This is a genomic window from Hyphomicrobium sp. NDB2Meth4, assembly GCF_900117445.1.
Taxonomy (GTDB): Bacteria; Pseudomonadota; Alphaproteobacteria; order Rhizobiales; family Hyphomicrobiaceae; genus Hyphomicrobium_A.
Map to the genome: position 1 here is coordinate 1 of NZ_FPEJ01000005.1, position 54,847 is coordinate 54,847.

The 54,847-nt window shown below is 63.1% G+C and carries 57 protein-coding genes and 1 tRNA gene (1 of these 58 cut by a window edge); 28 read left to right on the forward strand and 30 right to left on the reverse strand.

From position 1 onward, the window contains the following. Positions 1 to 216: 216 nt before the first annotated feature. Positions 217 to 600 (reverse strand): hypothetical protein, encoded by a 384-nt coding sequence (locus NDB2M4_RS08880; protein WP_072373514.1) that lies wholly within the window; start codon positions 598 to 600, stop codon positions 217 to 219. 668 nt (positions 601 to 1,268) lie between these two features. Continuing rightward, positions 1,269 to 1,766, reverse strand: a complete 498-nt coding sequence (locus tag NDB2M4_RS08885) for a mobile mystery protein A (protein ID WP_083556090.1) — start codon at positions 1,764 to 1,766, stop codon at positions 1,269 to 1,271. A 23-nt stretch (positions 1,767 to 1,789) separates the two neighbouring features. On the opposite strand from NDB2M4_RS08885, the gene NDB2M4_RS20195 reads away from it, so the two are divergent. Next, complete coding sequence (locus NDB2M4_RS20195; RefSeq protein WP_171988059.1) at positions 1,790 to 1,936, forward strand: hypothetical protein; 147 nt, start codon at positions 1,790 to 1,792, stop codon at positions 1,934 to 1,936. Positions 1,937 to 2,290: 354 nt separating this feature from the next. On the opposite strand, the gene NDB2M4_RS08895 is transcribed toward NDB2M4_RS20195, so the two are convergent. Beyond that, positions 2,291 to 2,872 (reverse strand): recombinase family protein, encoded by a 582-nt coding sequence (locus NDB2M4_RS08895; protein WP_072373519.1) that lies wholly within the window; start codon positions 2,870 to 2,872, stop codon positions 2,291 to 2,293. Between the two features lie 199 nt (positions 2,873 to 3,071). On the opposite strand from NDB2M4_RS08895, the gene NDB2M4_RS20200 reads away from it, so the two are divergent. Further along, positions 3,072 to 3,959 (forward strand): helix-turn-helix transcriptional regulator, encoded by an 888-nt coding sequence (locus NDB2M4_RS20200; protein WP_072373522.1) that lies wholly within the window; start codon positions 3,072 to 3,074, stop codon positions 3,957 to 3,959. Between the two features lie 264 nt (positions 3,960 to 4,223). Here the strand turns inward: NDB2M4_RS20200 and NDB2M4_RS08905 are convergent. Further along, positions 4,224 to 4,299, reverse strand: a tRNA-Lys gene (locus tag NDB2M4_RS08905). Between the two features lie 333 nt (positions 4,300 to 4,632). On the opposite strand from NDB2M4_RS08905, the gene NDB2M4_RS08910 reads away from it, so the two are divergent. Next, positions 4,633 to 4,938 (forward strand): PilZ domain-containing protein, encoded by a 306-nt coding sequence (locus tag NDB2M4_RS08910; RefSeq protein WP_171988060.1) that lies wholly within the window; start codon positions 4,633 to 4,635, stop codon positions 4,936 to 4,938. Positions 4,939 to 4,941: 3 nt separating this feature from the next. On the opposite strand, the gene NDB2M4_RS08915 is transcribed toward NDB2M4_RS08910, so the two are convergent. The 11 genes from NDB2M4_RS08915 to NDB2M4_RS08965 form a co-directional block, all read right to left on the reverse strand. Further along, complete coding sequence (locus tag NDB2M4_RS08915) at positions 4,942 to 5,979, reverse strand: rod shape-determining protein (RefSeq protein WP_139247173.1); 1,038 nt, start codon at positions 5,977 to 5,979, stop codon at positions 4,942 to 4,944. Between the two features lie 150 nt (positions 5,980 to 6,129). After that, positions 6,130 to 7,701, reverse strand: a complete 1,572-nt coding sequence (locus tag NDB2M4_RS08920; protein WP_072373527.1) for a 2-isopropylmalate synthase — start codon at positions 7,699 to 7,701, stop codon at positions 6,130 to 6,132. Positions 7,702 to 8,080: 379 nt separating this feature from the next. Beyond that, positions 8,081 to 8,992 carry a PhzF family phenazine biosynthesis protein gene (locus NDB2M4_RS08925; RefSeq protein ID WP_072373535.1) on the reverse strand — a complete coding sequence of 304 codons (912 nt, stop codon included), beginning with the start codon at positions 8,990 to 8,992 and terminating at the stop codon, positions 8,081 to 8,083. Positions 8,993 to 9,103: 111 nt separating this feature from the next. Next, positions 9,104 to 9,814 (reverse strand): NUDIX hydrolase, encoded by a 711-nt coding sequence (locus NDB2M4_RS08930; protein WP_139247174.1) that lies wholly within the window; start codon positions 9,812 to 9,814, stop codon positions 9,104 to 9,106. 475 nt (positions 9,815 to 10,289) lie between these two features. Further along, positions 10,290 to 10,520: a hypothetical protein gene (locus tag NDB2M4_RS08935; RefSeq protein ID WP_072373540.1), complete on the reverse strand. Its 231-nt coding sequence runs from the start codon at positions 10,518 to 10,520 to the stop codon at positions 10,290 to 10,292. 76 nt (positions 10,521 to 10,596) lie between these two features. Beyond that, a complete protein-coding gene (gene ilvC / locus NDB2M4_RS08940; protein WP_072373542.1) occupies positions 10,597 to 11,616 on the reverse strand; it encodes a ketol-acid reductoisomerase in 1,020 nt (339 codons plus the stop codon). Between the two features lie 116 nt (positions 11,617 to 11,732). Continuing rightward, positions 11,733 to 12,281: an acetolactate synthase small subunit gene (ilvN, locus tag NDB2M4_RS08945; RefSeq protein ID WP_072374914.1), complete on the reverse strand. Its 549-nt coding sequence runs from the start codon at positions 12,279 to 12,281 to the stop codon at positions 11,733 to 11,735. A 2-nt stretch (positions 12,282 to 12,283) separates the two neighbouring features. Further along, entirely contained in the window at positions 12,284 to 12,922 is a 639-nt protein-coding gene (locus NDB2M4_RS08950) for a hypothetical protein (protein ID WP_072373543.1), read from the reverse strand. Then, positions 12,922 to 14,688, reverse strand: coding sequence for an acetolactate synthase 3 large subunit (locus tag NDB2M4_RS08955; RefSeq protein WP_072373546.1), 1,767 nt, complete (start codon positions 14,686 to 14,688; stop codon positions 12,922 to 12,924). Before NDB2M4_RS08955 ends, NDB2M4_RS08950 begins: the two co-directional genes overlap by 1 nt. A gap of 88 nt (positions 14,689 to 14,776) precedes the next feature. Continuing rightward, the gene (miaA, locus tag NDB2M4_RS08960) at positions 14,777 to 15,700 is read right to left on the reverse strand and encodes a tRNA (adenosine(37)-N6)-dimethylallyltransferase MiaA (protein WP_072373550.1); all 924 of its coding nucleotides are present in this window, start codon (positions 15,698 to 15,700) and stop codon (positions 14,777 to 14,779) included. A 64-nt stretch (positions 15,701 to 15,764) separates the two neighbouring features. After that, the gene (locus NDB2M4_RS08965) at positions 15,765 to 17,144 is read right to left on the reverse strand and encodes a carbohydrate porin (RefSeq protein WP_072373553.1); all 1,380 of its coding nucleotides are present in this window, start codon (positions 17,142 to 17,144) and stop codon (positions 15,765 to 15,767) included. Positions 17,145 to 17,523: 379 nt separating this feature from the next. On the opposite strand from NDB2M4_RS08965, the gene NDB2M4_RS08970 reads away from it, so the two are divergent. The 7 genes from NDB2M4_RS08970 to NDB2M4_RS09000 all read left to right on the forward strand — a co-directional run bounded on the left by NDB2M4_RS08970 (position 17,524) and on the right by NDB2M4_RS09000 (position 23,358). Next, positions 17,524 to 17,766: a CDGSH iron-sulfur domain-containing protein gene (locus NDB2M4_RS08970; protein WP_072373556.1), complete on the forward strand. Its 243-nt coding sequence runs from the start codon at positions 17,524 to 17,526 to the stop codon at positions 17,764 to 17,766. 32 nt (positions 17,767 to 17,798) lie between these two features. Continuing rightward, positions 17,799 to 18,713 carry a branched-chain amino acid ABC transporter permease gene (locus tag NDB2M4_RS08975; protein ID WP_072373563.1) on the forward strand — a complete coding sequence of 305 codons (915 nt, stop codon included), beginning with the start codon at positions 17,799 to 17,801 and terminating at the stop codon, positions 18,711 to 18,713. Between the two features lie 3 nt (positions 18,714 to 18,716). Next, positions 18,717 to 20,123, forward strand: a complete 1,407-nt coding sequence (gene livM, locus NDB2M4_RS08980; protein ID WP_072373566.1) for a high-affinity branched-chain amino acid ABC transporter permease LivM — start codon at positions 18,717 to 18,719, stop codon at positions 20,121 to 20,123. Then, positions 20,123 to 21,040, forward strand: coding sequence for an ABC transporter ATP-binding protein (locus NDB2M4_RS08985; protein ID WP_072373569.1), 918 nt, complete (start codon positions 20,123 to 20,125; stop codon positions 21,038 to 21,040). The genes livM and NDB2M4_RS08985 overlap by 1 nt, the downstream gene beginning before the upstream one ends. Then, positions 21,037 to 21,771 (forward strand): ABC transporter ATP-binding protein, encoded by a 735-nt coding sequence (locus NDB2M4_RS08990; protein ID WP_072373572.1) that lies wholly within the window; start codon positions 21,037 to 21,039, stop codon positions 21,769 to 21,771. Before NDB2M4_RS08985 ends, NDB2M4_RS08990 begins: the two co-directional genes overlap by 4 nt. A gap of 15 nt (positions 21,772 to 21,786) precedes the next feature. Further along, positions 21,787 to 22,155, forward strand: a complete 369-nt coding sequence (locus NDB2M4_RS08995) for a DUF6867 family protein (RefSeq protein WP_072373575.1) — start codon at positions 21,787 to 21,789, stop codon at positions 22,153 to 22,155. A gap of 78 nt (positions 22,156 to 22,233) precedes the next feature. Then, positions 22,234 to 23,358 (forward strand): branched-chain amino acid ABC transporter substrate-binding protein, encoded by a 1,125-nt coding sequence (locus NDB2M4_RS09000; RefSeq protein ID WP_072373577.1) that lies wholly within the window; start codon positions 22,234 to 22,236, stop codon positions 23,356 to 23,358. 154 nt (positions 23,359 to 23,512) lie between these two features. On the opposite strand, the gene NDB2M4_RS09005 is transcribed toward NDB2M4_RS09000, so the two are convergent. Continuing rightward, positions 23,513 to 23,713, reverse strand: coding sequence for a hypothetical protein (locus NDB2M4_RS09005; protein WP_072373580.1), 201 nt, complete (start codon positions 23,711 to 23,713; stop codon positions 23,513 to 23,515). Between the two features lie 436 nt (positions 23,714 to 24,149). On the opposite strand from NDB2M4_RS09005, the gene purB reads away from it, so the two are divergent. After that, positions 24,150 to 25,457 (forward strand): adenylosuccinate lyase, encoded by a 1,308-nt coding sequence (purB, locus tag NDB2M4_RS09010; protein ID WP_072373583.1) that lies wholly within the window; start codon positions 24,150 to 24,152, stop codon positions 25,455 to 25,457. Positions 25,458 to 25,468: 11 nt separating this feature from the next. After that, on the forward strand, positions 25,469 to 26,437 hold the full coding sequence (locus NDB2M4_RS09015; protein WP_072373586.1) for a DMT family transporter: 969 nt from the start codon (positions 25,469 to 25,471) through the stop codon (positions 26,435 to 26,437). Here NDB2M4_RS09015 and NDB2M4_RS09020 read toward each other — a convergent pair. Next, the gene (locus tag NDB2M4_RS09020) at positions 26,434 to 26,898 is read right to left on the reverse strand and encodes an excalibur calcium-binding domain-containing protein (protein WP_210186526.1); all 465 of its coding nucleotides are present in this window, start codon (positions 26,896 to 26,898) and stop codon (positions 26,434 to 26,436) included. The genes NDB2M4_RS09015 and NDB2M4_RS09020 overlap by 4 nt on opposite strands. Positions 26,899 to 27,007: 109 nt before the next feature. Between NDB2M4_RS09020 and NDB2M4_RS09025 the strand changes: the two genes are divergently transcribed. Beyond that, positions 27,008 to 28,072 carry a hypothetical protein gene (locus tag NDB2M4_RS09025; RefSeq protein ID WP_072373589.1) on the forward strand — a complete coding sequence of 355 codons (1,065 nt, stop codon included), beginning with the start codon at positions 27,008 to 27,010 and terminating at the stop codon, positions 28,070 to 28,072. A 28-nt stretch (positions 28,073 to 28,100) separates the two neighbouring features. Here the strand turns inward: NDB2M4_RS09025 and NDB2M4_RS09030 are convergent, their stop codons facing one another. Then, positions 28,101 to 28,889 (reverse strand): outer membrane protein, encoded by a 789-nt coding sequence (locus NDB2M4_RS09030; protein WP_072373592.1) that lies wholly within the window; start codon positions 28,887 to 28,889, stop codon positions 28,101 to 28,103. A gap of 105 nt (positions 28,890 to 28,994) precedes the next feature. Here NDB2M4_RS09030 and NDB2M4_RS09035 point away from each other — a divergent pair, with 105 nt between their 5' ends. Continuing rightward, a complete protein-coding gene (locus NDB2M4_RS09035; protein ID WP_072373595.1) occupies positions 28,995 to 29,573 on the forward strand; it encodes an RBBP9/YdeN family alpha/beta hydrolase in 579 nt (192 codons plus the stop codon). A gap of 9 nt (positions 29,574 to 29,582) precedes the next feature. Here NDB2M4_RS09035 and NDB2M4_RS09040 read toward each other — a convergent pair whose 3' ends face one another. After that, positions 29,583 to 29,906 (reverse strand): DUF1476 domain-containing protein, encoded by a 324-nt coding sequence (locus tag NDB2M4_RS09040; protein WP_072373598.1) that lies wholly within the window; start codon positions 29,904 to 29,906, stop codon positions 29,583 to 29,585. Positions 29,907 to 30,254: 348 nt separating this feature from the next. On the opposite strand from NDB2M4_RS09040, the gene purC reads away from it, so the two are divergent. The 4 genes from purC (at position 30,255) to purQ (ending at position 32,564) form a co-directional block, all read left to right on the forward strand. Then, positions 30,255 to 31,049 (forward strand): phosphoribosylaminoimidazolesuccinocarboxamide synthase, encoded by a 795-nt coding sequence (gene purC / locus NDB2M4_RS09045; RefSeq protein WP_072373601.1) that lies wholly within the window; start codon positions 30,255 to 30,257, stop codon positions 31,047 to 31,049. 78 nt (positions 31,050 to 31,127) lie between these two features. Then, positions 31,128 to 31,370, forward strand: coding sequence for a phosphoribosylformylglycinamidine synthase subunit PurS (purS, locus tag NDB2M4_RS09050; RefSeq protein WP_072373604.1), 243 nt, complete (start codon positions 31,128 to 31,130; stop codon positions 31,368 to 31,370). Position 31,371: 1 nt separating this feature from the next. Further along, the gene (locus NDB2M4_RS09055; protein WP_072373607.1) at positions 31,372 to 31,836 is read left to right on the forward strand and encodes a hypothetical protein; all 465 of its coding nucleotides are present in this window, start codon (positions 31,372 to 31,374) and stop codon (positions 31,834 to 31,836) included. 23 nt (positions 31,837 to 31,859) lie between these two features. Beyond that, positions 31,860 to 32,564: a phosphoribosylformylglycinamidine synthase subunit PurQ gene (purQ, locus tag NDB2M4_RS09060; RefSeq protein ID WP_072373610.1), complete on the forward strand. Its 705-nt coding sequence runs from the start codon at positions 31,860 to 31,862 to the stop codon at positions 32,562 to 32,564. A gap of 557 nt (positions 32,565 to 33,121) precedes the next feature. On the opposite strand, the gene NDB2M4_RS20205 is transcribed toward purQ, so the two are convergent. Next, positions 33,122 to 33,274, reverse strand: a complete 153-nt coding sequence (locus NDB2M4_RS20205) for a hypothetical protein (protein ID WP_171988061.1) — start codon at positions 33,272 to 33,274, stop codon at positions 33,122 to 33,124. Between NDB2M4_RS20205 and NDB2M4_RS09065 the strand changes: the two genes are divergently transcribed. Next, positions 33,267 to 34,388 (forward strand): autotransporter outer membrane beta-barrel domain-containing protein, encoded by a 1,122-nt coding sequence (locus NDB2M4_RS09065; protein WP_171988062.1) that lies wholly within the window; start codon positions 33,267 to 33,269, stop codon positions 34,386 to 34,388. The two genes, NDB2M4_RS20205 and NDB2M4_RS09065, sit on opposite strands and share 8 nt — an antisense overlap. A gap of 34 nt (positions 34,389 to 34,422) precedes the next feature. Here the strand turns inward: NDB2M4_RS09065 and NDB2M4_RS20210 are convergent, their stop codons facing one another. After that, on the reverse strand, positions 34,423 to 34,584 hold the full coding sequence (locus NDB2M4_RS20210; protein ID WP_171988063.1) for a hypothetical protein: 162 nt from the start codon (positions 34,582 to 34,584) through the stop codon (positions 34,423 to 34,425). Positions 34,585 to 34,716: 132 nt separating this feature from the next. Beyond that, positions 34,717 to 35,106 carry a B-box zinc finger protein gene (locus NDB2M4_RS09075; protein WP_072373619.1) on the reverse strand — a complete coding sequence of 130 codons (390 nt, stop codon included), beginning with the start codon at positions 35,104 to 35,106 and terminating at the stop codon, positions 34,717 to 34,719. 485 nt (positions 35,107 to 35,591) lie between these two features. Between NDB2M4_RS09075 and purL the strand changes: the two genes are divergently transcribed. The 5 genes from purL (at position 35,592) to NDB2M4_RS09100 (ending at position 40,749) form a co-directional block, all read left to right on the forward strand. Then, positions 35,592 to 37,835 carry a phosphoribosylformylglycinamidine synthase subunit PurL gene (gene purL, locus NDB2M4_RS09080; protein ID WP_244536107.1) on the forward strand — a complete coding sequence of 748 codons (2,244 nt, stop codon included), beginning with the start codon at positions 35,592 to 35,594 and terminating at the stop codon, positions 37,833 to 37,835. A 133-nt stretch (positions 37,836 to 37,968) separates the two neighbouring features. After that, entirely contained in the window at positions 37,969 to 38,199 is a 231-nt protein-coding gene (locus NDB2M4_RS09085) for a BolA family protein (RefSeq protein WP_072373622.1), read from the forward strand. 174 nt (positions 38,200 to 38,373) lie between these two features. Next, positions 38,374 to 38,733 carry a Grx4 family monothiol glutaredoxin gene (grxD, locus tag NDB2M4_RS09090; RefSeq protein ID WP_072374923.1) on the forward strand — a complete coding sequence of 120 codons (360 nt, stop codon included), beginning with the start codon at positions 38,374 to 38,376 and terminating at the stop codon, positions 38,731 to 38,733. 114 nt (positions 38,734 to 38,847) lie between these two features. Further along, positions 38,848 to 39,507 (forward strand): glutathione S-transferase family protein, encoded by a 660-nt coding sequence (locus tag NDB2M4_RS09095; protein WP_072374926.1) that lies wholly within the window; start codon positions 38,848 to 38,850, stop codon positions 39,505 to 39,507. A 105-nt stretch (positions 39,508 to 39,612) separates the two neighbouring features. Next, positions 39,613 to 40,749, forward strand: coding sequence for a paraquat-inducible protein A (locus NDB2M4_RS09100; RefSeq protein ID WP_072373625.1), 1,137 nt, complete (start codon positions 39,613 to 39,615; stop codon positions 40,747 to 40,749). Between the two features lie 95 nt (positions 40,750 to 40,844). Here the strand turns inward: NDB2M4_RS09100 and rpsD are convergent, their stop codons facing one another. From rpsD to NDB2M4_RS09115, 3 genes are all read right to left on the reverse strand, one after another. Continuing rightward, a complete protein-coding gene (gene rpsD / locus NDB2M4_RS09105; protein WP_072373628.1) occupies positions 40,845 to 41,462 on the reverse strand; it encodes a 30S ribosomal protein S4 in 618 nt (205 codons plus the stop codon). 221 nt (positions 41,463 to 41,683) lie between these two features. Then, positions 41,684 to 42,301, reverse strand: a complete 618-nt coding sequence (locus tag NDB2M4_RS09110) for a hypothetical protein (protein ID WP_072374929.1) — start codon at positions 42,299 to 42,301, stop codon at positions 41,684 to 41,686. Between the two features lie 139 nt (positions 42,302 to 42,440). After that, positions 42,441 to 43,706, reverse strand: a complete 1,266-nt coding sequence (locus tag NDB2M4_RS09115; protein WP_244536108.1) for an RNA methyltransferase — start codon at positions 43,704 to 43,706, stop codon at positions 42,441 to 42,443. A 182-nt stretch (positions 43,707 to 43,888) separates the two neighbouring features. Here NDB2M4_RS09115 and NDB2M4_RS09120 point away from each other — a divergent pair, with 182 nt between their 5' ends. After that, on the forward strand, positions 43,889 to 45,109 hold the full coding sequence (locus NDB2M4_RS09120) for an NADP-dependent isocitrate dehydrogenase (protein WP_072373631.1): 1,221 nt from the start codon (positions 43,889 to 43,891) through the stop codon (positions 45,107 to 45,109). A gap of 59 nt (positions 45,110 to 45,168) precedes the next feature. Here NDB2M4_RS09120 and NDB2M4_RS09125 read toward each other — a convergent pair whose 3' ends face one another. Together NDB2M4_RS09125 and NDB2M4_RS09130 are read right to left on the reverse strand one after the other, a co-directional pair. Beyond that, complete coding sequence (locus NDB2M4_RS09125; RefSeq protein WP_072373634.1) at positions 45,169 to 45,618, reverse strand: hypothetical protein; 450 nt, start codon at positions 45,616 to 45,618, stop codon at positions 45,169 to 45,171. A 142-nt stretch (positions 45,619 to 45,760) separates the two neighbouring features. Further along, entirely contained in the window at positions 45,761 to 46,243 is a 483-nt protein-coding gene (locus NDB2M4_RS09130; protein WP_072373637.1) for a DUF992 domain-containing protein, read from the reverse strand. Positions 46,244 to 46,425: 182 nt separating this feature from the next. On the opposite strand from NDB2M4_RS09130, the gene NDB2M4_RS09135 reads away from it, so the two are divergent. Beyond that, entirely contained in the window at positions 46,426 to 47,424 is a 999-nt protein-coding gene (locus tag NDB2M4_RS09135) for a glycerophosphodiester phosphodiesterase family protein (RefSeq protein WP_072373640.1), read from the forward strand. Here NDB2M4_RS09135 and NDB2M4_RS09140 read toward each other — a convergent pair. From NDB2M4_RS09140 to recA, 3 genes are all read right to left on the reverse strand, one after another. Next, positions 47,421 to 49,208, reverse strand: a complete 1,788-nt coding sequence (locus tag NDB2M4_RS09140) for a cation:proton antiporter domain-containing protein (RefSeq protein ID WP_072373643.1) — start codon at positions 49,206 to 49,208, stop codon at positions 47,421 to 47,423. The two genes, NDB2M4_RS09135 and NDB2M4_RS09140, sit on opposite strands and share 4 nt — an antisense overlap. Before the next feature lie 121 nt (positions 49,209 to 49,329). Further along, positions 49,330 to 52,008 carry an alanine--tRNA ligase gene (gene alaS / locus NDB2M4_RS09145; RefSeq protein ID WP_072373646.1) on the reverse strand — a complete coding sequence of 893 codons (2,679 nt, stop codon included), beginning with the start codon at positions 52,006 to 52,008 and terminating at the stop codon, positions 49,330 to 49,332. Positions 52,009 to 52,241: 233 nt separating this feature from the next. Then, positions 52,242 to 53,378: a recombinase RecA gene (gene recA, locus NDB2M4_RS09150; protein ID WP_072374935.1), complete on the reverse strand. Its 1,137-nt coding sequence runs from the start codon at positions 53,376 to 53,378 to the stop codon at positions 52,242 to 52,244. 181 nt (positions 53,379 to 53,559) lie between these two features. Here recA and NDB2M4_RS09155 point away from each other — a divergent pair, with 181 nt between their 5' ends. Continuing rightward, the gene (locus tag NDB2M4_RS09155) at positions 53,560 to 53,859 is read left to right on the forward strand and encodes a hypothetical protein (protein WP_139247175.1); all 300 of its coding nucleotides are present in this window, start codon (positions 53,560 to 53,562) and stop codon (positions 53,857 to 53,859) included. A gap of 129 nt (positions 53,860 to 53,988) precedes the next feature. After that, a protein-coding gene (locus tag NDB2M4_RS09160) for an energy transducer TonB family protein (protein WP_072373651.1) crosses the window boundary here: on the forward strand, positions 53,989 to 54,847 show its 5' portion. 206 nt of this gene lie beyond the right edge of the window; the window shows 859 of its 1,065 coding nt (coding positions 1–859); its start codon is at positions 53,989 to 53,991; its stop codon lies off the right edge, out of view.

The following is a 54,847-nucleotide window of genomic DNA, read 5'->3' on the forward strand; positions in this document are numbered from 1 at the left end:
CGGGAGCTGATCTTGCGGATAGCATGAAGGCCATCGGTGTTCGCGCCGAGCAAAAAGGCCGGACACATGGGCGCTACCGACCAGCTCTGCGCGACAGACCAGAAAGTCCTTGCCAACGGGGTGCCGTCCACACATGGGACCAAGGGGACATCGACGTCACGGCGAGGGGATAAGCTGACGAAGTGCGCTGGCGTCCGACTTGGCGCTCTTCTTGGGTCATCGCGTAAGAATTTCGAAGAGCGCGTTGGGTGCTTTCGTGCGGTCGGCAACCCAATCGAAAACGTCGTTGCCTCCCGCGGTAGCGCCTTCTTGAAAGCGCGGATTGTCCTGACGGTCCAAGGAGCGGCGAATGAATGCCGCGGCCTCGGGATCAGCAGGGTCCGCGAAGAGACCGAGGAAGCCGAGAGTGATGACGCTGAAACCTTCAGCATCATCCAGGTCAGCTCGTTGAGCGAGCGCATCAAAGATTCCGATGCAATACCCAAGTACCCACGTGCCTTCGAGGGCTTGCGACGGCGTTTGCGTTGCCATCGTCAACTGCGTCGTGATGAGGTCTTGGCCGATCGAGGCGATTTTTCCGAGGCGATCTGCATCAGCCATCGTTGAAGAACCTTTTTGCGAGGAGAGACGAGGGTAGCCCGAAATGCGGTATTGCCTGACAGACACGATCTGCAGTGTTCTTGTGAAGAAGTATGTAGGCCTAGGAAGAAGCTAACGCAGCACTAACGGACGTGATCGGCGATGACCAGCATTTCGCCGATCATGAAGCAGCGAATGTCCTCTAACAGCTCGACAGCGGACATTGTTGGTCACAAGTGCCACGGCAGCGGTCAGCGCCGGGCTAAGGTCCGTTCCTGTATACGAGTTCGCATCCGTCACCTGTAGGCGGCTGACCTCAGAGACGTCTGCGTCGCCCCTGGGAGCGGACCTTTCGTGGTTGCACGCGACGGCTGGTCTGCCGCCGGAAGCGGACGTGGGCAGGGTCACGTGGTTCGAGCGAACCCGGTCGTGTGCCGACTTCTGCAAATGGGACAAACCGCCCGTCGCCTTCTTGGCCGGTGGCCCCCGCCGGATGTCAGTGTTGATGTCTGCAAGTGTATATCTGCTCGCATCCGGTTCCGGCCGCCATTGGACGGCTGTGACGACAGCGTTGAGCCTGTAAGCGGACCTGCGCATGCTTCAAGCAACGGCCGCTCTGCTTCCCAGAGCAGAAGTGCGCTAGTCGCGACGCTCGAGCGAAAGCGGTCCTGCGGAACGCTGTCGATCGACTACGTCTCCCAGAGGTCCTTGTCGTCGACGTGCCGTTGGATGTAGTCGCGAATGCGCTCCTCCGTGATCGGGGTCTCCTGGCCCTCGAGCTGCATGGTCCGCTGAACGGCCGACAGATGGGCCACGGCGATCTTCCGCGCCTGTCGCATCACCGCCTGCTCCAAAGGTTCGCGTGGCACGAGTGCGTAGACGAGATCGCAGCCCAAATGGTGGGCGACATCCTGCAGCTGATTGAGCTGAATTGTTCCCTCCCGCTCGCGGCGCTCCAGTTGCGAAACGCGTTGCTTGGCCACCCCCAAGCGACCTCCGAGAACGGGCTGGCTGACGCCCAGCGCAAAGCGGATTGTCCCAATCCAACCGCGCGTGGGCCGCGGGCAATTCTTCAGCAGCGCCATCAAAGTGTGCCGTTGGCCGTCGATAGACCTGCGGACTAGCTGGCGATTATAGTTCATGCCCCTCCCCGCCCCTGGTCCGGTCAACGAAATCGTTGACACCATGCTCTAGGAAGTCATCAAAACGCTTGACGCAAACTGTCCTCGATCTGAGCAAAGGCCATTGCCTCGGCGGCCGACAGTCGAAGCACTTCGGGCTCATCATTCCTCGTCCGGGTCTCATCGTACTCGGATATGACCCGACGCCGACAGCACCGCACAATTCACTCAAATGAACCAGAAGGCGGACTTGAGGTGAGCCGAGGTTCCCGTTCAACGCGATCATCCAGGAGCCGCCGCCTCTGTTCATTTACGCGAGCGAGACGAGCTGCGGACCAATCGTTGATCAAATCACAAAAAGGGTGGTGTCCAGCCACGGTAGTCTCCATGCACTCCCTTGCCCGCGTACAGATCGCCTGCCTCTAAGAGCGCTTCCATTTCAGATAACGTCGCACAGCTTCGACCAAGCGGGGGCTCGGCTCTGGAGGCGACAGCAGAGCTTGAGCAAAGGCCGTCGCATCGGTGGGTGACAGGCGAAGGATCTCAGGCGCGCCGTTGTTCTTTGAGCTCTTGTCGTTCTCAGACATGTTCTAGCTTCCCAAGCTGATCTGTTCCCGCCCAACCCGTTGCAAGGTGCGGTACAACGTCGGCGTGGAAATGCTCAACGTGCGCGAGACTTCCTCTGGCGACAGTCGCCCGGAGACAATGGCTTCATGCGCCCAGAGCGCATCTCGTTCGGTGACCTTGCGCTCCCGGCCGAGATGCTGGCCGCGCGCCCTGGCGGCTGCCATGCCTGCGCGGGTGCGCTCGCTGATGAGTGCTCGCTCGAATTCTGCCATTGCGCCCATCACGTGAAAGAGCAGCCGTCCGCTGGCCGTCGTCGTGTCGATCGCTTCCGATAACGAACGGAAGCCGATGCCTTCAGCTTCCAGCGTCGTCGTGATCGAAATCAGATGGGCGAGGCTGCGTCCGAGACGATCGAGCTTCCACGTTACCAGCACATCACCAGGCGCCAAAGCTGCAAGCGCATCGTTGAGCGCCACGCGATCAGTCACCGCTCCACTGATCCCCTCGTCCTGATAGATCTTCTCACAACCGGCATGCGCGAGCGCGTCGAGTTGTAGTCCTAAGTTCTGGTCTTCCGTCGAGACACGCGCGTAGCCGATCAACATACCTTTCAATTCTCAAGCCGCTCTCGTGCGCGGAAAACCGCGTGCGGCTCACATTATCAAATGGGGTCCCTTTTGAAGGAGCGCGCACGCACCGAACGGAGCCCGCGCAAACCCTTCAGAATACGGAGTTTACCATTTTGATCGATGCGATTCCAGACCGGTGACAAAAGGGACCCCTTTTGTCAGCCGGAAGCCAAGCATGGCTAAGCCCTCCAAACCGTCCGACAACATCTGCCTCGATGCGCACGCCGTTCGACACTGCGTCTCGTACTCCCTCAACCAACTCACACGGCTCGAAGCCGCTGGTAAATTCCCCAGGCGCATTCGTCTCGGGGCCCGTCGAATGGCATGGGCGTTTCGCGACGTCTTGGATTGGATGCAGGCGAAGGTCGATACCCGCCCTGTAGGACCGTTGAGTCCAAAGATTGTGATCGACACTGGGGACCGCTTCATCCGCATAAAAGAGCTGCGGTCGATCGTGCTCTTTCATCCCAATCACATCCGCAACTTGGAGCGTGAAGGCAAGTTCCCAGGTCGGATCTACGTCAGCGACGTAAGGGTTGTATGGCTGGAGAGAGAGATCAGGGATTGGCTGGAGGCTCAGAGGCAACGCGCGGAGGCTGCCGCGACTCTCAAGACGTATCATGTCCGTCTATGCCGGCCACGGTTTGAGGTGGCCGACGTAATAGTGCAAGCCGACAGTCCCGGTTCCGCCGAACGGACAGCTCTCGAGACGGTCGAGACATCCAAGCCGGGTTGGTGTCTCTTGCCCCATCGCCCTGAGAGCTACCAACCCCACGTCCAGATGAGTGTTCTTGAAGAGACGCCGACGTATGCTGCGGAAGTAGTCCGGGACATTCTATCGAAGTACGAGGCCAAGTACGTTCGCTATCTTCTGCTTCATGCCGACACCAACATGCGTAACGGCACAGTCCTCCTCCAGCCGTGGTTCACACATGAAGAGCTGGGCAGTCTTGCCGGCGATCTAGCGAATGATTGGGTTGCTGGCTTCGATCGAAAGGTGACGCCAATCCGCCGACGCGGGCGCCCGTCCAAGAAGAAAACCAAAGCAGCTCACCCTCGCTAGCGCGAACTACACCGGGAAGTGGAATGCACGCGTATCAGGAACGCGAGCCGCATCGGGAGCTCCGATCCTAAGAATGACGGTGATAAAGAACACAATGTCGATGCCGAATGCGATCGCGCGTTGCCCGCCTCTAAGTGGCTCCGCCCCACCATCATCGCTTTTATTCGTGCACCATAGCAAAACTAAACTCCGACCCAAGACCGACCCAAGAGCGATCCGGTGGTAATCTGCAGGCGAAGAGTTCGACTAACCCATTGAAAAGATTGGTGGGTGATGAAGGATTCGAACCTTCGACCCGCTGATTAAGAGTCAGCTGCTCTACCAACTGAGCTAATCACCCATGCCGCCGAGCGGCGCGTCCCGGCCACTGGTTCGGCGTTCGCCGCGGGGCCAAGACGTCAAAAGGGCCCGCCACGCGAGCCCTCGTTGACGCTGCGTTTAGCACCCTCGCGCCCGCCTGTCCAGCCGCAGCGCTACAGGAAAATTCGCCAGTCCGCCAAACCGCTTGGATCGCAGGAAAACCGCGAAAAAAGGTCCCGGGCCCCGCAGATTGCCCCCGCCGGGCCTCGCCGCTACTGCACCCGGGCAGAATCACGGATAGGCTGATCTCTCACTGGCATCCCGACAGGGGGCCTGCAGTCCGGCGCCCGGTGAACCGATGGATCCGGTACCCATGGAAGAGAAACGAAAGGTTCCGCGCCGGCGCGTCCTCAAGGAGGGCAAGATCATATTTGCCGACGGCCTGCGTCTCCTCGACTGCACCATCCGCGATATGTCCTCGAACGGCGCCAAGCTGCTCATCGCCAACACCGTCGGCCTGCCGGACACGTTCTACCTCTATGAGAAATCGTCGGGCATGATCTATCCCGCCGCCATCGCCTGGCGTCAGCCAAACTCGATCGGCGTCGAGTTCAAAGGGCCAGCCAGCAGCATTCACGACGCCGCCAACAAGCGCTTCGCACGCTTGAAGTTCGCCTGACCTTTACGGTGTCATCAGCAGATGCTCGTGCGCACGCAGCGACGCGATGATCTCCGCGGACCCTTTGACAACGCAATGCATCGGATTGTTCTGCACCCGGAACCTGACGCCAATGCGCCGCGTCAGCGCCGTGTCGAGCTTGTCCAGCAGCGCCCCGCCCCCGGTGAGGTGCACGCCACGTCGCGCGATATCGCTCAGGGTGTCGGGCGGTAGATCCTCCAGCGCCCGCTGCACGAACTCCGCGAGCGCCTCCACGGGCTCCGCCAGCGCCTCGGCAACGTCGCTCGAGCGCAGCACGATGGACTTTGCGCTGCCCTGGCGCAGATCCCGCCCGCGGATGTGCACTTCCGCGGATCGCCCATTCGCTGCGGCAAGCGCCGTGCCCACCTCCACCTTGATGCGCTCTGCATTTGCTTCACCCACCAGCAACTGATGCTGGCGCCGGATGTAGCGCACGATGGCTTCGTCCATCGCGTTGCCCGCCACCCGCAGCGTGCGCGCCGAGACGATCTTGCCACCCGACAGGACAGCGATATCGGACGTGCCGCCACCGATATCGACCACCATCGCTCCGCCAGGCTCGCCCACGGGAAGCCCCGCGCCCAAAGACGCAGCGACGGGCTCTGCCACCAAGTAGACTTTGCGTGCGCCTAACGACACCGCGGTATCGTACACCGCCCGCCGCTCAACCGGCGTTGCTTGCGCCGGCACGCAAATGAGGATGCGCGGACGACGGAAGCCTAGCATCGTCTTCGTGCGCTTGATGAACTGCCGCAGCATTTCCTCGGTGGCGACGAAATCGGCGATGACGCCATCACGCAGCGGCCGCACCAGCTCCACGTTTTCCGGCGTGCGCCCGATCATCGCCTTCGCCTTGCGGCCGACGGCCAGCATCTCTCGCGTACCGCGGTGCGAGCGCACGGCCACAGCAGAAGGCTCATCGATGATGATGCCGCGCCCGGCCACGTGCACCAGCGTATTCGCCGTGCCGAGGTCGATTGCAATGTCATCCCTGAACGCACCCGCCACGCCACGCAGCATAGCCAGCCCCAGCCTGGCTCTCCCGAGCCCACAAAAACAGTCTTCGCAAAGACCTTAGGCGCAATCCCCTGCCGCGCCAACGCAACCGCAAAGAAAAGGGCGCCGCTGCAAATCGAGTTGCAGCGGCGCCCAAAAGCAGATCCGTAGACGTTAGAGCGACTGGGCGCGCGCCGTCTTCTGGCGCTTTACCATCAGCTTGTTCAGCGCGGAAACATAGGCCCGTGCCGACGCCACCATGGTGTCCGTATCGGCACCGCGGCCCGTCACCATGCGCCCGCCCTCCTCAAGGCGCACCGAGACCTCGGCCTGCGCGTCCGTGCCTTCGGTCACGGCGTGCACCTGATAGAGATCCAGCTTCACCTCGTGCGGCACCAGCTGCTTGATCGCATTGAACGTGGCATCCACGGGACCGTTGCCCGCGGACTGCACCGTGTGCTGCGTGCCATCGATATCGAGCGTCAGCGTCGCCTGCTGCGGCCCCATGTTGCCGGCGATGACGGTGAGCGAAACCACCTTCATCCGGTCGTGCATGTGGGCGATGCCTTCATCGACCAGCGCCTCGATGTCCTCGTCGTAGACGTGCTTCTTGCGGTCAGCCAGCGCCTTGAAGCGGTTGAACGCATCTTCGAACGCGTTCTCTCCGAGCTCATAGCCCAGTTCCTTCAGCTTCGTGCGGAACGCATTGCGGCCCGAGTGCTTGCCCATCACCAGCGACGTCTTGCCGACACCGACGGACTCCGGCGTCATGATCTCGTAGGTCTGCTGATACTTGAGGATGCCATCCTGGTGGATGCCGCTCTCGTGCGCGAACGCATTGCGGCCGACGATCGCCTTGTTGTACTGCACCGGGAAATTCGTCACCGCCGACACGAGACGCGAGGCGCGCGACAGCATCGTGCTGTCGATGCCGCTGTCGTACGGCAGCTTGTCCCGCCGCGTCTTGATCGCCATGACGATCTCTTCCAGCGCCGCGTTACCCGCGCGCTCGCCGATGCCGTTGATCGTGCATTCGATCTGCCGCGCACCGCCACCCAGCGCCGCCAGCGAGTTCGCCACCGCCAAACCGAGGTCGTTATGGCAATGCGTCGAGAATACCGCCTTGTCGGCATTCGGCACACGCGCGCGCACCTGGCGGAACATCTCCGCGTACTCGTCCGGCGTCGCATAGCCGACCGTGTCGGGCAGATTGATCGTCGTCGCGCCCGCCTTGATTGCTGCATCGACGCACTGGCACAGATAGTCGATGCCCGTGCGCGTTGCGTCCATTGCACTCCACTCGACGTCCTCGACGAGGTTGCGCGCACGCGCCACCGTCGCGGTGATGATCTCCAGCACCTCGGCCTCGGTCTTGCGCATCTGATGCGCGAGATGGATCGGCGAGGTGGAGACGAACGTATGGATGCGACCGCGTTTGGCGTGCTTCACCGCTTCGCCTGCGCGGTCGATGTCGGCGTTGATGGCGCGCGCCAAGCCCGCCACCGTCGCGTTCTGCACCCGCTTGGCGATCGCCGACACCGCCTCGAAGTCGCCGTCCGACGCAATCGGGAAACCGGCTTCGATGATATCGACGCCCATCTGGTCGAGGCACTCGGCGACCTCGAGCTTCTCCTCGAAGGTCATCGTCGCCCCGGGGCACTGCTCGCCATCGCGCAACGTGGTGTCGAAAATGACGACGCGTTCTGCCTCGGACTGCTCCACGGGCGTTTGTGGATCGGTGCTCATCTGAATTCTTCTTTCGCTTCCGGCCGGCCCTCAAGGCTCGGCGAATGTTCAACCAGCTGGCTCGACTTGTCATCCCCCTGAGCACCGTCCCGGGATCACCGGAACCTTGATCGGCTCAGGGGCTGCTAAGGAGCAGGTTCAGAAGCTGCGGAAGTCGCGCCGAGGCGCCGCCGCGGACCGAATCCGCGCGGAAAAAGCCTTTGCCATCAATGCCTGTCATCTGGCGCATGGCCATCTCTTAATACAACCGGGCGCAATTGGCTAGTCGGGCGCCGAATTGGCCCGCCAGCCCCCCGATCGAGCGCCCCCCGCGGTGGCCCATTATCGCCCGCGGGAGGAACCAGCCGTTAAGCCTTATGCCCCGGCAGGAACGCCGCGCCTAGACGGTGATCGCACCGTCGATGACGCGCACCGCACTGCCGCCAATCCGCACCGTCCCCAGCCGCCCGCCCGTCACCACCAGCGTCAGCGCGATCGAGCTGGGACGACCCATCTCATAGCCCTGCTCGATGATCCTGCGATGCACCCCGTCCGGCAGGGTATCGAAATCGTGCACCACGCCGGCGAAGCACACCGCTGCCGAACCCGTCGCCGCATCCTCAGGGACACCGATCTGCGGCGCGAACATGCGCGCATGGAAAGCCGAGCCGCTGTGCACGCACTCGCGCGTATAGAGATAGACGCCGCCGAACGTTCTGCCGGGAAACACACTGTCCCAATGGCTCTGCTCCACGTGCGCCTTCGCCATCGCTTCGAGGCTCGACACCGGCACGAACGCAAACGTGTTCCCTGCCGAAAGGCACTGCGGGGTGTGGTTCTCAAAACCGATCTCGCGCGGCAGCAGCCCGAGCGCATCGGCGATCCGGTCGCGCGACGGCGGCAGCGCGGTCTTCTCCGGCAGCTTCGGCGCGTCGAACTCCGCCAGCGCCGCCTGTCCCTCGCGCAGCCTCACTCCCACGCGCACCGTGCCGATCGGCTGTTCCAGCACGATGATCGCGTCACGCTCGCCATTCACCATTTGCGTGCGCAGCTGCGCCAGCAGGATCGCCGTGCCGATCGTCGGATGCCCGGCGAAGGGAAGCTCGCTGCCCGGGGTGAAAATCCTGATCCGCGCCGAATGCGCCGGATTCTGCGACTTCATGACGAAGACCGTTTCCGACACGTTCAGCTCGCCGGCAATCGCCTGCATCTGCTCCGCGCTCAGCGCGTCGGCGTCAGTGATGATAGCGAGGGGATTGCCGCTGAACCGGCGATCGGTAAAGACGTCGAGCGTGTAGAGCGGCAGCGCCATGCGGGATATCCGGTTATGAAAACCGGCGCACTCTGCCCAATTCCTCTGACGGGTCAAGCGCGCCGATGCCTCGGCACGCTTCACGATCCATGGCGCGCGTCAAAGATGCCGTCAGACCAGCCCGCGGGCAAAAGCGCGCGCATGCACCGGCATGTCTTCCGTGCCGTCGTCGGCGCCGCGCACGATGACGATATCATCGAGCTCTGGGGACGCCTGCCCCTCGATGAAACGCATGATGCGTGCGCGCAGCGCCTCCGCAGTCAGCGCGCTGCGCCACTCGATACCGATGGCGACATGCACGCCCGCGGGCGCCACGACATAACCCGGCACACGCTGCAGATCGCCGGGAGTCAGCCCTGTCTCTTCACCAAGCTCGCGCACGATGCAGCCGTCGATGTCGATCCGCCCCGCCGCAGCATCATCCGCATCGATCACCCCGCTCGGCGGATAGACGCGCCCCGAATTGAGTTGCCCCGGCGCTTGCCGCCCAAACAACAGGTGACCATCAGCCGACCGGATCAGCGCCGCGCCCGAGGCTTCGCGCACGACATCGCTGGTCGCAAACGGCAGCGACCGCCAATAGAGCATCGTGCGGAAATCCGTCTTGAAGAGTGTCCCCGACAGCCGGCCTGCTTCGATTTCATGCTCGCGGAAGAGATAGACGTCGCCGTTGAACAGCGACGGGCATGCCGCGCGTCGGCGCTCCCAATAGCTGACGATCGCCGCCTGGTCCCGTTCGGCCAGCGGCCAGCACCACTCGTCGATGCTGAGCACACATTCGCTAACCCGAACCACCGCGCCCTGTCCTGGAATAGCTCGCACTGCAGCGCGCTCCGGCAACTTTATGGCCAAAATCGAAGTGGCCCACTCAAACTTGATTTCCGCGGCGAAATCTTAGTTTCGCCAAGAACAAACCACGCTCGTTCCACGATGCAGGAGTGGACTGAGGGTGTCAGCAAGCAGTGCCGAGGGGGACTTTGCATTTGCTTCGCCCAAGCGATCATCACTGACGGCATCCTCGCAGTCGCGCGTTTCAACGCGTGCGGCGATGACCGGAATTGCACCCGCCGGCCACGCGGCCTTTCGCAGGTGTGAGATCAGAAATCCGGCGGCGCCATTACCGTGGCGCCGCTGGAGCGGACGGTGGAGGTCCCCGCTTCTCCGCCGTCCGTTTCCTTGCGCGCCCTGCATCGAGCCCTTCCTCGTTGCAGGGCGACTGCCTGGAAGGCTCGCGTGGCTGTAGCCTGACGCTACCTCCCCAAAGCCCGCTGCGCGAGCCTTCTGGCTTCCTGCTTGTCTAGAGGCAGCCGAGCGTCTTCGATCCGCACGTATAGTAGTTGATCATCTCCGCAGAGCAGCACGGCTGATCGGCGCCGCAGCGCCACGTCTTGATCTTGCCGCTCGACGTCTTGTGCTTGCAGATCTTCGTCGCATTCTTCGGACCAGCGACAGCCGCTCCGGACGACATCGCAAGCGGCATCGCAATCACTGCGACCGCCAACGCGATCGATGACAGAACACGCAACATGGCTGAACTCCCTGTTGACCCAGATGAGGTCAACAGTATGCGCCAAGTTCAGCCGAGTTGCAGTTGCGCCCGCGCCTCAGTTGCGCGACTTGTCGACCAGCGCGCCCGCCTTGATCCACGGCATCATGTCACGCAGCTTTGCGCCGACCTGCTCGATCGGATGCTCGTCCGCCAGGCGCCGCGTGGCCTTGAAGCGGCCAGCGCCGGACTTGTATTCCTGCATCCACTCGGAGGTGAAGCGGCCGGTCTGAATGTCCTTCAGAACCTTCTTCATCTCCGCCTTCGTCTCCGGCGTGATGATGCGCGGGCCCGAGACGTACTCGCCCCACTCGGCCGTGTTCGAGATCGAGTAGTTCATGTTGGCGATGCCGCCCTGATAGATCAGATCGACGATCAGCTTCACCTCGTGCAGGCACTCGAAGTAGGCCATCTCCGGCGCGTAGCCGGCTTCGACCAGCGTCTCGAAGCCCGCGCGGATGAGCTCAACGAGGCCGCCGCACAGCACCACCTGCTCACCGAAGAGATCGGTCTCGCACTCTTCGCGGAAGTTGGTCTCGATGATGCCCGAGCGGCCGCCGCCGACGCCCGACGCGTACGACAGCGCCAGGTCATGCGCATTGCCCGACGCATCCTGGTGTACAGCGATCAGGCACGGCACGCCGCCGCCCTTCTGGTATTCGCCGCGCACCGTGTGGCCCGGGCCCTTCGGCGCGATCATCACCACGTCTAGGCTCTTCTTCGGCTCGATCAGGCCGAAGTGCACGTTGAGGCCGTGCGCGAAGGCAATCGCGGCACCGTCGCGGATGTTGTCGGCGATCTCGTTCTTGTAGATATCGGCCTGCAGCTCGTCAGGCGTCGCCATCATGATGAGATCGGCCCACTTGGCGGCATCGGCCACCGACATCACCTGCAGCCCGTCGGCCTCGACCTTCTTGGCCGTCGTCGACTCCGGACGCAGCGCGACGCGGATGTCCTTGACGCCCGAGTCCTTCAGGTTCAGCGCGTGCGCGCGGCCCTGGGAGCCATAGCCGACAATGGCAACCTTCTTGCCTTTGATGAGATTGGTGTCGGCATCACGATCGTAATAAACGCGCATGGCTTCCTCTGACGTTTCTGGCTCGTAGCGAGTGATGATATCGAGCTGCGGGATGCAGCAATCGGGTGGGCGCCGGCCGGAAAACGCGACCGGCGGAGTTATTCCGCGCAGCTCCTTTAGCTGCTTACAGGCCCGCGGCCAATGGCGGCTATGCCCGTGCGCGACACTTCGACAAGGCCGAGCTCGGTCATGATCTGGATGAATTCCTCGATTTTCGAGGGTTTGCCGGTCACTTCGAAGACGAAATGCTCCGTCGAGGTGTCGACCACCTTGGCCCGGAAAATCTCGGCGATCCGCAGCGCCTCGATGCGCTTTTCACCCTTGCCGGACACCTTGATCAGCGCCAGCTCGCGCTCCAGCGCCACGCCCTCGTTGGTGAGGTCGCGCACCCGGTGGATGGGCACCAGCCGCTCCAGCTGATGCTTGATCTGCTCGATCACGTCAGGGGTGCCGCGCGTGACGATGGTGATGCGCGACAGATGCTTCTCATGCTCCGTCTCGGTCACCGTCAAACTGTCGATGTTGTAGCCACGCCCTGAGAACAGGCCGATGACACGTGCCAGCACGCCAGGCTCGTTGTCGACCAGTACCGATAGCGTGCGCGAGACGACGGCTTGCACGGCGCCGGGGCCGACGTAGTGACTTTTCGCGAGTGGCTTGGCCATGTTCATTGCTTTTTCTCTGGGGCCGCATCTGGGGCTGTAGTGGGACTTCCGGGAGCCGCTTCCGGCTGCGTCGGCACGACATCGGCGGGGCGAGGCGGCAGCTTCGCCCCCGGGAAAAGCGTCTTGAAGAAAAGCGGGAAGCCGTGCTCATCGACGTTCCGCTGGAACGCTACAATCTTCTCTTTCGGCACTTTGTACTGACCGAACGCCGCGCCGACGCGCCGCGACATCGTCTCGACCAGCATCTTCGGCGTTGGAGCGCCCTGGCGCTTCAGTACGTCCGGGGGCGTGCGCGAGTAGATCATCGTCAGGATCTGCGTCTCCATGTAGTCCTGCGCGATGCACGCCTCGAACGCCTTGGTGTACTCCGACGACAAGCTGTGCGTGCGGTAGCAGGCATCGATGAAGCCGAACGTCTTGGTCGCGCCCTGCGTGCGCTGCATCTGCGCCAGCCGCGTCGCCGCTTCCTTGATGTTCTCGACCTGATCCCAGCCCGGATCATGCGCAGCCGCGAGCGACGTCGAGCCAAGTCCGATCACAGCGGCAGCCCCGAGCGCCAGCAGCCCGCGCACGTGCGCCACCTTCCTCGAGCCAGAAACGCTGACCGTACCCTTGACGATATCGCTTCGCACATCTGTCATCAGACCAGAACCTTGCCCTCTGCTCCGATCGCGTTCTCGACTTCCTCGTCGGAAACGTCCTCGCCGAGCAGCATTTCATTATGCGCTTTCCCTGACGGAATCATCGGGAAGCAGTTTGCCAGTGTCGCCACGCGACAATCGAAGATAACTGGCCCCTTCGTCTCGATCATGGCGCGGATGGCGTCATCCAGCTCGGCCGGATCGTCGCAGCGCATGCCCGTCCAGCCGTAGGCTTCGGCGAGCTTCACGAAATCGGGCAGGCTCTCGGTATAGCTGTGCGACAGCCGGTTTCCGTGCAGAAGCTGTTGCCACTGCCGCACCATGCCCATGTACTGGTTATTGAGGATGAACACCTTCACCGGCAGGTCGTACTGCACCGCAGTCGAGGCCTCCTGGATGTTCATCAGGATCGAGGCATCGCCCGCGATGTCGATCACCAGCGACTTGGGATGCGCAAGCTGCGCGCCGATCGCCGCCGGCAGGCCATAACCCATCGTGCCGAGACCGCCCGACGTCATCCACCGGTTCGGCTCGTCGAAGTGATAGAACTGCGCCGCCCACATCTGGTGCTGGCCCACTTCCGTGGTGATGTAAGAGTCGCGATCCTTCGTCAGTGCGAACAGACGCTCGATCGCGTACTGCGGCATGATCACGTCGTTCGAGTTCTTGTAGCTGAGCGACTTCTTCGCGCGCCAGCCGTCGATCTGCTTCCACCAGCTCTTGTGCGCCGCCTTGTCGAGCTGCGGCGCCTTCGACTTCCACACGCGCAGCATGTCTTCCAGCGTGTAGGCAACGTCGCCCACGATGGGGATGTCGACCTTCACGTTCTTGTTGATCGAGGAAGGATCGATGTCGATCTGGATCTTCAGCGAGTTCGGCGCGAACGCATCGAGGCGGCCGGTGATCCGGTCATCGAAGCGCGCGCCCACCGCGACCATCACATCGCAGTCGTGCATGGCCAGATTGGCTTCGTACGTGCCGTGCATGCCCAGCATGCCCAGCCACTGCTTGTCAGAAGCAGGATAAGCACCAAGCCCCATCAGCGTCGACGTGATCGGATAGCCGGTGAGACGCACCAACTCGCGCAGCAGCTGGCTCGCCTTCGGGCCAGAATTGATCACGCCGCCGCCCGTGTAGAACACAGGCTTCTTGGCGCGCGCCATCAGGTCCACGGCATCGCGCACCGCAGTCTGATCCGGCTTCACGCGCGGCTTATAAGTCTTGTGTGCAATGTTCGACGGGCCGACGTAATTGCCGGTCGCGAACTGCACGTCCTTTGGAATATCGACCACGACCGGACCCGGCCGCCCTGCCTTGGCGATATAGAAGGCCTCATGCAGGATGCGGGCAAGGTCGTTGACGTTCTTCACCAGCCAGTTGTGCTTCGTGCACGGCCGCGTGATGCCGACCGTATCGCACTCCTGGAAGGCATCGTTGCCGATGAGGTGCGTCGGCACCTGCCCGGTGATGCACACCAGCGGAATGGAATCCATCAGCGCGTCGGTGAGCCCGGTCACTGCGTTGGTCGCGCCCGGCCCGGACGTCACCAGCGCCACGCCCACCTTGCCCGACGAGCGCGCATAGCCCTCGGCCGCATGCAGCGCACCGCCCTCCTGGCGAACCAGGATGTGCTTGACCTTATCCTGCTGGAACAGCTCATCGTAGATCGGCAGCACCGCGCCGCCGGGATAGCCGAAGATATGTTCGACGCCCTGATCCTTGAGCGCCTCGAGCACCATTTCTGCGCCCGTCATCGTGCGTGCCATAACCAGCTCCAAGGCTTTCGGGTCGCAATCCGACCCCCTTAACTGTTGGCGCGCAACGTATGGTGCCGAAAATGACGGGTCAATGAGGCTATTGAACTAAAGATACGATTTTTGCCACTTCGCTTTTCATTTCTTGCGCGGAAACATGATACCACGCAATCATATTACTTCTAGCCCAAGTCAGCTGTCGCTTGGCGTACTGCCGCGACTCCGTTTGCCCCTCGCCGAGGGCTGCCTCTAGGGAGACCTCCCCGGCAAGGTGACGGCGCAGCGGACCGACCCCGAGCGACGACAAAAGCGGCAACGCGGGGTCTAGCCCGAGGCGTTCAAGTTGCATCACCTCATCCAGCGCCCCCGCATCGATCATCGCGCAAAAGCGCTCGTCGATCCGTCGATAGAGCTCATCGCGCTCCACCTGCACCAGCAGCGGCACTGCATCGGCGAGGTCGATGATCTTCTGCCGCGGCACTCGCTGCCATTCGGCCAGAGAGACGCCCGTTGCCTCCAGCACCTCCAGCGCCCGCACGATCCGCTGCGTATCGGTCGGCGCCAGCCGCCCCGCCGTCTCCGGATCGCGCGCCGAAAGCTCCCCGTGCAGCACACCGGCCCCCACCTCGGCGCCTCGCGCACGCCAGTGCTGGCGCACATCGTCCGGGACGGCGGGTATCGGAGAAAGCCCCTCCGTCAGCGTCTTGAAGTAAAGCCCCGTGCCGCCGACGATGATCGGCCGCTGTCCCGCGCGTTGCGCCTCGCCCAGCACCCGGGCTACGTCCCTGGCATACCGCCCCGCCGAATAGCTCTCCCGCCCTGGAACGAACCCATAGAGCGCATGCGGCGCGCGCTGTTCCTCCGCCGCTGATGGCCGCGCCGTCAGGATGCGCAACTCGCGGTAGACCTGCATCGAATCCGCATTGATGACGATTCCGCCCAGTTCTTCGGCGAGACGCAACGCGAGCCCCGACTTTCCGCTCGCGGTCGGTCCGGCAATGAGGATGGGGCGCATGTCATTCATGCGTGAAGCCCTACAGCAGCCCGCCTCTCCTTTCCATTACGCGCAGCGCTAATAGTTGCCGGCGCTAGTAACTGATTGTCGTACGCAGCCCGAACACCGCCGCGTTGGGAATGGCTTTCAGAGGATCGACCGGGTCGTTCGTATGCCCGCCGGGATTCCAGAAGTATTGGAAGTCGGGCTGTACGTAGAGACCCTGCATGATCTCCGCCGTATAGCTCACCTCGAGCACGCCTTCGAAGCTGGGCGCCACCGGATCGCCGATCTCCCGGTAGAAGTCCATCACCCGCGACGAGACTCCGGTGTAGATGAAGCCAACCCCGAGCGTGTCGCGGGGACGATCGTCGAACAGGCCGTGCGCCGTCACGCCCGCCTCGAAATAATGCTGAATGAGATTGCCTTCAGGCGGAGCCACGATGTAGCTGCCGAACAGCGTCACGCCGCGCTGCTCTTTGCTGCCTGGCACGCGGTAAATCATCTGATCGAGAAGCGCGTAGAAGCCGTAGTCTTTATCCGCCACGGACCCGGTGGGACTGAAAAGTCCGATGGGCAGCCCATTGTTTCCGACGGCTTGCGGAACGAACGTCCCAAAGTAGCGATATGTCCCGAGCTTCAACTTCCCGGCCAGTTCGCCCTCACCCTGATTGTACTTGATAGCCGTTTCCGCAATGAACAAAGGCGCGGTGAACGGAAACAGTAGACCGTTGGGGCTGCAATCCTGCGGAACCTCGTCGTCAGGGCAGTCCCCCGCCGGATCGCCGCTGAAGAGGCCGAACAAGAACCCAATGCTGTCGTTCGGAGTGAACGCCAGTCGCGCACCCGGTGCCGCCATCGGATAGGACGGACCGCCGTCGGGCAAATTGATGCCTGTGATCGACGGCCAGCCGAACGAGCCGTTGAGAAAAGCGGCACCCGCCTCACTGATGATGAACTCCGAATCCGCAGACAGCTGGCCGACGCGCAGCGACATGTGATTATCGAGCAGCTTCTGCTCCAGATAGATCTCGAACAACCGCGTCGAAGGCAGCGCCTCGATGAAGCTCGCCGGCATCAGCACGCCGAGGTTCGCCGCCGTGATGCTCTGCCCGTGGATCTGATAGCCGTTGGCGAAGAACCTGAGTCCCTTCAAGCCAGCCGCCTTTTCGAGATCGACTCCAACCTCCACATCGAGCCGCCCGATATATTGCGTGCCTTGGGCGTACCCGCCCACCGGATTGCCCAGCACGTCACCAATATAATTGACGGCATAAGTGATGCCCCGGCCCGCGAGCATCGTTCGCACACCCGCCGGATCGCCGAACCAGCGTGGGAAGTTTACTGCGATCGAGGGCTCGGGGAGCCCCGGAACGCGGTCGCTCTCTTCCTCGATCGTCTGCGCCCATACCGGGCTGAAGCATACGCTCGCCAGCGCGACCGCGACCGCCAGGCCGCGCGCACTCCAGCGCAAGTCGCCTACTATCCTGCCGCGACGGCGCGCACAGGTCATGCAGTTTCCACCCCAACCGGCCAGAGCCGATCAGGCCAGCCCGGACGGGGCCCGCCTTCCGCCGCTGATCTCGCACGATTCCCCAGCACTTGTGACGCCCGTGCATCGCTACGCGCGCGTCCACCTGCGAATCATTTCGCCAATTGCTGCACTGATATCGGTCATTGGCGCAGCCGCGACGTGCCTGTGACCTGCAAAACACGACGCCTCGCAAATTTACGCGCCCACGACTCCCAATGCGGGGTTTGCCGCTCTTGTCGCGCCGCATCGAAGCCGCTAGCCATCTACAAATGGTGCAACGGGACAAGCGCTCGAAATCAAAAAGCAGGAGAAGTTGCGCATGGCTGACGAGCCGATCGTGGCCCAAACTGGCCCCTATCAGGTCGAACTGACGGAAGGGAAGCCGTATTTCTATTGCCGCTGCGGCCGCTCCCAGAAGCAGCCCTTCTGCGATGGCTCGCACAACGGCACCGGCATCGAGCCGATGCGCTTCGTCGTCGATCACACGGGAACGTTCAATATCTGTGGCTGCAAACAGACCGACGACGAACCATTCTGCGACGGATCGCATCTTTTGCTCTAGGTTTGCCAAGCTTTGTCGAGCCGGGGGGTAGCATGGAATATTTCGTCCAGCAGTTGATCAACGGTCTATCACTCGGCTCGATCTACGGGCTCATCGCCATTGGCTACACGATGGTGTTCGGCATCATCGGCATGGTGAACTTTGCCCACGGCGATGTCTTCATGGTGTCGGCCTTCATCGCCCTCATTCTATTCCTCATCCTCACCCAGGTGCTCGGCGTAACCGCGCTCGGTTTTGCCCTTCTCATCGTATTGGTGCTGGGCATGCTTCTCACAGCGCTCTGGAGCTGGGTGATCGAGCGCGTCGCCTACCGGCCGCTCGCAGGATCGTTCCGATTGGCGCCGCTCATCTCCGCCATCGGCATGTCGATCTTCCTTTCCAACTTCGTGCAGGTTGCTCAGGGCCCGCGCAACAAGCCCGTTCCCCCGATGTTGAACGATACGATCTCGATCCCCATCGGCAGCGGCTACGCCACCATCTCCGAAAAGCAGTTCCTCATCTTCGCGGTCACCGCCATCCTCCTCGTCGCCTTTTGGGCACTCGTACAGAAGACGAAGCTCGGGCGCGCTCAGCGCGCCTGTGAGCAGGACCGCCGCATGGCCGCGCTGCTCGGCATCGATGTCAATCGCACCGTGTCGCTCACCTTTGTCATTGGCGGTGCGCTCGCCGCCGTCGCCGGCATGATGTTCATGACCTACTACGGCGTGGTCAATTTCTCCGACGGCTTCACACCGGGCGTCAAAGCCTTCACCGCTGCCGTTCTCGGCGGCATCGGCTCGCTTCCCGGAGCCGTCATTGGCGGCCTGCTCATCGGTCTCATCGAGACCATGTGGTCGGCCTACTTCTCTATCGACTATAAAGACGTCGCCGCGTTCTCGATTCTCGCCATCGTCCTCATTTTCATGCCGTCCGGCCTGCTTGGGCGCCCCGACGTCGAAAAGGTTTGATCTATGACTTCTGGCAGCCAGGGCGGGCTGCCGCCCGCATCGCACTCCATGCAGGCAATTCTGAAGGATGCCGCGATCTGGGCGCTCGTGACGCTCGGCCTCTGTTTCCCGATCATCGCCTTCCGCACCGACCGCGACCTGTCGCTGCAAACGTCGATCGACCCTCGCCCGTGGCTCGTCCTGTTCGCCGTCCTGGCGGTCTTCGTCGGCCGGCTGCTCTGGCGACTCTACGCACACCCCAAACGGCCCAAGCGCGTTCTCTTTCCGCCCCTCGACCTTTCCGATCGCCACAAGGTCTGGGCACCACGCATCGGCCTCGGCCTACTTTTGCTTTTTCCCTTCATCACCCTGCTGATCACCGGACAGGGCGGCGCCATCAAATGGATCGATAATTTCGGCGTCCAGATCCTGATCTACATAATGCTGGCCTGGGGTCTCAATATCGTCGTCGGCCTCGCCGGCCTGCTCGATCTTGGATACGTCGCCTTCTACGCCGTCGGCGCCTACACCTACGCCATCATCGCCACCTACGTGATCCCCGCGACGATTCCGGTGCTCGGCCCCTGGGCATTCTGGATCTGCCTGCCGCTCGCCGGCGTCCTAGCCGCGTTCTGGGGCATCCTGCTCGGCTTCCCGGTGCTGCGCCTGCGCGGCGATTACCTCGCTATCGTCACGCTGGCCTTCGGCGAGATCATCCGGCTCGTGCTCATCAACTGGGTTGCACTCACCAACGGCAACGCCGGCATCCAGACACCGCGCATCACGTTCTTCGGCTTGCCCTTCACCTCGCGCACCGGCGAGACGACATTCGCCGACGTCATTTCGCTGCCCGGCACCTCCGCCGTGCACCGATCAGTGTTCCTCTATTATGTGATTTTAGCGCTCGCGCTGCTCGTCGCATTCGTCACCCAGCGCATGCGGCGCCTTCCCATCGGCCGCGCCTGGGAAGCGTTGCGCGAAGACGAGATCGCCTGCCGCTCGCTCGGCATCAACACCGTCAACACCAAGCTCACCGCCTTCGCCATGGGCGCCATGTTCGGCGGCCTTGCCGGTGCGTTCTTTGGCGCGCGCCAGGGCTTCGTCAATCCGCGCTCCTTTGAGTTCATGGAATCGGCAACGATCCTCGCCATCGTCGTGCTCGGCGGCATGGGCTCGCTGTTCGGCGTCGCGGTCGCCGCCGTCGTCGTCATCGGCGGCATCGAGCTGCTGCGCGAGCTCGACTGGCTGAAGGCGATCTTCGGTCCGAGCTTCGACCCGGCCCAGTACCGCATGCTGATCTTCGGTCTCGCCATGGTGCTGGTGATGATCTGGCGCCCGCGCGGCCTCATCGCCTCGCGCGAGCCTTCGATCACTCTGAACGAGGATGCCAAGGCAATCTCCGGCGCGCACGTGCAGGAGGGCCACGGCTGATGCGCTGGCTCCGCGACCCTCTGCTCATCGTCGAAGGGCTCACCATGCGCTTCGGCGGTCTCATTGCCGTTCGCGATCTGTCTTTCTCTGTCGGCCGCGGCGACATCACCTCACTGATCGGCCCCAACGGCGCAGGCAAGACCACCGTCTTCAACTGCATCACCGGCTTCTACAAACCGACGAGCGGCCTGATCGTGCTGTCTACCGACGGCCCGATTGAGCCCACCGCCGTCGCCGCGCTGACCGATTCGAGCCACCGCTACATCATTCGCGACAACACCACCCGCAGCGGCCTCTTCCTTCTCGAGCGCATGCCCGACTTCGAGATCGCCAAGCGCGCGCGCGTTGCCCGCACCTTCCAGAACATTCGCCTGTTCTCCGGCATGACCGTGCTGGAAAATCTCATCGTCGCGCAACACAACCCGCTGATGAATGCATCCGGCTGGTCGCTGCTCGGTCTCTTCGGAGCCGACAGCTACAAGGCCGCGCAAGCCGCCGCCGTCGATGTCGCGCGCTACTGGCTCGACCGCATCGGCCTTTTGCATCGCGCCGACGACGCCGCCGGCTCGCTCCCCTATGGCGATCAGCGCCGTCTCGAAATCGCGCGCGCCATGTGCACCGACCCGGTCCTGCTCTGCCTCGACGAGCCCGCCGCCGGCCTCAACCCGCGCGAAAGCCTCGCCCTCAACGAGCTCCTGCGCACCATCCGCGATGAACACGCCACGTCCATTCTGCTCATCGAACACGACATGTCGGTGGTCATGGAAATTTCCGACCACGTCGTCGTGCTGGAGTACGGCGTCAAAATCTCCGATGGCACGCCACAGAGCGTGAAGTCCGATCCGAAGGTCATCGCCGCCTACCTCGGCGTCGAGGACGATGAAGTCGCCGAGGCGGAAGCGGAGGTGGGCCTATGACGAGCACCCCGCCCCTTTTGTCGCTGCGCGGCGTCACTGCCCGCTACGGCAGCATCACCGCCCTGCACGATGTCGACGTCGACGTGCCAGAAGGCGAAATCGTCACGCTCATCGGCGCCAACGGCGCCGGCAAGTCGACGCTGATGATGACCATCTTCGGCAGCCCGCGAGCAGCTTCCGGCAGTATCGTCTTCGATGAGCGCGACATCACCCAGATGCCGACGCACGAGATCGCCCGCCTCGGTCTCGCCCAGTCGCCGGAAGGCCGTCGCATCTTCGGCCGCATGACCGTCGAGGAGAATCTCCGTCTCGGCGCCGAGTTCACCGGCGGCGACCACGACTATGAAACCGAGCTTGCGCGCGTCACCGCGATATTTCCCCGCCTCAAGGAACGCATGCATCAACGCGGCGGCACGCTATCAGGCGGCGAGCAGCAGATGCTCGCCATCGCCCGCGCACTGATGAGCCGGCCCAAGCTGCTGTTGCTCGACGAGCCGTCGCTCGGCCTCGCCCCGCTCATCGTCAAACAGATCTTCAAGGTGATCGCCGAGCTCAACGCCCGCGAGCGCCTTACCGTCTTTCTCGTCGAGCAGAACGCCTTTCACGCGCTTCGCTTGGCGCACCGCGCCTACGTTATGGTCAACGGCCGCATCACCTTGAGCGGAACGGGTCAGGAGCTTCTGGCGAGCCCCGAGGTGCGTGCCGCGTACCTCGAGGGCGGACGTCACTAGGAGAAGCAGAACGCGATGGGCTTTTACGAGACTGGCGACAATGGACTTTGGATCTTTCTGCTCATCACCGTCCTGATCGGAGGGGCGGCGGCGCACGCGGCAGGGTCCGCCATCGCCTCCACTTGGCGTCCCACCTGGCAGGTGTTCACATCGGCTTTTCTGCTCACCTGCGCCGTCCGCTTCCTCCACTACGCGCTGTTCCAAGAGCCTCTGCTCTCGCTGCGCAACTTCATCGTCGACTACATCGTCGTCGCAACGGCGTGCGCTTGGGGCTTTCGCATGACCCGCGTGCGCCAGATGATTGAGCAATATCCGTGGGCTTACGAGCGCGCTGGATTTTTCTGGTGGCGACGCAAAGGCACTTCCCCTCGACCGCGGGGATGACATTTCCCATAATTCGGACAAACATGCCGCACTTCTTGTCCGCGAGCTTCCTTCCGCCGTTCACCCCGAGAGGTTCTAATGAAACCAGCAACAGCTTTCGCAGCCTTGGCGATCGCCATCACCGCACTTGTCGCCGGCTGCGATAGCGGACCCGAAAAGCTGAAATTCGGCGTCGCTGGTCCCATGACCGGTACCGACGCAGCCTTCGGCACTCAGCTCAAGAACGGAGCCGAACAGGCCGTGGCGGATATCAACGCCGCCGGCGGCATCAATGGACAGCAGGTCGAGCTTCTCGTTGGCGATGACGCGGCCGACCCACGCCAGGGCGTCTCCGTCGCTAACAACTTCCTCGGCGAGGGCGTCCATTTCGTCATCGGCCACTTCAACTCGGGCGTCACCATTCCGGCATCGGAGGTCTACGTCGAGAATGGCATGCTGATGATCACGCCGGGCTCCACCAACCCGGTCGTCACCGAGCGGAACATGTGGAACGTGTTTCGCACTTGCGGCCGCGACGACCAGCAGGGCGCCGTTGCCGGCAACTACATCGCCCAGAACTTCAAGGATAAGAAGGTCGCCATCCTCGACGACAAGACGCCTTACGGCCAGGGCCTCGCCAACGAGACTCGTAAAGCCATGCAGGCCGGCGGCGTCTCCGAAGCGCTGTCTGAAAGCGTCAGCGCCAACGAGAAGGATTTCAGCGCCCTCGTCTCCAAGCTCAAGAACGCGGGCATCGATCTGGTCTACTGGGGTGGCGTCCACACCGCTGGCGGCCTCATCCTCCGTCAGATGCGCGAAGGCGGCGTCAACGCCGTCTTCATGTCGGGCGACGGCATCGCCAGCGACGAATTCGCTGCCATCGCCGGCCCCGCCGCCGAGGGCGCGTTGATGACCTTCGGACCCGACCCGCAGAAGCGCCCCGAGGCCAAGCAGGTCATCGAGCGTTTCGAAGCGCGCGAGTATAAGCCCGAGGCCTATACCCTCTACAGCTACGCCGCCGTGCAAGTCTTGAAGCAGGCCATCGAGGCAACCAAGTCCGTCGATCCCAAGACGGTCGCTGCCTACATGCGCACTGGCGTACCCTTCAACACCGTCATCGGCGATCTCGCCTTCGACGAGAAGGGCGACATAAAGCAGGTGGGCTACGTGCTCTACACTTGGGTCAAGCAGCCCGATGGGCGCCTCACCTACGTCCAGAACTGACGCGCACAACGCGTCCTCGACCAGACAAAACAAAAGCGCCGGGGTATGACCTCGGCGCTAATTCATTCCGAAAGTTCTCTTGTCCGCCTATTCGCGACGTTGAAGGTCGCGTCTTATTTTTGAGCTTCGAGCGAAGCCCCCGGCGGACGATTTATCAGTCGCGGCCCTGCGAAGCAGCCAGGCACTCAGCAACAAGCTGCCGCTCGATGAGCACTAGATCGTCCGGCACCTTGATGCCGGCCTGACGATAACCACGAATTTTGGCCTGCACCTTCGCATAGCCCTCACGGGGATCGTCCGTTTGCTCCAGCTCGGAATTGAGCTGCGCGATCTCACCTTGCATTTGGTTAGACATTACGCGGCCTTTGCCCTCGTTGTTTTCCTACCTTCTTGCGCCCGGTCAAATCCGGGATGAGGCATCCTCGTTATAGGAGTCTATGCGATGCCTCTAAGTAACTTTTCGTTTCACTCCCACACCTTCAAGAGTAGAGCCGTGATTTCAATGGCTAACGTGACAATCTGTCCACAGTGTCGACTGCCGCAGCGCAGCGTTACGAGATTGTAATTGTGGCGCATTCTTGACGTTGCTAGAGGACTGCAACAACAACGCAAGTAATTCTTGTGTGCGTTGCAGCAATATCGCGGCACTGTGGGCTTTGTGCCCGCTTGCACTTCGCTAAACTGCAACAAGCAAGTATTCCAGCAGATACCCATCATTAGTCTTCCGATTGAAGACCAGGGCCGGTGTCTGCTACGGGTCCGCTCTCCTTTATTCCCCGCGAGGCCCAAGAATGATTCCGCGCTACAGCCGCCCCGAGATGGTTTCGATCTGGGACGCTGAAACCCGCTTCCGCATCTGGTTCGAGATCGAGGCTCACGCTGCCACGGCGATGGCCGAGCTTGGGGTGATCCCGCACCACGCGGCCAAGAAGATCTGGGACAAGGGCCGTCACGCGAAGTTCGACATCGCCCGCATCGACGAGATCGAGCGCGAGACCAAGCACGATGTCATCGCCTTCCTCACCCACCTCGCCGAGATCGTCGGCCCCGAGGCGCGCTTCGTGCACCAGGGCATGACCTCGTCCGACGTGCTCGACACCTGCCTCAATGTGCAGTTGAAGCGCGCCGCCGACCTGCTGATCGCCGATGTCGACGCCCTGCTCGCCGCACTGAAGCGACGCGCCCTGGAGCACAAGACAACGCCCAGCATTGGCCGCAGCCACGGCATACATGCCGAGCCGGTCACGTTCGGTCTGAAGCTTGCCTACGCCTATGCCGAGTTCGATCGCGCCCGCCAGCGCCTCATCGCCGCCCGCGACGAGATCTCGACCTGCGCCCTGTCCGGCGCCGTCGGCACCTTCGCCAATATCGATCCGCGCATCGAGGTGTATGTCGCCGAGAAGATGGGCCTCAAGCCGGAGCCCGTCTCCACGCAGGTGATCCCGCGCGACCGCCACGCCATGTATTTCGCCACGCTCGCCGTGGTCGCCTCGTCCATGGAGCGCCTCGCGATCGAGATCCGCCACCTGCAGCGCACCGAGGTCCTGGAAGCCGAGGAGTTCTTCTCCGCCGGCCAGAAGGGCTCCTCCGCCATGCCGCACAAGCGCAACCCTGTGCTGACGGAGAACCTCACCGGTCTCGCCCGCATGGTGCGCGCCTACGCGCTTCCCGCCATGGAGAACGTCGCCCTCTGGCACGAGCGCGACATCTCTCATTCCTCAGTCGAGCGCATGATCGGACCCGACGCCACCATCACGCTCGACTTCGCGCTGGCGCGCCTCACCGGCGTCATCGACAAGCTCGTCGTCTACCCCGAGAACATGCAGAAGAACCTCGACAAGCTCGGCGGCCTGCATAACTCGCAGCGCGTGCTGCTTGCTCTGACGCAGGCTGGCGCTTCGCGCGAGGACGCCTATCGGCTCGTGCAGCGCAACGCGATGAAGACGTGGCTCGAGGGCAAGGATTTTCTCGCCGAGCTCAAGGCCGACAAGGACGTCACCGACAAGCTCTCCGCGGCCGAACTCGAAGCGATGTTCGACCTCGGCTACCACTTCAAGCACGTCGATACGATCTTCAACCGCGTGTTCGGCGAGGCCTGATCGCAACTCGCATGAATTCCACCGCCAGCCGCGCGGTCGGCTACGCCTGCGCCGCTACCGGCGCCGCCTTCTTCTCCACCAAGGCGATCTTCGTGAAGCTCGCCTTCGCGGAGCAGGTGGATGCATCGCTGATGCTGGCTTACCGGATGCTGTTCGCAACACCCGTGTTCGTTGCCATCGGCGTATGGGCCTACGCCCAGCGCCGCGCGAAGGGACTGCCCCCACCTGACGCATCGAGCATCATTTGGGCGGTGCTCGTCGGTTTCCTCGGCTACTACGTCGCCTCAGCTTTCGACTTCGCCGGTCTGCAATACATCAACGCCGGGCTGGAACGGCTGGTGCTATTCACCTACCCGTTGTTCGTGATGTTCATCGGCGCGGCCCTTTACCGCCAGCCCATCACTGCGTTCGGCGTCGCGGCAGCGCTCGTCACCTACGCCGGGCTTGCGATCGTGTTCATCACCGACCTGCCGACAGGCGGCCATAACACCGTCATCGGTATGCTGCTGGTGCTCGGAGCCGCCATCTCATTCGCCTGGCATCAGATCCTCGCCAAGCGCTGCATCGTCCCGCTCGGGCCCGTGCTCTTCACCAGCATCGCGCTATCATCCGCGGGCCTGTTCTGCGTCGCCCATCACCTGATCTTCGGCGGCGGCAACTTCGCGGCCAGCCCTCGCTTTCTCTGGCTCTCGTTCGGCTGCGCCATGGTGGCGACAGTGTTGCCGACCTTCCTGATCAATGCCGGACTCTCGCGCACATCCCCGCAAGCCGTGTCGATGATCGCCACGCTCTCGCCCATCGTCACCATTGGCCTTGCCATCCAGCTCCTCGGCGAGCCGTTCACGCTTCCCGATGCCATCGGCTCCGCGCTCGTCCTTGCCGGCGTCGGCGTCTTCACCTGGGGTGACTCGCGCAACAAGACACGATCTGCGACACCCGAACCCGAGGTGACGTCGGCCGCGGAAATCCGGCCAACCTAGCGCCCCCCGCACAAGCTCTCGCACGGCACGCCGTCCTTGTCGCGGTCGAGAGAGCGCACACCGCAGGTCGTCAGATAGAACCGCGCTTCCGCACAGCTCCCCATCTCGCCGCACCTACGCTTGCCAGCACATTGGAAGGCTCCTGCCGCACCCGCGGCCGCAGAGCTGTCATCAGTCTCCGACAGCGGCGCGAACTGTTCTAACGGCGCATCAGTCCCTGGCAACGTCGCGCCGCGCAGCCGCCGATATTCCTCCATGGTCTTACCGCACACGTTCTCGCACGGGATGCCGTCGTTATCGGCGTCCCTTTCGCCCTCGCCGCAGATTGAAAAGTGGTAGTAGGCCTCCGCGCAGCTCTGCATCTGCCCGCACTTTTTCTCCGCGCAATCGAACGATTGGGCCGGCACGACTGCCACGAAACTTAGCGCGAAAACAACCATGCAGGTGACGTGTGGTGGCATGGGGAGCTGCGGGTGCGGAAAGCACAAAAGGTAACAGCGACCGCACGAAAGCATGCGATGACTTGGTGGTTTTAGTTTAATTTGCCGTGCCGGGAGAGCCGTACCGACCATGCCGAAATCGATAGAACCAGCCGTCTGGCGCCGGCTTGCGATCACCGCTGCGGCGCTCGCCGCCTACTGTCTTGGCACCAACATCCCGCTCCCCGGAATAGATACAGCCGCGCTCGCGCAGGTCGGACATCAGGACAGCGAGGCGATCACTAACCTTTCGGTCTTCGCCATCGGCATCATGCCGCTGCTCAACGCCATGATCCTGTTCGAGATCGCCAAGTTGCTGTTCCCCGCTATCAGACGCTGGGAAGCCACTTCACCACGCAACGCTTACCGCATGTGGTACGCGCTCGTCGGCCTGTCGCTGCTGCTCGCTCTCATTCAGGCGGGCGGCCTTGCAAGCGCGCTGGAAGACGTAGGTGGCCTCGTCGTAGAGCCGGGGCACGCCTTCCGCACCACCGCCATCGCCACTCTCGTCGCGGGATCGATCGTGAGCATCTCCCTCATGATTATCATCGACACCGCCGGCATCGGATTCGGCCTGTGGCTGTTGTTTCTTTCAAGCGGCCTGATCGAAATGCCGCGCACCGTGGCAGCCCTCGCCCTCATCACGTCGAGCGGCGAATACGCTGCAGCATCTCTCCTGCTCTCGCTCGCCTTCACCGCGCTTGCCTTGGCCTTGGTGGTAAATCTCGTCCTTGTCGCCCGAGCAGCTCCCACGGTGCTTCATGCCACCCTGTGGTCCCCGATCATCGCCCTAACGGCGATCACACCGGCGATGTTCACGCTCGGGCTCTTCGCCACCTGGAACATCGACCGCGCCACAGACATCGCGCTCCCCGGAAGCGTCCCGTGGTATGTGGCTCTGGCGGTCGTGGTGGCGCTTGTCGTGTGGCTCTACCGCCGCTCTTACACCGCAGCAGGGATTACCTTCCCAATGCCCTCAGCGCCGATCATCGCCAGCCTTGCGTTCATCGTCATTGCCGGCGCACTGCTCGAACAGTACTGGGGCGTCGTCCTCCCGCTCGGAGGCACGCAGCTCATCATCGCCGCCGTCGTGGACGCATCCATGTTGGTCGAATGGAGCAGGGGTAAGAAAGCGGCAGCGCAGCCGGCTGCGTGAGCCAGCGCTGCGCTTACCGATCAGGAAATCAGTCTTCCGGACGGAACAGATAGCTCGCGCGCAACGTCACCAGCGACAGGTTCGCGTTGCCTGTAACCGCCGCCGGATCCCCGATCGGAATACCGATCAGGCAAAGATCGCACGAGGCTGCAGTCGAGAGATCGAGGTCGACATACTGATAGTCGATGCCGACGATAAAGCTCGGATGCCAAGCGTATTCGACGCCGCCGCCAATCGTCCAGCCATCGACAAAATCAGACGTCGAAGCCGTTGTAAAAGCACCGCTGGAGTTGAAGCCAGAAGCAGAGAGAGTGGCATTGCCGCCAGCCCAGCCGCCTTTGACGTAGACCATCGTGCGGTCCCACGTGTAGCCAATGCGCGGCTCCACGAACAGCAGCCAGTCGATTTCCGTCTTGAAGGTATCTGTGGAAACAACAGGGCTCGTCGATTGATTGAGCCCCATGCCTATGAACGAGGCTTCAAGACCAAAGATCCAGTTGCCCATCTGGATGTTGCCGCCACCGAACACGCCGCCTTGGAAGCTGCTCGGCGAGAAGCTGGCGCCGCCCGGAGCGTTGAACTCGGTGTAGTGCTCATCCCAGCTGATGTCGCTCCAAACGCCACCGACCTTGCCGCCGATGTACATGCCGCTCCAGTCGGTCACGCACTGGCAGTCGGTCATCGGCGTGCCCGGAACCCAGCGTCCTGGCTGTCCCGGCTGCCACGCATCGGCCTGGGCCTGCTGCGCACCTAGAACCAGCGACCCAGCCGCCATCGCGACCAGCACCAGTTGCCCCATCAGCTTTGGCTTGCGCATGCATCACCGTAGAATCATTTTTCCCCTCTTGCTCTTCTAAGGTGAGTCGCCATTTGCGCATAACTTGTCCGCACGATTTCCACGCGCGACCAACACGAGGCATGCATGAAAACAGCAGACGTCGACATCCTCACCGTGCCGGGCTGGCTCGACTCGGGTCCCGACCACTGGCAGTCCCGCTGGGAGCGCAACCTTGCCACCGCAAAGCGCATCGCACAGGATGACTGGCACGCGCCGGACAAGGACGCGTGGGTGTCGAACATCGTCTCGGCTGTCGGACAGGCGACGCGGCCTGCCGTGCTCGTTGCGCATAGCCTCGGCGTGATCGCCGTCGCCTATGCTGCGCCCCAGCTGCAAGGCAAGGTCGCCGGCGCGTTCCTCGTCGCCCCCGCCGATGTGGACAACCCATCAGCCTGGCCCCCCAATCAGGGACACGCCTGGCCTGCCGACAGCTTCGGCTTCGCGCCTGTGCCGATGCACCCTCTCGGCTTTACAGCGCTGGTGCTCGCCGCCGCCGACGATCCCTACTGCGCGCAGGACCGCGCCCGGGCGTTTGCCGACGCCTGGGGAGCGGGTTTTGTCGATGTCGGACAGGCCGGCCATATTGCCGACCATTCTGGACACGGACCTTGGCCGGACGGATTGCTCCGCTTCGGTAAGTTCCTCGCCGGCCTCAAGGCCTGAGGGCCCGCGTTAGCGCGAGCCCTCGATCTCGCCGACCGCCTTGGCCAGGCACTCGGCCATCTGGGCACGGATGTCGGCGTCCGGAATGCTCACGCCGGCTGCAGCGAAATCGCTGTGAATCTTACGAAAAACGTCCTCATCGCCCTTCTCCTGAAGGTCGGCCTTGAGGACAGAGCGGACGTAATCTTCCAGCGCCGCGCCCGTGATTCCCAGCTTCGCTGCGGCCCACTCCGCCAGCAGCTTGTTCCGCCGCGCCTCAGCCCGGAACTTAAGGTCTTGATCCAGCGCGAATTTCTTCTCGAAACCCTTTTCGCGATCGTCAAACGTGGTCATTCGTCTCTCCACCTGAGCATGTCGCCGCAGGGCCTCACCCCATGGCAGAAAAGGTTGCAGCTCCCGCCATGAAAACTGCGGCCGCGGGAGCCATAACCCGGCCCCTTGCGGCATTCAATGACCAGTTCCAATCCGTTAGCGACACTTGCGACCTTTCCCATCCTTAAGATTGTTTCCAGGGATGGGTTCGGCTAGTGTCCCCCTAGGTGTCCGACCTTCTAAGCCGTCTCCCCATCTTCGGCACCTGCAGACAAGAAAAAACAGCAAATACAGCAGCTTACATCTTGCCGGCAGGTCGGCTCGATCGTCGCACAGCATAGAATTTCAAGTCGAAGGACAAAGGCTCAAATGAACAGGCGTCGTCGCATCTACGAGGGCAAGGCCAAGGTGCTTTACGAAGGCCCCGAGCCCGGCACGCTCATCCAGCATTTCAAGGATGACGCCACCGCGTTCAACGCCAAGAAGCACGCGCTCATCGAAGGCAAGGGCGTGCTCAACAACCGCATTTCCGAATACGTCTTCCAGCGCCTTGGTGAGATCGGCGTGCCGACGCACTTCATGCGCCGCCTCAACATGCGCGAGCAGCTGATCCGCGAAGTCGAGATCGTTCCGCTCGAGGTCGTCGTGCGCAACGTCGCCGCCGGCTCTCTTGCAACGCGCCTCGGCCTCGAGGAAGGCATGCAGCTGCCGCGCTCGATCATCGAGTTCTACTACAAGGACGACGCGCTCGGCGATCCGATGGTCTCCGAGGAGCACATCACCGCGTTCGGCTGGGCGACGCCCCAGGAGATCGACGAGATCATGCAGCTCGCGCTGCGCATCAACGACTTCCTCGTCGGCCTCTTCCTCGGCATCGGCATCCGCCTCGTCGACTTCAAGATCGAGTTCGGCCGTCTGTGGGACAACGAGCAGATGCGCATCGTCCTCGCTGACGAGATCAGCCCCGACTGCTGCCGTCTGTGGGACATCGCCACGTCCGACAAGCTCGACAAGGACCGTTTCCGCCGCGACCTTGGTGGTCTCCTCGAGGCCTACCAGGAAGTGGCGCGCCGCCTCGGCGTCTTCACCGGCAACCGCCCGGCCAAGGGCCTCGGCCCCGTGCTGGTTGCATCCAACCCGACCGCCAACGGCAAACCCAACTAAGGCAATCGGCACTAGGCAATCGGCATTGGGAATGTCCCTGCTATTGCCTAGTGCCCAATGCCAATTGCCCGAGCTCACATGAAAGCCCGCATCCGCATCACTCTCAAGAACGGCGTCCTCGATCCGCAGGGGAAGGCCATCCAGAACGCGCTCGCCGCGCTCGGCATCGGCGGCGTCGACGACGTCCGCCAAGGCAAATACATCGAGGTCCAGCTTTCCGAGACCGACGAGGCTCGCGCCAAGGAAACGGTCGAGCGCATGTGCAAGGACCTGCTCGCCAACTCCGTCATCGAGAACTACAGCTACGAGCTGGCCGCCTGATATGCGTTTGCGGCGCCCCGCAGTATGGCTGGCCGGACTGATCCTGCCGGCCGCTGCGATCGCCCAGGGCAATCTGACCAGCAATCCGAGCAATCCACCCGACATCGACTGCTCGCTCGGCTTCGAGGCACTGCGTGCCGCTGTTCAGGCGCTGCCCAGCGCCCAGACCGGCGAGGGCAGCGGCTTCGACGTGGTGATGGTGTCGCGCCCCGACGTTTGGCGCGCCGAGATCTCGATCACGACCAGCTGGCATCCGGCCTACCCCGCCGTCACCATGCGCACCTTCCGCAAGCAGGTGACCGGCGTCTGGACCGCACAGAGCAAGTCCTGCGGATACGGCGACCAGGGCCAGTTCGCCGCTCTTGTCGAGCAGATGAAGGCCGGCGATAAAGCCCTCACTGATGCTTCGCGCGCGGCTGTTGACCGCGCCAAGGCCAGCAAGTCACCTCTGGCCCCGCCAAACTGACCCGTCCACCAGGTAGAGCCCCAATGCTACGCGCTTCCGTCATCGTCTTCCCCGGCTCCAACTGCGACCGCGACGTGCAGGTGGCCATCGAGAAGATCACCGGCTTCCCGGTGAAGATGGTCTGGCACGGCGACGCTTCGGTGCCGGCCTCCGACCTGATCGTACTGCCCGGCGGCTTCTCCTACGGCGATTACTTGCGCTGCGGGGCCATGGCGGCCCACTCGCCAATCATGCGCGACGTCATCGCCAAGGCCAAGGCAGGCACGCCCGTGCTCGGCATCTGCAATGGATTCCAGGTGCTGTGCGAGTCGGGGCTTCTTCCCGGTGTCCTGATGCGCAACGCCTCGCTCAAGTTCATCTGCCGTGACGTCACGCTGCGCGTCGACAACGCCAAGACCTTCTTCACCAACTGCTACCGCAAGGACCAGATTGTCCGCCTGCCGGTCGCGCACGCAGAAGGCAACTACTTCGCCGACACAGAGACGCTCGACCGCCTCGAGGGCGAGGGCCGCGTCGTGTTCCGCTATTGCGATGAAGCCGGCGAAGCAACGCCCGAGGCAAACCCCAACGGCGCCCAGCGCAACATTGCCGGCATCTGCAGCGAGAACGGCCGCGTTGTCGGCCTGATGCCGCATCCCGAGCGCTTGTTCGAATTGCCGTTGGGCGGAGCCGACGGCCGCCGCATGTTCGAAAGCGCGCTCGTCAGCGCCCTCGAGCCAATGGTCTAGTCGAGCCAAAGACCACACCGCTCCCCCCACACGGCCAGCTGGTGCTCTGCCGCAACACTAGCGGCCGCTTGGCTCACTTTGAGCACGCGGAAATTGCACGAATCGCCGGATGAGTCTCTTAAACGACGTATAGTTTCACCGTACGGTTGTTGACGACATGAGCATTTCCTCATCACGTCCAGCCCAATGTCCGGCTCCGAGCCCTCGGTTGCGTGCACCTCGTTGCGTGGCGTCCAACGACCAATGCGAGGAGATGCGCAAATGGCTACGCCCGCCCGATCAAGGCCAGTAACCCGCCGCCTGCTCGGGGGGTTCGCCGCAATCGGCGCATGTCTCGTAGGCACGTCGGCGCAGGCCGCTAATTCGATCGGCTGCCAAAACGTTAACGGTGGTTTCTACACTAGGACCTACGTAAACACGACGGTCCGTTCGATACCGAACTTCGCGATCGGCGAACAATTGAGCATAACTGTAAGCTCTATTTCGGCTGGCACGTTTACACTAAAGAACAGCGGTAACGTGGTGCGCCTGACCTGGACTGCGCCGGGTACCAAGACTTACACGGTCGCAAACGCCGCCGACGCCACCAGCTTGGCCTTGTCCAACGACACGAACCCTTCGAGCACCACAGTTTCGGCATCGTCGTGCAATCCCGACCCGGGACCGACACCGACGCCATCCAACACGGACCGATCGGCGGCGATGACCAAGAGCTTCCTCCAGAACCGTGTGAACGGCATCCTGTTGAACGATCCTGGTGCGACGAGCCTGCTGCATCGCTCCCAGCAAGTCGGCTCACAGCAGTACGCCAGCACCGGCACCGGGTCGGTGAACGTCGCCGGCAATGCCTCTGCCTTCGGCGCAGCCATGGGCTTGGGAGCCGGTCACTCCGATGACGCGGCCGTTTCAGCCACGGGCGGCAAGACCATCCAGTTCGCGCAGTCACTATCTCAACTGCGGCACCAAGCAGCCCAAGCGCAGATGCAGAAGGACCGCATGTCGCTCGGCGCCGGTGACGGCGGTGCGCTACCACTCGCCTACGAAAGCGCTTCGCCCTGGGATATCTGGGTTGAAGGCCGTTACTCAGCCTTCGACGACGACAGCGGCAACCTCGACAGCAGCGGTCACGTCGGCGTGCTTTACTTCGGCGGTGACTATCGCGTCGCCGACAACGTGATCGTCGGTGTTCTGGCGCAGTTCGATTGGTCCAAAGATGATACCGGCGCCCTCGCCTCGAGCGTCAGCGGCAATGGCTGGATGATCGGACCCTACATGTCCGCGCGTGTGCACGAAAACATCTACCTCGATGTGCGCGCCGCCTGGGGCCGGTCATCGAACGACCTCACGCTCGGCTCGACCACCGGAGACTTCGACACCTCGCGCTGGCTGGTCAAAGGCACTCTCGCCGGCAACTGGATGTATGACGCCTGGCGCATCACCCCGTCAGCCGACCTCGCCTACATCAGCGAGAGCGCCGATGCGTTCACCAACTCGGCCGGCAATTTCGTCGCCGGCCAGAGCGTCTCGCTTGGCCGCCTGCAGTTTGGCCCCGAGATCGGCTACCGCTTCGCGCACACCGCCGACACGTTCTTCGAGCCGTTCGCCGCCATCAAAGGCGTGTGGGACTTCGACAATCCAAACGTCTCCATCATCGACGGATACGTCGTTGGTCCCGGCGACTTCTGGGGGCGCTTGCAGGGCGGCTTGAACGTCATGACGACGAACGGCTGGAACGTCCGCGGCCTCGCTTCGTGGGATGGGCTCGGCGCGGGTGACTACAACGGCTACACCCTGCAGGGCACGATCAACGTCCCCCTGAACTGACGGCAACGTGCTTCCGCGGAGGGCCGGCGCACCTCTAGTGCGTCGCACCCTTGCCGCGGTTGGAACCCGACGATGGGATGGCGGCAACTTCCGCCCCTTCGATCGCGCTCTTGCGCGTGCCGATGCCATAGAGGCCTGCAAGCAAGGCAGCGCACAACATGGTCGTCCTGGTGGCGTTCATCGCATTCGCGGACATGGGCGCCCGATCTTTCTTCAAATGCTGTCGCCTTTGAAAATCGAAACCGCACTCAAAAAAAAGCGCGCCGAACCCTAGCCCGACGCGCCCTTGCCACCTCATCTAGAAGGCGGCTCGTCTACCCGCTGCTTCTTACCGTGCAACCGGCGTGTAAGCCGTCTGCTGCATCGTCTCGACCGACATCGCGGTGGCAGCCGGACCGCAGTAGAAGGCCAGCTCCTTGCCCTCGCCGGTATCGAAGGACACGCGCTGTCCGGCCTTCACTGCAGCACGGAAGCGAGTTGGCGTGATCTCGACAACTCCCGCGCCCGTCGGCTCTTCACCGACGACCAAGGTAAGCTGGCAGACGCCCGAAACGGTTTCGAAGTAGCCGATCGCGTGCTTGCTTCCGACGTGGACGCTGACGGCGTGCATCGGCTTGAATGTCTTCTGCTCCTCGCTTGCGGTGGCACCCTGAACGGTGAGTGCGGTGAACCCTGCAAGCATGGCGGCAACAATAGTGCCCTTCTTGATCGCGGACATGCTCCAGCTCCTTTTGCTGCGAGAGAAGGCCGACGGGTTGGCAACTAGGGAGAACGCCCCCGTCAGCGACAAGGACATAGTTAAGCTCCCGGGCGGGCGACGAAAATGCAGAATGGTGCATCGCAGCAATGATCCCGGCGCAGCGCGCAACTGTCGCGGGTAGTCGCCTGAACCTACCCCACCGGGTAGCCAGCCGCAGTTTGCCTTCCACGTGCAACGAAGCAATTGCGCAGCATCTTCGGGCCTTTTCCGTGCGCCGAGTCTGTCAATGATTGCTCCGTGCGCACATCAACGCAGCCCACGCCGCACCACACTCACTTGAGCAATGTCATTGCGCCGTCGCATGGCTGACGGTTGCCTTGATCCTCTCGCCCGCTGCGCCACACCTGCAGGGCGACAACGCCGAGCGTCGCGGCTATAAGCGCTGGCATCTGCCCCTCAGAATCGCTCCTGAGCCATCACACGAGCCAGCAGAAGCCCCGCGCATGGATGCAAAGACCGAGAGCATGTCCGCCAGCACCGCCTCCAAAGAATTCACCATCACCCCGGAGATCGTCGCTGAGCACGGCCTCAAACCGGACGAATATAAGCGCCTTCTGAAAATCCTCGGCCGCGAGCCAAGCTTCACCGAGCTCGGCATCTTCTCGGTCATGTGGTCCGAGCACTGCTCCTACAAATCATCGCGCGTCTGGCTGAAGACGCTGCCCACGACCGGCAAGCAGGTCATCCAGGGCCCTGGCGAGAACGCCGGCGTTGTCGACCTCGGCGATGGCGATGCCGTCGTGTTCAAGATGGAAAGCCACAACCACCCGAGCTACATCGAGCCCTATCAAGGCGCGGCCACCGGTGTCGGCGGCATCATGCGCGACGTCTTCACCATGGGCGCGCGCCCCGTCGCCAACCTCAACGCCCTGCGCTTCGGCGCCCCCGACCACCCCAAGACGCGCCACCTCGTCGACGGCGTCGTCGCCGGCATCGGCGGCTATGGCAATTGCGTCGGCGTGCCGACCGTCGGAGGCGAGACCAACTTCGACGCGGGCTACAACAACAACATCCTCGTCAACGCCATGTGCGCCGGCCTCGCGCGCGCCGACAAGATCTTCTACTCGGCCGCCAAGGGCGTCGGCCTGCCCGTCGTGTACGTTGGCTCCAAGACCGGCCGCGACGGCATCCACGGCGCCACCATGGCCTCCGCGGAGTTCGACGATAAGTCTGACGAGAAGCGCCCCACCGTTCAGGTCGGCGACCCCTTCACCGAGAAACTTCTCATCGAGGCATGCCTCGAGCTGATGGAGAAGGACGTTATCATCGCCATCCAGGACATGGGCGCCGCCGGCCTCACCTCCTCCTCGTGCGAGATGGCCGACAAGGGCGGCGTCGGCATCACGCTGAACCTCGACCACGTGCCCCAGCGCGAAGCGGCGATGACCGCTTACGAGATGATGCTCTCGGAGAGCCAGGAGCGCATGCTCATGGTGCTGAAGCCGGGCTCGGAACCGGAAGCCGAAGCCATCTTCCACAAGTGGGGCCTCGACTTCGCCATCGTCGGCGAGACCACCGACACCGGCCGCATGATCGTCACCCACCACGGCAAGGTCGAAGCCGACATCCCGGTGACGACGCTCGCCAACTCCGCGCCCATCTACGAGCGCCCCTGGTACCCGACGACGCCGCCCAAGATGATCCTGCCCGAGTGGGTCCCGGCGCCGAACGCCATGCTGGATACCCTGAAAACGCTGATGGGTGGCCCCGCCCTCGCCTCGCGTCGCTGGATCTGGGAGCAGTACGATCACATGGTCATGGGCGACACCGTGCAGCGCCCCGGCGGCGATGCCGCCGTCGTGCGCGTCCACGGCACGCAGAAGGGTCTAGCGCTCGCTTGCGACGTCACCCCGCGCTACGTCGCTGCCGATCCCGCCATGGGCACCAAGCAAGCTGTCGTCGAAACCTGGCGCAACCTCACCGCCGTCGGCGCTGATCCGCTCGCCATCACCGACAACATGAACTTCGCCAACCCCGAGCGCCCCGAAGTCATGGGCCAGTTCGTCGGCTCGGTGAAGGGCATGGCGGAAGCCTGCCGCGTGCTCGACTATCCCGTCGTCTCCGGCAACGTCTCGCTTTACAACGAGACCAACGGCGTCGGCATCCCACCTACGCCCGCCATCGGTGGCGTCGGCCTCATCCCCGACGTCGCCCACATGGCCGACATCAAGCTGAAGCGCGAGAACGAGCTGCTGATCGTCATCGGCCGCGAAGCCGGTCACCTCGGCCAGTCGCTCTATCAGGAGCTGGCCACCGGCAAGTTCGAAGGCGCCCCTCCCCCCGTCGACCTCGCCGACGAGATCAAGGCCGGCCGTCTCGTCCGCGCTCTGATCCGCGAAGGCAAGGTTTCGGCCGTGCATGACGTGTCCGATGGTGGCCTGCTCGTCGCCATCGCCGAGATGGCCCTCGCCGGCAATATGGGCGCCGACATCTTCGCCTACGAAGGACGCCTGCCCGCGCACGCCATCTGGTTCGGCGAGGACCAGGGCCGCTATGTCGTGGCCGTCGACCCGATGCTGGCCGAGCAGGTGCTGGAACGCGCGCGCCTGCTGGCTCTTCCTGCCCGCATCGTGGCCCGCACGGGCGGCGACAGCATCGCCCTCAAGGGCGAGCAGCCGCTGTCCCTGGCCGACCTGCGCGCCGCCAACGAAGGCTGGCTCCCCGCCTTCATGGCCGGCCCACACTGATCATCGTTTCGAGGGGCTGACGCGCGCCCAACCTGTCGGAAAACCTACAAATCCGACAGTCAAGTTGTTCGTTGGGCTCGCCGAAAAAACAGCTTATGCTTTCGGCCAGACAGCTATTCGAGGAGGTGCGCACATGGCTATGGATTCTGGTGAGATCGAGCGACTGATCAAAGCCAAGTTCCCCAATGCGCAGATTGAGATCCGGGACCTTGCCGGCGACGGCGATCACTATGCAGCCCACGTCGTAGCCCCTGAATTCACGGGCAAAACGCGTGTTCAACAGCATCAGATGGTTTACGAGGCCCTCGGCGGCCGCATGGGCGGTGCCCTGCACGCGCTGGCGCTCACCACTGCAGCACCCTGAGCAAAAGCCCTATCTCAAAGCCCATCGATCCTGCGGGACCCCAGCGGCCGGTTGACCCGGCCGCACCGCTCCGATTGACTTTGCCGCGCGGCGGCACACATTTCGCAACAGACTTCGCATCAGACATAAATGCCGGTACGCACCGGCAAGAGGCCGAACACGGAAGGACGCCACATGACCACCCCCCAGCAGGACGTACAGGACTGGATCCGCAACACGCTCGCAACGAACGACGTCGTCCTGTTCATGAAGGGCAACAAGAACATGCCCCAGTGCGGGTTCTCCGCCCAGGTCGATCACATCCTTCGACTGCTCGGCGTCGACTTCAAGGACATCAACGTCCTGCAGGACCTCTCGATCCGCGAGGGCATCAAGTCGTTCTCGAACTGGCCGACCATCCCGCAGCTCTACGTCAAGGGTGAGTTCGTCGGCGGCTGCGACATCGTCCGCGAGATGCTCGAAGCCGGCGAGCTGACCGCCCTCTTCGATGAGAAGGGCGTGGCTTACGACAAGAGCAAGATCGCCGTCGCCTGAGGCCCTTGGCCGGACGACCGAATAGGTATCGAAAGGGCGCCTCGGGGCGCCCTTTGCTTTTCCGAGGCGCCCATGTTCGCGCCGCCACACATCCGACGGGTTGGAGAACACTTCATGCTGCGCGTTTATGGACACCCGCTCGCCTCGTTCTACTGGAAGGTGCTGATCGCGCTTTACGAGCGCAGCGTCCCCTTCGACTTCCTGATGGTCGATGGCGAGCATTCCAAGAACGCCGAGGCCATTGCCCGCCTCGCGCCCACCGGACAATTCCCTGTGCTGGTCGACGGCGACCGCGTGGTGGTCGAATCCGCTGCGATCATCGAATACCTCGACCTCAATCACGGCACCGCCGCGCCGATGGTGCCCGCCGATCGCAACGCCGCCATCGAGGCGCGGCAGATGGACGGAATCTTCGACGACTACGTCTCCGCACCGCTGACGCGCATGGTCCTCAATGCCATCCGCCAGCCCGACAAGCGCGATCCCCACGCGGACCCTGAGGCGCAGGCACTGCTCGACAAAAGCTATTCCTGGCTCGACCGCTGGATGACCGGACGAACCTGGGCCGCTAACGACACATTCGGTATTGCCGAGTGCGCGGCCGGGCCAGCGCTCTTCTATGCCCATTGGGGCTATCCCATTCCCGAGGAGTATGCCGCGCTGCGGGCCTATCGCGCGCGGCTGCTTGCCCGCCCCTCCATCGTCCGCGCAATCGAAGAGGCCCGCCCGTGGCTCCAGTATTTCCCCCTCAAGGATCGTGGCACGCCGCACTGAGCGAGAAGGCCGCATCGGCCCTAGTTTTGCCGCGCCGCGTGCATTGAGTGGTCCCCGCGCGGACGGTTATAATCCGCACCAACGTATCGTGAGGATCACTCGCCCATGCGGCTCGGCGGCCGGCGCTTCCTGTTGAGCTTTGCCATCATCGCCGCCGCGGTGTGCCTCGCGCTCGGCATCTCGCTGCCCATCCTCAAGCTCACCAAATTCATCTTCTGGACCAGCGAATATTCGCTGCTGTCGACCGTCGGCGTGCTGCTCCGCCAGGGCCAGACGTTCCTCGGCCTCGTCGTGCTGATCTTCTCGATCGTCTTCCCGGTCGTGAAGCTGCTGTATCTGCTGCTGGTCTCCACGTTGCCCGCCGCCGAACTCCGCCGCCATGCCAAGCGCCTCAAGGCCATCGAATGGATTGGCAAATGGTCGATGCACGACGTGCTGGTTCTGGCGTTGACGATCTTCTTCCTCAAGAGCCAGGGCGTGTACGACGCCGCGAGCCTCCCGGCCGTCTACTTCTTCACCACCGCCGTCGCACTGATGATCCTGTCCTACGCTTGGCTAAAGACCGACGTCGCCGCCACGGCGGAGATCATGGCGGTCGAGCCGCGCATTCCACGCCAGCTCTCGGTGGTCCGCAACTTCCTGCTCAGCTTCCTGATCATCCTGGCGACGGTGTTCTTCGCCCTCGGCGTCATCCTGCCGGTGATCCGCTTCACCACCGTTTACGTGTGGACCAACGAGCACTCGATCGCGACCATCATCTGGGCCCTGTGGGAGAGCGAGGAATATTTCCTCTGCACCGTCGTGTTCGCAGTGTCGGTGTTCTTCCCGTTCCTGAAGCTGTTCTACCTGCTGACGCTCGTAACCTCGCCGGATCTCTCGCCAGAGTTCCGCCGCCGCTCCTTCTCGACCATGGAATGGCTTGGCCGCTACTCGATGACAGACGTCATGGTGCTGGCGCTGATGATCTTCTACGTGAACTCTTCCGGCTACACAGAAGCAGTCGTCATGCCCGGCGTCTACTTCTTCGCCGCCTCTGCCATCATCACCATGCTGGCATATGGTTGGGCCAATACCGTGCCGCCCATACGCCCCGCGGCCGCGAAAGCCGATGGCAGTCCAGTCGAGGCAGCCCCTTCGGCAGGCCAAGTCGTGACCATGCCCACCAACCCCGGTCGCCGTCACCGTCCAACGGGCAGCGATGGCGCGTTCCCCTCCCCGGTCGCCGACCCCGAACCGCTCTGACGCGCGCCCCTTGGTGCAAGCGCACGCGCACGCGCAAAAAACAAAGGCCCCCGCGAACGGAGGCCTTTGAAAAATTCGGTTCGCTCTGAACGCGATTAGCGCGAGTAGAACTCGACCACCAGGTTCGGTTCCATGTGCACCGGGTACGGCACGTCCGACAGGGTCGGCACGCGCACGAACTTGGCGCTGAGGCGACCATGATCGGCCTCGATGTAATCCGGCACGTCGCGCTCGGGGCTCTTGATGGCCTCGAGGACGAGCGGCATCTGGCGCGACTTCTCACGCACCTCGACCACGTCGCCCGGCTTGCAGCGATAGCTCGAAACCGTCACGCGGCGGCCGTTGACCGTCACGTGGCCATGGCTGACGAACTGGCGGGCGGCGAACACGGTCGGCACAAACTTGGCGCGATAGACGACGGCATCGAGGCGGCGCTCGAGCAGGCCGATCACGTGCTCGGAGGTCGAGCCCTTGAGGCGCGAGGCTTCCACATAGATGCGATGGAACTGGCGCTCGTTGAGATTGGCGTAGTAGCCCTTCAGCTTCTGCTTCGCCTTCAGCTGCTGGCCGTAGTCGGACAGCTTCTGCACGCGGCGCTCGCCATGCTGGCCGGGCCGCGATTCGCGCTTGTTGAGCGGGCTCTTCGGACGGCCCCAGATGTTTTCACCGAGGCGACGATCGATCTTGTATTTGGCGCGAAGGCGCTTGGTCATTGTAACAGCACTCCAGCGGTTGCTTGTTTGCGGAGCGCCCCCTCCTCTGCTGCGAGCGCCGAAGCTCTCGAAGCCGACAGGCCGCGCCGCCGAACGCGGGCGCCGCCACAGGTGCGCAACTAAAACGCGGGCCATTAACCTTTGGCCCGCGCAGAGGATGGCTAGATACCGGTTGCCAGCGGCCGCGTCAACCGAGGCAACCGCTTTCCAGCTTTTGGGGCTTACTTCGTCTGGGCGGCAGGCGTCGTGCCGGTCGCAGCAGGGGCAGCGCTGGAGGCCAGCGCCGGGCCCGACTTCACATAGGCGGCGATCAGCTCCTTCACCTTTTCCTTCTGCTCGGCCGTGCAGGTCTGGGCAGCCTTCTGGGCTTCCTCGGCCACAACGACTTCCTTAGCGTCACCCTTCACATCGTCCGCCTTCTCGACCAGCTTGATGCGGCCGGTCAGCAGCATGACCACGGTGAGGTGCAGCTGGTTGATGTAAACCATCTGCTGTGGCGACCACTTCTTCGACTGCGACTGGCGGCGCATCAGCGAGCTGTGATTGTCGCCCTGCTCCTGGGCCAGGCCGCACACCTGGGCATGGGCCGACAGGCGGCCTGCGCGGATCACCTCACGGGCGACATCCAGAGGCACCATGACCTCGTCGCGCTTGGTCTTGTCGATCAGGATCGTTTCACCATTGGGCCTGGTGAAGCGCTCGGGCGTCAGCGTCCAGGCGTATTCCATGAACGTACGCGTCGCCTTCTCGCTCAGCTCCTGCGCACCGGCGGGCGTCGCCGAAAAACTAGCGACGGCCATGATAACCGCGCACGCCCAACCGCTCCCCGCCCATTTCATGATCCACATCTCCTGAAACCGTCCCTGTGTTATATTGTTACTATTGGCTCTGGCCGCGACAGTCGGGTGCGCGCTGGAGCTTTAAACAGCCCATCGGGAGCGGCATCGCTCGGCTTTAAACTTGGCCAGATCATGGCAGCTAGGATGACGGCTTGCGGGCATTTCCCTTGCCCTTAACCAGCGTTGCAACAATACCACGGAGGGTGCGGACTTCCTGCTCCGTAGCCCCCATGCGGGAAAACATGGTGCGCACATTCCGAACCACGGTTGCACGCTTATGCGACGGATTGAAGAAGCCCATTCGCTCCAATTCCCCTTCGAGATGCTCGAAGAATCCAATCAGTTCCTCTTTGGTAGCGAGTCGGTCGGCGCCCATGTACAGCCCCGATTCGAGCGGCTTCTCGTAGGTAGTGACCCGGCCGAGACTCTGCCCCTCGGAACCCCGCATCCACTCATAGCCTAAGATCAGCACCGCCTGGGCGAGGTTGAGAGAAGCGAAACGAGAATTTACCGGGATCATGATGAGTGCATCGGCATTGGCAACCTCGGTGGTCTCCAATCCTGAGCGCTCCCGCCCGAACAGTACCCCGCACCGCTCCCCCTGGGCGATTCGCCGGCGCATCTCCGCGACCGCTTCCAGCGGCGTCATGACCGGCTTGCGCAGGTCCCGCTGCCGCGCCGTCGTCGCCGCCAGCCAGTTGACGTCGCCAATTGCCGTTTCCAGCGATGGGAACGCCCGCGCGTCATCGATGACATAGTTCGCCCCCGAGGCGGCAATGCGCGCCTTCTCGTTCGGCCAGCCGTCGCGCGGGTTGATCAGCCTGAGGTCATCTAGGCCGAAATTCGCCATCGCGCGCGCCACCATGCCGACGTTGTCGGCAAGTTGCGGCTCCATCAGCACGATCGACGGCGTCTCGCCTGCGCCGGCGAATGCACTTCCCGAGATGTTCGCCCGTCTGATCCCGTGCCGAAGCTTGCGCAACACCCGCCGCGCCCAGAACCAGTATTCCTCGCCCGCCCACGACTTCTCCAGCGCCGCGATGGATGGCGCAGCCAGCGTGCCCGCACCCTGGCCCCGAAGGCACACTGCGCCATCGCCGATGACGATTTCCTCATGGCGCGCGATGAAGTCGTCGAAGCTTGTGATCCCCAGTGCTTCGGTCCGCCGCTTGCAGCCCGGGCACGTGACATACTCGGCCCGGCAGCGCTCCTCCGCGCAGTAGGTTAGCAGGGGCTCTAGCGTCTCGCGGTCGAGCCCCGCAATGCCGAGTTCTTCCAGCCCGACGTCGATCGTCCGCTCGTGACAGGCACGCACGACCTCGGCCACGGGCCGTCCGGTGGCGCCGATACAGGGCGCCCTGAGGCCATCTACGATTTCGCTACTGATTTCGATTTGCGCCGTCACGGCTTCCAGTGCCTTCGCATGCGTTACCGCCGATGCCCCACCCCATAGCAGACCCGCGCGGAGCAACAAGCCGGGCACCGCCCGTTTGCGCTCCGCCGCACCCGCCACTCGCACAACTTGTTGCGACGCACCATCGTGGCTAATGTGCTCGGCGAGACACCCACCCACGCCAAGGGAACCCGATGCAGAAGATCAAGGTAACCGGAACCGTCGTCGAATTGGACGGCGATGAGATGACTCGCATCATCTGGAAGCTCATCAAGGACAAGCTGGTCCTTCCGTATATCGATCTCCCCATCGAGTACTATGACCTTTCGGTCGAGAACCGCGACGCGACCAACGATCAGGTCACCGTTGATGCCGCCAACGCCATCAAGAAGCACGGAGTCGGCGTGAAGTGCGCGACCATCACCCCCGATGAGGCGCGCGTCAAAGAGTTCAACCTGAAGGAAATGTGGAAGAGTCCCAACGGCACCATCCGCAACATCCTCGGCGGCGTCATCTTCCGCGAGCCCATCATCTGCAAGAACGTGCCACGCCTCGTCCCTGGCTGGACGCAGCCCATCGTCATCGGCCGCCACGCCTTTGGCGATCAGTACCGCGCGACCGACTTCCGCTTCCCCGGCAAGGGCACGCTGACGATCAAGTTCGTCGGCGAGGACGGCGAAGTGATCGAGAAGGAAGTGTTCAAGTCGCCGGGCTCGGGCGTCGCCATGGCGATGTACAATCTCGATGACTCTATCCGCGAGTTCGCGCGCGCAACGTTCAACTACGCGCTCAACCGCAACTACCCCGCCTACCTCTCCACCAAGAACACCATCCTCAAGGCCTACGACGGCCGCTTCAAGGATCTGTTCCAGGAAGTGTTCGACGCCGAGTTCAAGGCCGAGTTCGACAAGCGCAAGCTCTGGTACGAGCACCGCCTCATCGACGACATGGTCGCTTCGGCCCTGAAGTGGTCGGGCGGCTACGTCTGGGCCTGCAAGAACTACGACGGCGACGTGCAGTCCGACATCGTCGCACAGGGCTTCGGCTCGCTTGGCCTGATGACCAGCGTGCTGATGACGCCGGACGGCAAGACGGTTGAAGCGGAAGCTGCGCACGGCACCGTTACGCGCCACTACCGCGAGCATCAGAAGGGCAAGGAAACGTCCACCAACTCCATCGCCTCAATCTTCGCCTGGACGCGTGCCCTCGCCCACCGTGCCAAGCTCGACGACAACAAAGCGCTGGCAGATTTCTCCGCCGCGCTGGAGCGCGTGTGCGTAAAGACCGTCGAGTCAGGCTTCATGACGAAGGATCTCGCGCTGCTCGTCGGCGACAAGCAGAAGTGGCTTTCGACGAACGGTTTCCTCGACAAGATCGACGAGAACCTGCAGATCGAAATGGCCAAGGCGGCTTAAAAACGACCGCCTGAGAGCGATCGTCGGCGGAGCTCATCGCTCCGCCGATTGCTCGCGCGTCATCCGACGAGCCAATAGACCGCCCCGAACAGCGTCGCAGCAAAAGCGAGCGCCACGGGGATCAGCGCCACCTCAGCCCACGCTTGCCATGCCGGCATCGGTCCGGTGTAGGTCTGAAACGGCTCCGCCTCGAACCGGCGCACCGTAAGGGGCACCTCGATCGTGTGCCTAACCGTGGTGTGATGAATAGCGAGCGGGATGCCGAAGAACATCAGGCCCAGCACCGTCACCATCATCAGGTCGAGATTGGTCCCATCTGGCGCCGCGAATGCGAACCACGCGACCAACAGCATCCAAGCAAACGCACCGAAAATGGTGAGGTAGACGGCGCTCGGAAACTCCTGACCCGGGATCTCGATGCCGGGCTGGACACCCGGCGGCGGAGCCGGGTGTTCTGACGGTGCGGATGCAAAAGCTGCTTGCGCGATTTCAGATCTGCTGTCGGACATGCCGCGCCTCCATGAGGTCTACCAGCACCTGTCCCGACAATCATATGGGTATCGATCGCCGGGACCAGAAGATGGCTGCGAGCACAAGCCGCATGTGATCAGGTCGAAAAATCGGGCCGAGCCAAGCCAGCGCCTGTGAGCCTCACTCGGCCCGCAGACGCAGCGCCGCAACGCCAACCGCTATATTGAGGCCCTCTTGCCCCGACACGCTCAGAGGCTGCAGCGCAATCGAGTTGTGCGACCCGCCGAGCAGCGCATTGGCGCCGACGCCCAGCCCCACGGTCGCCTCGGCGGAGACGCCGCCGTACTTCCCCGCAAGCGCACCCGGCTCGAGATCCCGCGTCGGCGCAAATACGGTCCACACGATCTTGGCTCTGTCGGTGAAGCCGAGATCGATGCCGAACTTGTCGATCGAACCGAAATAGTGCTCGACGCTGCGCGGGCCCTTGAAGGTGCAGTCGAGATCCTTGCTCGATCCGAACACGAAGCCGATGCCGCCCGACACCTGACACGTCAGTACGCCAATCTCGACGTGCGCTGCTTGCGCCGGCAGTACGATGGCGAACGCCGCTGCCATGCTGGCGGCAATGCGTGTCGCGGTCTTGTTGGCGATGGCCGATCGCATGATGGTCTTGTCCCTGCTTGAATTACGGATGCCGTTTCGCCTTCCTAGCACGGCTGGCCTTTTATCCAGCCGTTGCGGTCATCAAAGCCGCAGCATGGTGAATTCTAAACCCTCCTGCCGCCATGTCACCGCCGCTTTGCCCCCGTTGAGTGCGCACCTCTCGGTTGTAGGCAAGAATTCTGATGCGCAAACTACTACGCTATTCACTCTCGATCCTCGTGCTGCTCGCCGCTGTCATCTGGCTCAACAACACTTCACTGCTGTCGGCACCGGTCAAAGATAGCCCAACCCTGCTGGCTCACCGCGGGCTCGGTCAGACTTTCACGCGCGAAGATCTCGACGCGCAGACGTGCACGGCAAGCCGCATTTACCCACCCGAGCACGGCTTCATCGAGAATACGCTCCCATCGATGCAGGCCGCGTTCGCCGCCGGTGCCGACATCGTCGAATTCGACATCCACCCGACGACCGACGGGCATTTCGCCGTCTTTCACGACTGGACGCTCGACTGCCGCACGGATGGCAAGGGCGTGACGCGCGAGCACACGCTCGCCGAACTGAAGGCGCTGGACATCGGATACGGTTACACCGCCGATGGCGGCAAGACCTTCCCATTCCGCGGCAAGGGCATCGGCGCGATGCCGTCGCTCGACGAAGTGCTCGCGGCGTTTCCCGATAAGCGCTTCCTCGTTCACATCAAGAGCAACGATGCGAGCGAGGGCGACAAGCTCGCCGCCTTCCTTTCACACCTCAGTTCGGACGCACGCGGACGGCTCATGATCTACGGCGCAGCGCCGCCCATCGAGGCCGTGCATACAAAGCTTCCCGATATCCGGTACGGCTCAAAGACGTCGCTCAAGGCCTGCGTGTTTGACTACATCAAGGCGGGATGGCTCGGACAGGTACCCGCTGCGTGCCGGTCCGGGTTGATGCTCGTCCCGAGCAACATCGCGCCCTGGCTGTGGGGATGGCCAAATCGCTTCCTGCAGCGGATGCACGAGGCCGGGGTCGAGGTCTTCATCCTCGGTCCCCACGATGGCGGGCAGTTCTCTACCGGCATCGATGAGGTGCAACAGTTCGAAGACTTACCGAGCAGCTTTAGCGGCGGCATCTGGACCAATCGCATCGACCGCATCGGACCCGCCGTATCAAGGCGTGCGGCCACCGCGAATGGCCATTAGCTCGTCTTCTTGACCTGACTTGCTCGCAATCCGCGCGTCGGCCGCCCAGCGGCACCTTGCAACTGCTCGCGGAACTCATCGCGCTTTTCATGGATCGACGCGATCACCGGCCCGGTCGGCACGCCGAGACCAACCAGCGTCGCCTCCGAAAGCTGCAAGCTCGCTTCGATCGTCTCCGGCACTGCATCGGTCACGTTCTGCTTATAGAGGTGGCGCGCATGCTCGGCATCGCGCGCGCGGGCAACGATGAGAATATCGTCGCGCAACTCGCGCACGGTGGTGACGATCTCGCTGACAGCCGACGCCTTGTTGATCGTAATCACCACGCCTTTTGCCTCATCCAGGCCGCAGCGCTTGAGAAAGAGCGGGTTCTTGGCGTCGCCGTAATACACCGGCAGTCCCTTCGTCCGGCCTCGAGCCACCACCGCCGGGTCGCGCTCGATGATGATGTGCTTGATGTTGTGCCGCGTGAGCATGTCCGACACCAGACGGCCCACACGCCCAGAGCCGATGACAATGGCATCGACGCGTTCCTGTGGCGGCAGCACTGCCACCACAGGATTTACATCCTTGGCGTTGAGACTTCCCGAGAGCCGCCGTGCGAAATGATCAAGCACCGGCACCAGCGCCATCGAGAACGACGTGATGGCAAGCACCAGCGCACCATTCTCCTCCGAAATAATGTGGCCGACCATCGCAAGCCCGATGACGATGAATGCGAATTCACCGCCCGGGCCGAGCAGCACCGCTGTCTCTATCGTCGAAGGCCATGGGATGCGGAACAGCCGCAACAGCCCGACAAGCACCCCGCCCTTGATGATCAGCAATCCCGCGATGCCGAGCAAAATCGGCCAGGGATCGGCGAACAGCGCGGGGATGTTGAGGCTCATCCCGACGGAGAAGAAGAAGACGCCGAGCAAGAGCCCCTTGAATGGGTCGATCGTCGCCTCGATGGCGCGGTGATACTCGGTCTCCGACAGAAGCAGGCCGGCCATGAAAGCGCCCAAGGCCATCGACAGCCCCGCCGCCGCCGTCACCAGACCACTGCCGACGACGACGAACAGCGCCGCTGCGACGAACAGCTCGGTGGAATCCGCTGACGCCACGAGCCGGAAGAACGGCCGCAGCAGCCACGTGCCGACCACGCCGATAACAGCAATGACCAGCACCGCCTGTCCGAACGCTTGAGCCAGTCCGCTGAGCAAGCTCCCTTGATGGTCTGGGCCCAGGATGGAGACGAGGAACAGCAGCGGGACGACGGCAAGATCCTGCAACAGCAGGATGGCGAAGGACGTTCGGCCCGTTGTCGTATTGAGACGCCCGCGCCGGGACAGAACTTCGATCACCACAGCGGTGGATGACAGCGCCAGCGACAGTCCGACAAGCACTGCGGCCGCCGGCTTCAGGCCGAACAGACCTGCAATGCCACCGATGATGACAGCCGAAATCGCCACCTGCGCGGTGCCGAGCCCGAACACCAGCCGGCGCATGGTGATCAATCGCTTGAGCGACAGTTCCAGGCCGATGATGAAGAGAAGGAACACCACGCCAAGCTCGGCGATGGCACCGAGCCCGCGCTCCTCGGAAACAGTGATCCATTGCAGGGGCGGCAGAGCCCACTTGAGCGCGCCAAGCCCATGCGGCCCGAGCACCGCGCCAGCGATGAGAAACCCTAGAATTGGGCTTAGCCTGAAACGCTGACCGATCGGCACCAGCACGGCGGCAGTGGCAAGGAGGATCATCGCCTCCCGATAGACTGTGAAGTCTGTGCCTTCCGCCGTCATCTATTCTCCCGCATCTGATGCGCGCACAGCATGAGATGCACACGCCATCAGGGGACCAAGCCCAGAAACATCCCGCAATTGTGGCAGGAAATACCTTTTCCTCATAGGCGTTGTTGCGCGCTCACGCTGCCTTGAGGAGCTCTTCGATCGCCTGCAGCGCAGCACCTGCGCGCGAGCCGTCGGGACCACCGGCCTGCGCCATGTCCGGGCGGCCGCCGCCACCTTTCCCGCCAAGAGCTTCAGCGCCGGCCTTCACCAGGTCGACCGCGTTCCACGTCTTGATCAGGTCTTCGGTCACGCCGACCGCGAGCCCGGCTTTGCCATCCTCGGTAACACCGACAATGGCGACGATACCCGACCCGACTTGCTTCTTGCCGTCGTCGATCAGTCCGCGCAGATCTTTGGGGTTAAGACCCTGCACCGTGCGCGCAAGAAGCTTCACGCTGCCCACCGACTTGATGCCGCCGCCTGCGCCCGCGCCTTCGCCGCCACCAGCGCCACCGCCCGACAGTGCGAGCTGCTTCTTCGCTTCGGCAAGCTGGCGCTCCAGTTGCTTGCGCTCTTCCACCAGCGCCTTGACGCGCTCTGCAACATCCTCCGGACGCACATGCAGCGCCGAGGCGATTTCCCGGATGCGCGCTTCCTGCTCGGAAAGATAGGAGCGGGCTGCGTCTGCAGTCAGCGCCTCGATGCGCCGCACGCCGGATGCGCTCGCCGTCTCGGCGATGATCTTGACGACGCCGATGTCGCCCGTGCGCTTCACGTGCGTGCCGCCGCACAACTCGACCGACCACGCCTTGTTCGCCGCCGGCCCGCCATCGCCCATGGAGACGACGCGCACCTCGTCTCCGTACTTCTCGCCGAACAGCGCCATCGCGCCGGATTCCATGGCGTCATCGAGAGCCATCAGCCGCGTCTCGACCGGAGAGTTCTGCAGCACGATCGCGTTGGCGCGCGTCTCCACCGCCGCGATCTCTTCTGCGCTCATCGGCTTCTGATGCGAGAAGTCGAAGCGCAGGCGGCCTGGGGCCACCATCGATCCCTTTTGCGCAACATGCGGACCAAGGACCTGCCGCAGCGCCTCGTGCAGAAGATGCGTCGCGGAGTGGTTCGCGCGCGTCGCCGAGCGCTTGTCGTGGTCGACTTCGAGATCGACCGTATCGCCGGTCTTGAAGCTGCCCTTCTCGACCTTGCCGAAATGCACGAACAGGCCACCCGCCTTTTTCAGAGTATCGGTCACGCGGAACAGCGCGCCCTTCGCCCCAACGATGACACCCTCATCGCCGACCTGTCCGCCGGATTCGCCATAGAACGGCGTCTGGTTGACGATGATTGCAGCCTCATCGCCCGCCTTGAGGCTCTTGGCTTCCTTGCCATCCTTCACCAGCGCGACGATCTCGCCCGCGGCGCTCTCCGTGTCGTAGCCGAGGAACTCCGTCGCCCCGACGCGCTCCTTCACCTCGAACCAGATCGCTTCAGTCACAGCCTCGCCCGAGCCCTTCCAGGCTTTGCGCGCTTCGGCCTTCTGCCGCTCCATCGCAGCGTTGAAGCCTTCGGTATCGACGCCAGCACCGCGCGAGCGAAGCGCATCCTCGGTGAGGTCGAGCGGGAAGCCGAACGTGTCGTACAGTTTGAAAGCCGTCTCGCCGGGCAGCACGTCGCCCTTCTTGAACTTCGCGGTCGCATCGCCGAGCAGGCCGAGGCCCTTCTCCAGCGTCTTCTTGAAACGCGTCTCTTCCAGCAACAGCGTCTCGGTGATCAGCGGCTGCGCGCGCTGCAGCTCGTGATAGGTGTCGCCCATCTCGTGCACCAGCGCCGGCACCAACCGATGCATCAGCGGCTCCTGCGCACCCAGCAGATGCGCGTGACGCATCGCGCGGCGCATGATGCGGCGAAGCACGTAGCCGCGCCCTTCGTTCGACGGCAGCACGCCATCGGCAATAAGGAAGCTCGAGGCACGCAGATGGTCGGCGATGACGCGATGCGAAGCTTTGTGCTCGCCGCTCGCCTTCACACCCGTGGCCGCGACCGAAGCCGCGATCAGCGCCTTGAATAGATCGATGTCGTAATTGTCAGTGACGCCCTGCAACACCGTTGCAATGCGCTCCAGCCCCATGCCCGTGTCGACGGACTGCTTCGGCAGGTTGAGACGCTCTCCACCCGGCAGCTGCTCGAACTGCATGAACACGAGGTTCCAGATCTCGACGAAGCGGTCGCCGTCTGCATCGGGTGATCCGGGCGGGCCGCCGGGAATCTTGTCGCCGTGATCCCAGAAGATCTCCGAGCACGGGCCGCACGGGCCGGTGTCGCCCATCTGCCAGAAGTTATCGTTGGTCGAGATGCGGATGATCTTGTCGTCCGAGAAGCCGGTCAGCTTCTTCCAGATGCCGTAGGCCTCATCGTCCGTATGATAGACGGTGACCGTCAGCCGCTTCGGATCGAGACCGAAGTCTTTGGTCAGCAGGTCCCAGGCGAGCGGGATCGCCCGCTCTTTGAAGTAGTCGCCGAACGAGAAGTTGCCCAGCATCTCGAAGAAGGTGTGGTGGCGCGCGGTATAGCCGACGTTGTCGAGGTCGTTATGCTTGCCACCGGCGCGCACGCACTTCTGCGATGAGGCCGCCCTCACGTACGGCCGTGTCTCCTGTCCGGTGAACACGTTCTTGAACTGCACCATGCCCGCGTTGGTGAACATCAACGTCGGGTCGTTGCGCGGCACCAGCGGCGACGATGGCACGACCTCGTGGCCATTCTTCTTGAAGAAATCGAGAAACGCGCGGCGGATGTCGTTGACGGAGGCCATGGGTCGCTTTCGAAAGCTCGTTTTCGGAGAGGGCGCCTGGTCCGGGCAGGAAAACACAACCCGCCCGATTTGCCGGCCTATCCGTCGCGGATCGGAAGGCCAGGTGTCAAGCGCCTGCGGCGCTTTCTCCGCCTCCGCGCGGCTTTGGGCTTCCCCGGCGGCGTCACCCCCAAAAAACAGAGCGGCGCCGAAATCCTCCAGCGCCGCTCAATAACCGTCAAATTGGAAGCGCCTCAGCGCTTTGCTCGGGCTGGCTTCTTCCCCTCGTCGTCGGGCAGCACGCCATCCTCGTCGGGCTCCTCGCCCTCGGCGTCCGGCTCTTCCTCGACAAGCAGCTTGTCGACGATCAGACCGGCATTCGAGCGAACCGCCTTCTCGATCGCGGCGGCAATCTTCGGGTTTTCCTTCAGGAACGCTTTGGCGTTCTCGCGGCCCTGGCCGATGCGCTCGCCCTCATAGGAGAACCACGCGCCCGACTTCTCGACCACGCCGGCCTTGGAGCCGAGGTCGATCAGTTCGCCAACCTTGGAGATACCCTCTCCGTACATGATGTCGAACTCGACCTGCTTGAACGGGGGCGCAACCTTGTTCTTCACCACCTTCACGCGCGTCTGGTTGCCGACCACCTCGTCGCGCTCCTTGATCTGCCCGATACGGCGGATGTCGAGGCGAACCGACGAATAGAACTTCAGCGCGTTGCCGCCCGTCGTCGTCTCCGGATTGCCGAACATCACGCCGATCTTCATGCGGATCTGATTGATGAAGATGACCATACAGCCCGATTTGGAGATCGACGCCGTCAGCTTGCGCAGCGCCTTGCTCATCAGGCGCGCCTGCATGCCGGGTTGCATATCCCCCATCTCGCCATCGAGCTCGGCCTTCGGCGTCAGCGCCGCCACCGAGTCGATCACCAGCACGTCGATCGCACCCGACCGCACCAGCGTATCGGCGATCTCCAGTGCCTGCTCGCCCGTATCCGGCTGAGAAATCAGCAAATCCTCGATCTTCACGCCAAGCTTCTTGGCATAGACCGGGTCCAGCGCGTGCTCGGCATCGACGAATGCGCAGATGCCACCCGTCTTCTGCGCCTCGGCCACGACCTGCAGCGACAGCGTCGTCTTGCCGGAAGATTCAGGGCCATAGATTTCAATGATGCGCCCGCGCGGCAGACCGCCGATCCCGAGCGCAATGTCGAGCCCGAGCGACCCGGTCGAGATCGCCTCCACGTCCATCGACTGGTCATTGGCGCCCAGCCGCATGACCGAGCCCTTGCCATGCAGCTTCTCGATCTGGGAGAGCGCCGCCTCCAGGGCCTTCAACTTGTCCATCGCACCCCCCTCAACGACCTTCAATTCCGGCCGGTTCGTCATGTCGTTCACCTATATGGCAAGCGTCGAGCGTTCTCAAATTCGACTCGAATGTACACTTTTTGTTCTTGTTGGTCCAGCACCTCGTAACCATGTTCGGCAGCCCTCCGGCGCTCTTAAGACGCGAGAAACCCCATGCCTGCGAGCATTTCGGCCCAGGGTCTCGCGTCGTCAGGGTTTGCTCGTGTTCTCCATCATCGCCACCGCTGCCAATGGAATGGCTACCCAGGCCCAGCGAATCGAGGCCGTGGCGCAGGACATCGCCGCGATCGGCACGACAGCAACGCCAAACGAGCCTGAACCGCAGGGCGGCCCCGTCCGCATCGGCGCCCTCCCCCTCGGTGACGCCACCCAGAGCATCGTCACGCTCGTGGAGGCCGAGCAGGCCTACAAGATGAACGCCCTCGTCCTGGCGACCGCCGTAGGCATGATCGACACCCTCCTCGACGTCGTTCAGCCCGCTGGCTACGACCGTCGCCGCTGATCGTCCTCTACCGCCCGAGAAACAAAGCGAAATCTTTCCGGTGTGCATGGTGGCCAATTGGCCGCAAGCGTACGGCTGCAGGCACGCTAGACTGGGCCATCATTGGGATGAGCCGATTCGCGAGCCGAGATGGCCGACATCGCGACAGTGGCGGAGCAACTGGCGGCTGAGAAGACGCTGGCCGAGACGCCTGCAGCCGAGTCCGGGAACGAGCCCGAGGACGGGAAGGCTGCGCCCGAGGTGGTGGCAGACGCCGACGCTAACGACGCCAAGCCAGAAGCAGTTGACGAAGCCACGCTCATTGGCGCGCTCAACGCCGACGAGCGTATCCGCGCCGGCTCCGAACGTGGCGAGCGCACGCTTTGGGTCAGCGCCGTCTTCGTCACCTTCCTGTATGCATCGCTGATTGCCGCGCAGGTGATGAACCTCGGCGGGCTCTCCGCCATCGAGCATGAACTCCAGCAGCAGCAGCGCGAGCGCGAGCGTATGGGCCAGGGCGCCGACACCGTCAGCGTCGAGATCGTCCCCGAGCCCGACTTCAACGCCAAGACGCAGAAGTGGCAGGAAGGCGCCAACGGCCCACCGACGCCAGCGCCGCCACAGCCCCAGCAGCAGGCTGCCCTGCCCCAGCAGCAGGTCGAGGAGCAGCCGCAGCAACAACCGGAAGAGCAAAAGCCCGAGGAAGAGAAGGCTGAACCGGAAAAGCCGCAGGAAAAGGAACCCGAAAAGGAAGCCGAGAAAGAACACGACGGTGGCCAGCCGACGCTACCGAGCTTAGAGGCCCTGCTCGACGCCGCCGCCAACGATCTCTCCGAGCAAGTGAAGGCACACTACGATCGCAAACCGCGCCGTCCGCAACGCCAGCAGCAGCAACAGCAGGCCATGGTATCCGGCGGCGGCATGAAGGTGCGCGGCGTCGGCGCCGGCGGCAAATCGGACGAGTTCACCAAGAGCGTCATCGACGCGCTCGTGAAGACACGGCCCGGGC

Excerpts from the sequence above, each read along its gene's own strand:
- NDB2M4_RS08880 (WP_072373514.1), bottom strand. The coding sequence starts at position 600 with ATGGCTGATGCAGATCGCCTCGGAAAAATCGCCTCGATCGGCCAAGAC.
- NDB2M4_RS08885 (WP_083556090.1), bottom strand. The coding sequence starts at position 1,766 with ATGGTGTCAACGATTTCGTTGACCGGACCAGGGGCGGGGAGGGGCATG.
- NDB2M4_RS08895 (WP_072373519.1), bottom strand. The coding sequence starts at position 2,872 with ATGTTGATCGGCTACGCGCGTGTCTCGACGGAAGACCAGAACTTAGGA.
- NDB2M4_RS20200 (WP_072373522.1), top strand. The coding sequence starts at position 3,072 with ATGGCTAAGCCCTCCAAACCGTCCGACAACATCTGCCTCGATGCGCAC.
- NDB2M4_RS08910 (WP_171988060.1), top strand. The coding sequence starts at position 4,633 with ATGGAAGAGAAACGAAAGGTTCCGCGCCGGCGCGTCCTCAAGGAGGGC.
- NDB2M4_RS08915 (WP_139247173.1), bottom strand. The coding sequence starts at position 5,979 with ATGCTGCGTGGCGTGGCGGGTGCGTTCAGGGATGACATTGCAATCGAC.
- NDB2M4_RS08920 (WP_072373527.1), bottom strand. The coding sequence starts at position 7,701 with ATGAGCACCGATCCACAAACGCCCGTGGAGCAGTCCGAGGCAGAACGC.
- NDB2M4_RS08925 (WP_072373535.1), bottom strand. The coding sequence starts at position 8,992 with ATGGCGCTGCCGCTCTACACGCTCGACGTCTTTACCGATCGCCGGTTC.
- NDB2M4_RS08935 (WP_072373540.1), bottom strand. The coding sequence starts at position 10,520 with ATGTTGCGTGTTCTGTCATCGATCGCGTTGGCGGTCGCAGTGATTGCG.
- ilvC (WP_072373542.1), bottom strand. The coding sequence starts at position 11,616 with ATGCGCGTTTATTACGATCGTGATGCCGACACCAATCTCATCAAAGGC.
- ilvN (WP_072374914.1), bottom strand. The coding sequence starts at position 12,281 with ATGGCCAAGCCACTCGCGAAAAGTCACTACGTCGGCCCCGGCGCCGTG.
- NDB2M4_RS08950 (WP_072373543.1), bottom strand. The coding sequence starts at position 12,922 with ATGACAGATGTGCGAAGCGATATCGTCAAGGGTACGGTCAGCGTTTCT.
- NDB2M4_RS08955 (WP_072373546.1), bottom strand. The coding sequence starts at position 14,688 with ATGGCACGCACGATGACGGGCGCAGAAATGGTGCTCGAGGCGCTCAAG.
- miaA (WP_072373550.1), bottom strand. The coding sequence starts at position 15,700 with ATGAATGACATGCGCCCCATCCTCATTGCCGGACCGACCGCGAGCGGA.
- NDB2M4_RS08970 (WP_072373556.1), top strand. The coding sequence starts at position 17,524 with ATGGCTGACGAGCCGATCGTGGCCCAAACTGGCCCCTATCAGGTCGAA.
- NDB2M4_RS08975 (WP_072373563.1), top strand. The coding sequence starts at position 17,799 with ATGGAATATTTCGTCCAGCAGTTGATCAACGGTCTATCACTCGGCTCG.
- livM (WP_072373566.1), top strand. The coding sequence starts at position 18,717 with ATGACTTCTGGCAGCCAGGGCGGGCTGCCGCCCGCATCGCACTCCATG.
- NDB2M4_RS08985 (WP_072373569.1), top strand. The coding sequence starts at position 20,123 with ATGCGCTGGCTCCGCGACCCTCTGCTCATCGTCGAAGGGCTCACCATG.
- NDB2M4_RS08990 (WP_072373572.1), top strand. The coding sequence starts at position 21,037 with ATGACGAGCACCCCGCCCCTTTTGTCGCTGCGCGGCGTCACTGCCCGC.
- NDB2M4_RS08995 (WP_072373575.1), top strand. The coding sequence starts at position 21,787 with ATGGGCTTTTACGAGACTGGCGACAATGGACTTTGGATCTTTCTGCTC.
- NDB2M4_RS09000 (WP_072373577.1), top strand. The coding sequence starts at position 22,234 with ATGAAACCAGCAACAGCTTTCGCAGCCTTGGCGATCGCCATCACCGCA.
- NDB2M4_RS09005 (WP_072373580.1), bottom strand. The coding sequence starts at position 23,713 with ATGTCTAACCAAATGCAAGGTGAGATCGCGCAGCTCAATTCCGAGCTG.
- purB (WP_072373583.1), top strand. The coding sequence starts at position 24,150 with ATGATTCCGCGCTACAGCCGCCCCGAGATGGTTTCGATCTGGGACGCT.
- NDB2M4_RS09015 (WP_072373586.1), top strand. The coding sequence starts at position 25,469 with ATGAATTCCACCGCCAGCCGCGCGGTCGGCTACGCCTGCGCCGCTACC.
- NDB2M4_RS09020 (WP_210186526.1), bottom strand. The coding sequence starts at position 26,898 with ATGCCACCACACGTCACCTGCATGGTTGTTTTCGCGCTAAGTTTCGTG.
- NDB2M4_RS09025 (WP_072373589.1), top strand. The coding sequence starts at position 27,008 with ATGCCGAAATCGATAGAACCAGCCGTCTGGCGCCGGCTTGCGATCACC.
- NDB2M4_RS09030 (WP_072373592.1), bottom strand. The coding sequence starts at position 28,889 with ATGCGCAAGCCAAAGCTGATGGGGCAACTGGTGCTGGTCGCGATGGCG.
- NDB2M4_RS09035 (WP_072373595.1), top strand. The coding sequence starts at position 28,995 with ATGAAAACAGCAGACGTCGACATCCTCACCGTGCCGGGCTGGCTCGAC.
- NDB2M4_RS09040 (WP_072373598.1), bottom strand. The coding sequence starts at position 29,906 with ATGACCACGTTTGACGATCGCGAAAAGGGTTTCGAGAAGAAATTCGCG.
- purC (WP_072373601.1), top strand. The coding sequence starts at position 30,255 with ATGAACAGGCGTCGTCGCATCTACGAGGGCAAGGCCAAGGTGCTTTAC.
- purS (WP_072373604.1), top strand. The coding sequence starts at position 31,128 with ATGAAAGCCCGCATCCGCATCACTCTCAAGAACGGCGTCCTCGATCCG.
- NDB2M4_RS09055 (WP_072373607.1), top strand. The coding sequence starts at position 31,372 with ATGCGTTTGCGGCGCCCCGCAGTATGGCTGGCCGGACTGATCCTGCCG.
- purQ (WP_072373610.1), top strand. The coding sequence starts at position 31,860 with ATGCTACGCGCTTCCGTCATCGTCTTCCCCGGCTCCAACTGCGACCGC.
- NDB2M4_RS09065 (WP_171988062.1), top strand. The coding sequence starts at position 33,267 with ATGACCAAGAGCTTCCTCCAGAACCGTGTGAACGGCATCCTGTTGAAC.
- NDB2M4_RS20210 (WP_171988063.1), bottom strand. The coding sequence starts at position 34,584 with ATGTCCGCGAATGCGATGAACGCCACCAGGACGACCATGTTGTGCGCT.
- NDB2M4_RS09075 (WP_072373619.1), bottom strand. The coding sequence starts at position 35,106 with ATGTCCGCGATCAAGAAGGGCACTATTGTTGCCGCCATGCTTGCAGGG.
- purL (WP_244536107.1), top strand. The coding sequence starts at position 35,592 with ATGGATGCAAAGACCGAGAGCATGTCCGCCAGCACCGCCTCCAAAGAA.
- NDB2M4_RS09085 (WP_072373622.1), top strand. The coding sequence starts at position 37,969 with ATGGCTATGGATTCTGGTGAGATCGAGCGACTGATCAAAGCCAAGTTC.
- grxD (WP_072374923.1), top strand. The coding sequence starts at position 38,374 with ATGACCACCCCCCAGCAGGACGTACAGGACTGGATCCGCAACACGCTC.
- NDB2M4_RS09095 (WP_072374926.1), top strand. The coding sequence starts at position 38,848 with ATGCTGCGCGTTTATGGACACCCGCTCGCCTCGTTCTACTGGAAGGTG.
- NDB2M4_RS09100 (WP_072373625.1), top strand. The coding sequence starts at position 39,613 with ATGCGGCTCGGCGGCCGGCGCTTCCTGTTGAGCTTTGCCATCATCGCC.
- rpsD (WP_072373628.1), bottom strand. The coding sequence starts at position 41,462 with ATGACCAAGCGCCTTCGCGCCAAATACAAGATCGATCGTCGCCTCGGT.
- NDB2M4_RS09110 (WP_072374929.1), bottom strand. The coding sequence starts at position 42,301 with ATGAAATGGGCGGGGAGCGGTTGGGCGTGCGCGGTTATCATGGCCGTC.
- NDB2M4_RS09120 (WP_072373631.1), top strand. The coding sequence starts at position 43,889 with ATGCAGAAGATCAAGGTAACCGGAACCGTCGTCGAATTGGACGGCGAT.
- NDB2M4_RS09125 (WP_072373634.1), bottom strand. The coding sequence starts at position 45,618 with ATGTCCGACAGCAGATCTGAAATCGCGCAAGCAGCTTTTGCATCCGCA.
- NDB2M4_RS09130 (WP_072373637.1), bottom strand. The coding sequence starts at position 46,243 with ATGCGATCGGCCATCGCCAACAAGACCGCGACACGCATTGCCGCCAGC.
- NDB2M4_RS09135 (WP_072373640.1), top strand. The coding sequence starts at position 46,426 with ATGCGCAAACTACTACGCTATTCACTCTCGATCCTCGTGCTGCTCGCC.
- NDB2M4_RS09140 (WP_072373643.1), bottom strand. The coding sequence starts at position 49,208 with ATGACGGCGGAAGGCACAGACTTCACAGTCTATCGGGAGGCGATGATC.
- alaS (WP_072373646.1), bottom strand. The coding sequence starts at position 52,008 with ATGGCCTCCGTCAACGACATCCGCCGCGCGTTTCTCGATTTCTTCAAG.
- recA (WP_072374935.1), bottom strand. The coding sequence starts at position 53,378 with ATGACGAACCGGCCGGAATTGAAGGTCGTTGAGGGGGGTGCGATGGAC.